52 protein-coding genes and 2 pseudogenes (1 of these 54 only partly in view) are annotated in these 56,883 nt (G+C 63.8%); 20 read left to right on the forward strand and 34 right to left on the reverse strand.

Annotation, left to right across the window (positions count from 1 at the left end; translation table 11 throughout):
• Both RT582_RS13755 and RT582_RS13760 read right to left on the reverse strand, forming a co-directional pair.
• Positions 1-396: pseudogene (locus tag RT582_RS13755) on the reverse strand (2Fe-2S iron-sulfur cluster-binding protein); the annotation flags it as partial.
• A 131-nt stretch (positions 397-527) separates the two neighbouring features.
• Positions 528-950 carry a hypothetical protein gene (locus tag RT582_RS13760; RefSeq protein WP_169918116.1) on the reverse strand — a complete coding sequence of 141 codons (423 nt, stop codon included), beginning with the start codon at positions 948-950 and terminating at the stop codon, positions 528-530.
• Between the two features lie 636 nt (positions 951-1,586).
• Between RT582_RS13760 and RT582_RS13765 the strand changes: the two genes are divergently transcribed.
• From RT582_RS13765 to RT582_RS13785, 5 genes are all read left to right on the forward strand, one after another.
• Positions 1,587-2,873, forward strand: a complete 1,287-nt coding sequence (locus RT582_RS13765; protein WP_003296208.1) for a TolC family protein — start codon at positions 1,587-1,589, stop codon at positions 2,871-2,873.
• On the forward strand, positions 2,870-4,507 hold the full coding sequence (locus RT582_RS13770; RefSeq protein ID WP_003298499.1) for an efflux RND transporter periplasmic adaptor subunit: 1,638 nt from the start codon (positions 2,870-2,872) through the stop codon (positions 4,505-4,507). Before RT582_RS13765 ends, RT582_RS13770 begins: the two co-directional genes overlap by 4 nt.
• Before the next feature lie 2 nt (positions 4,508-4,509).
• Positions 4,510-7,632 (forward strand): efflux RND transporter permease subunit, encoded by a 3,123-nt coding sequence (locus RT582_RS13775; protein WP_011914418.1) that lies wholly within the window; start codon positions 4,510-4,512, stop codon positions 7,630-7,632.
• Between the two features lie 23 nt (positions 7,633-7,655).
• Entirely contained in the window at positions 7,656-7,973 is a 318-nt protein-coding gene (locus RT582_RS13780) for a hypothetical protein (RefSeq protein WP_020307713.1), read from the forward strand.
• 723 nt (positions 7,974-8,696) lie between these two features.
• A complete protein-coding gene (locus tag RT582_RS13785; RefSeq protein WP_020307714.1) occupies positions 8,697-8,888 on the forward strand; it encodes a hypothetical protein in 192 nt (63 codons plus the stop codon).
• A gap of 14 nt (positions 8,889-8,902) precedes the next feature.
• Here the strand turns inward: RT582_RS13785 and RT582_RS13790 are convergent.
• The 5 genes and pseudogenes from RT582_RS13790 to RT582_RS13810 form a co-directional block, all read right to left on the reverse strand.
• A pseudogene (locus RT582_RS13790) lies at positions 8,903-9,085 on the reverse strand (IS5/IS1182 family transposase); the annotation flags it as partial.
• Positions 9,086-9,293: 208 nt separating this feature from the next.
• Positions 9,294-9,848, reverse strand: a complete 555-nt coding sequence (locus RT582_RS13795; RefSeq protein ID WP_313477906.1) for a biliverdin-producing heme oxygenase — start codon at positions 9,846-9,848, stop codon at positions 9,294-9,296.
• Positions 9,841-12,246, reverse strand: a complete 2,406-nt coding sequence (locus RT582_RS13800) for a response regulator (protein WP_313477909.1) — start codon at positions 12,244-12,246, stop codon at positions 9,841-9,843. The genes RT582_RS13795 and RT582_RS13800 overlap by 8 nt, the downstream gene beginning before the upstream one ends.
• A gap of 66 nt (positions 12,247-12,312) precedes the next feature.
• Positions 12,313-12,786, reverse strand: coding sequence for a response regulator (locus RT582_RS13805; protein ID WP_023446463.1), 474 nt, complete (start codon positions 12,784-12,786; stop codon positions 12,313-12,315).
• The gene (locus RT582_RS13810; protein WP_133455182.1) at positions 12,786-15,056 is read right to left on the reverse strand and encodes an ATP-binding protein; all 2,271 of its coding nucleotides are present in this window, start codon (positions 15,054-15,056) and stop codon (positions 12,786-12,788) included. Before RT582_RS13810 ends, RT582_RS13805 begins: the two co-directional genes overlap by 1 nt.
• Before the next feature lie 227 nt (positions 15,057-15,283).
• Between RT582_RS13810 and RT582_RS13815 the strand changes: the two genes are divergently transcribed.
• Positions 15,284-15,691: an SMI1/KNR4 family protein gene (locus RT582_RS13815; RefSeq protein WP_102839097.1), complete on the forward strand. Its 408-nt coding sequence runs from the start codon at positions 15,284-15,286 to the stop codon at positions 15,689-15,691.
• Positions 15,692-15,773: 82 nt separating this feature from the next.
• On the forward strand, positions 15,774-16,148 hold the full coding sequence (locus RT582_RS13820) for a DUF3301 domain-containing protein (RefSeq protein WP_102839668.1): 375 nt from the start codon (positions 15,774-15,776) through the stop codon (positions 16,146-16,148).
• Between the two features lie 4 nt (positions 16,149-16,152).
• On the opposite strand, the gene RT582_RS13825 is transcribed toward RT582_RS13820, so the two are convergent.
• Positions 16,153-17,139 carry a CobW family GTP-binding protein gene (locus RT582_RS13825; RefSeq protein WP_313477917.1) on the reverse strand — a complete coding sequence of 329 codons (987 nt, stop codon included), beginning with the start codon at positions 17,137-17,139 and terminating at the stop codon, positions 16,153-16,155.
• Positions 17,140-17,209: 70 nt separating this feature from the next.
• Here RT582_RS13825 and RT582_RS13830 point away from each other — a divergent pair, with 70 nt between their 5' ends.
• Positions 17,210-17,572, forward strand: coding sequence for an NADH:ubiquinone oxidoreductase (locus RT582_RS13830; RefSeq protein ID WP_313477921.1), 363 nt, complete (start codon positions 17,210-17,212; stop codon positions 17,570-17,572).
• A gap of 61 nt (positions 17,573-17,633) precedes the next feature.
• Here the strand turns inward: RT582_RS13830 and RT582_RS13835 are convergent, their stop codons facing one another.
• Positions 17,634-18,161 (reverse strand): DUF3617 domain-containing protein, encoded by a 528-nt coding sequence (locus tag RT582_RS13835; protein WP_208217103.1) that lies wholly within the window; start codon positions 18,159-18,161, stop codon positions 17,634-17,636.
• A gap of 166 nt (positions 18,162-18,327) precedes the next feature.
• Here RT582_RS13835 and RT582_RS13840 point away from each other — a divergent pair, with 166 nt between their 5' ends.
• The 4 genes from RT582_RS13840 to RT582_RS13855 all read left to right on the forward strand — a co-directional run bounded on the left by RT582_RS13840 (position 18,328) and on the right by RT582_RS13855 (position 23,634).
• Entirely contained in the window at positions 18,328-18,843 is a 516-nt protein-coding gene (locus RT582_RS13840) for a sigma-70 family RNA polymerase sigma factor (protein ID WP_102839093.1), read from the forward strand.
• Entirely contained in the window at positions 18,843-19,805 is a 963-nt protein-coding gene (locus RT582_RS13845) for a FecR domain-containing protein (protein ID WP_313477924.1), read from the forward strand. The genes RT582_RS13840 and RT582_RS13845 overlap by 1 nt, the downstream gene beginning before the upstream one ends.
• Positions 19,806-19,905: 100 nt before the next feature.
• Positions 19,906-22,362: a TonB-dependent siderophore receptor gene (locus RT582_RS13850; RefSeq protein WP_313477927.1), complete on the forward strand. Its 2,457-nt coding sequence runs from the start codon at positions 19,906-19,908 to the stop codon at positions 22,360-22,362.
• 66 nt (positions 22,363-22,428) lie between these two features.
• A complete protein-coding gene (locus tag RT582_RS13855) occupies positions 22,429-23,634 on the forward strand; it encodes a PepSY-associated TM helix domain-containing protein (protein ID WP_313477931.1) in 1,206 nt (401 codons plus the stop codon).
• Between the two features lie 310 nt (positions 23,635-23,944).
• On the opposite strand, the gene RT582_RS13860 is transcribed toward RT582_RS13855, so the two are convergent.
• The 5 genes from RT582_RS13860 to RT582_RS13880 all read right to left on the reverse strand — a co-directional run bounded on the left by RT582_RS13860 (position 23,945) and on the right by RT582_RS13880 (position 28,080).
• On the reverse strand, positions 23,945-24,580 hold the full coding sequence (locus RT582_RS13860; RefSeq protein WP_313477932.1) for an SCO family protein: 636 nt from the start codon (positions 24,578-24,580) through the stop codon (positions 23,945-23,947).
• 178 nt (positions 24,581-24,758) lie between these two features.
• Positions 24,759-25,658 carry a heme o synthase gene (gene cyoE, locus RT582_RS13865; RefSeq protein WP_014822215.1) on the reverse strand — a complete coding sequence of 300 codons (900 nt, stop codon included), beginning with the start codon at positions 25,656-25,658 and terminating at the stop codon, positions 24,759-24,761.
• A gap of 17 nt (positions 25,659-25,675) precedes the next feature.
• On the reverse strand, positions 25,676-26,731 hold the full coding sequence (locus RT582_RS13870) for a COX15/CtaA family protein (RefSeq protein WP_313477935.1): 1,056 nt from the start codon (positions 26,729-26,731) through the stop codon (positions 25,676-25,678).
• A gap of 52 nt (positions 26,732-26,783) precedes the next feature.
• The gene (locus RT582_RS13875) at positions 26,784-27,368 is read right to left on the reverse strand and encodes a hypothetical protein (RefSeq protein WP_313477938.1); all 585 of its coding nucleotides are present in this window, start codon (positions 27,366-27,368) and stop codon (positions 26,784-26,786) included.
• Positions 27,343-28,080, reverse strand: a complete 738-nt coding sequence (locus RT582_RS13880; RefSeq protein WP_102833167.1) for an SURF1 family protein — start codon at positions 28,078-28,080, stop codon at positions 27,343-27,345. Before RT582_RS13880 ends, RT582_RS13875 begins: the two co-directional genes overlap by 26 nt.
• A gap of 70 nt (positions 28,081-28,150) precedes the next feature.
• Between RT582_RS13880 and RT582_RS13885 the strand changes: the two genes are divergently transcribed.
• Positions 28,151-28,354: a twin transmembrane helix small protein gene (locus RT582_RS13885; RefSeq protein ID WP_313478046.1), complete on the forward strand. Its 204-nt coding sequence runs from the start codon at positions 28,151-28,153 to the stop codon at positions 28,352-28,354.
• A 4-nt stretch (positions 28,355-28,358) separates the two neighbouring features.
• Here RT582_RS13885 and RT582_RS13890 read toward each other — a convergent pair whose 3' ends face one another.
• From RT582_RS13890 to RT582_RS13925, 8 genes are all read right to left on the reverse strand, one after another.
• Complete coding sequence (locus tag RT582_RS13890; RefSeq protein ID WP_313477941.1) at positions 28,359-29,255, reverse strand: cytochrome c oxidase subunit 3; 897 nt, start codon at positions 29,253-29,255, stop codon at positions 28,359-28,361.
• The gene (locus RT582_RS13895; RefSeq protein ID WP_003303654.1) at positions 29,252-29,827 is read right to left on the reverse strand and encodes a cytochrome c oxidase assembly protein; all 576 of its coding nucleotides are present in this window, start codon (positions 29,825-29,827) and stop codon (positions 29,252-29,254) included. Before RT582_RS13895 ends, RT582_RS13890 begins: the two co-directional genes overlap by 4 nt.
• Before the next feature lie 88 nt (positions 29,828-29,915).
• Entirely contained in the window at positions 29,916-31,553 is a 1,638-nt protein-coding gene (ctaD, locus tag RT582_RS13900) for a cytochrome c oxidase subunit I (RefSeq protein WP_003303652.1), read from the reverse strand.
• A 12-nt stretch (positions 31,554-31,565) separates the two neighbouring features.
• Complete coding sequence (gene coxB, locus RT582_RS13905) at positions 31,566-32,699, reverse strand: cytochrome c oxidase subunit II (protein ID WP_014822209.1); 1,134 nt, start codon at positions 32,697-32,699, stop codon at positions 31,566-31,568.
• 232 nt (positions 32,700-32,931) lie between these two features.
• A complete protein-coding gene (locus RT582_RS13910; RefSeq protein ID WP_003303649.1) occupies positions 32,932-33,198 on the reverse strand; it encodes a hypothetical protein in 267 nt (88 codons plus the stop codon).
• A gap of 109 nt (positions 33,199-33,307) precedes the next feature.
• Positions 33,308-34,837: a SulP family inorganic anion transporter gene (locus tag RT582_RS13915; RefSeq protein ID WP_313477943.1), complete on the reverse strand. Its 1,530-nt coding sequence runs from the start codon at positions 34,835-34,837 to the stop codon at positions 33,308-33,310.
• 75 nt (positions 34,838-34,912) lie between these two features.
• Complete coding sequence (locus RT582_RS13920; RefSeq protein WP_101276634.1) at positions 34,913-35,647, reverse strand: carbonic anhydrase; 735 nt, start codon at positions 35,645-35,647, stop codon at positions 34,913-34,915.
• A 195-nt stretch (positions 35,648-35,842) separates the two neighbouring features.
• Positions 35,843-36,907, reverse strand: coding sequence for a PA0069 family radical SAM protein (locus RT582_RS13925; RefSeq protein ID WP_313477947.1), 1,065 nt, complete (start codon positions 36,905-36,907; stop codon positions 35,843-35,845).
• A gap of 301 nt (positions 36,908-37,208) precedes the next feature.
• Between RT582_RS13925 and RT582_RS13930 the strand changes: the two genes are divergently transcribed.
• The gene (locus tag RT582_RS13930) at positions 37,209-38,279 is read left to right on the forward strand and encodes an acyltransferase family protein (RefSeq protein ID WP_313477950.1); all 1,071 of its coding nucleotides are present in this window, start codon (positions 37,209-37,211) and stop codon (positions 38,277-38,279) included.
• A 106-nt stretch (positions 38,280-38,385) separates the two neighbouring features.
• Here RT582_RS13930 and RT582_RS13935 read toward each other — a convergent pair whose 3' ends face one another.
• From RT582_RS13935 to prlC, 3 genes are read right to left on the reverse strand one after another with little or no spacing between them, the layout of a single operon-like run.
• Positions 38,386-39,165, reverse strand: a complete 780-nt coding sequence (locus tag RT582_RS13935) for a DUF1835 domain-containing protein (RefSeq protein WP_313477953.1) — start codon at positions 39,163-39,165, stop codon at positions 38,386-38,388.
• Positions 39,166-39,170: 5 nt separating this feature from the next.
• On the reverse strand, positions 39,171-39,449 hold the full coding sequence (locus RT582_RS13940) for a YheV family putative zinc ribbon protein (RefSeq protein ID WP_023445743.1): 279 nt from the start codon (positions 39,447-39,449) through the stop codon (positions 39,171-39,173).
• On the reverse strand, positions 39,446-41,497 hold the full coding sequence (gene prlC / locus RT582_RS13945) for an oligopeptidase A (RefSeq protein ID WP_313477956.1): 2,052 nt from the start codon (positions 41,495-41,497) through the stop codon (positions 39,446-39,448). Before prlC ends, RT582_RS13940 begins: the two co-directional genes overlap by 4 nt.
• A 257-nt stretch (positions 41,498-41,754) precedes the next feature.
• Between prlC and RT582_RS13950 the strand changes: the two genes are divergently transcribed.
• On the forward strand, positions 41,755-42,291 hold the full coding sequence (locus tag RT582_RS13950; RefSeq protein WP_090522804.1) for a gamma carbonic anhydrase family protein: 537 nt from the start codon (positions 41,755-41,757) through the stop codon (positions 42,289-42,291).
• A 6-nt stretch (positions 42,292-42,297) separates the two neighbouring features.
• On the opposite strand, the gene RT582_RS13955 is transcribed toward RT582_RS13950, so the two are convergent.
• Entirely contained in the window at positions 42,298-42,723 is a 426-nt protein-coding gene (locus RT582_RS13955; protein ID WP_044314221.1) for a VOC family protein, read from the reverse strand.
• A gap of 96 nt (positions 42,724-42,819) precedes the next feature.
• On the opposite strand from RT582_RS13955, the gene RT582_RS13960 reads away from it, so the two are divergent.
• On the forward strand, positions 42,820-43,803 hold the full coding sequence (locus tag RT582_RS13960; RefSeq protein WP_313477959.1) for a zinc-dependent alcohol dehydrogenase family protein: 984 nt from the start codon (positions 42,820-42,822) through the stop codon (positions 43,801-43,803).
• A gap of 205 nt (positions 43,804-44,008) precedes the next feature.
• Here the strand turns inward: RT582_RS13960 and RT582_RS13965 are convergent, their stop codons facing one another.
• The 3 genes from RT582_RS13965 to RT582_RS13975 all read right to left on the reverse strand — a co-directional run bounded on the left by RT582_RS13965 (position 44,009) and on the right by RT582_RS13975 (position 46,722).
• Positions 44,009-44,782, reverse strand: coding sequence for a MetQ/NlpA family ABC transporter substrate-binding protein (locus RT582_RS13965; protein WP_023445748.1), 774 nt, complete (start codon positions 44,780-44,782; stop codon positions 44,009-44,011).
• Positions 44,783-45,037: 255 nt separating this feature from the next.
• Positions 45,038-45,715: a methionine ABC transporter permease gene (locus tag RT582_RS13970; RefSeq protein ID WP_014822197.1), complete on the reverse strand. Its 678-nt coding sequence runs from the start codon at positions 45,713-45,715 to the stop codon at positions 45,038-45,040.
• Positions 45,715-46,722, reverse strand: coding sequence for a methionine ABC transporter ATP-binding protein (locus RT582_RS13975; RefSeq protein WP_313477962.1), 1,008 nt, complete (start codon positions 46,720-46,722; stop codon positions 45,715-45,717). The genes RT582_RS13970 and RT582_RS13975 overlap by 1 nt, the downstream gene beginning before the upstream one ends.
• Before the next feature lie 264 nt (positions 46,723-46,986).
• Here RT582_RS13975 and katE point away from each other — a divergent pair, with 264 nt between their 5' ends.
• Complete coding sequence (gene katE, locus RT582_RS13980) at positions 46,987-49,122, forward strand: catalase HPII (protein WP_313477965.1); 2,136 nt, start codon at positions 46,987-46,989, stop codon at positions 49,120-49,122.
• A gap of 199 nt (positions 49,123-49,321) precedes the next feature.
• Positions 49,322-50,809 carry a DASS family sodium-coupled anion symporter gene (locus RT582_RS13985; protein WP_313477966.1) on the forward strand — a complete coding sequence of 496 codons (1,488 nt, stop codon included), beginning with the start codon at positions 49,322-49,324 and terminating at the stop codon, positions 50,807-50,809.
• Between the two features lie 42 nt (positions 50,810-50,851).
• On the opposite strand, the gene RT582_RS13990 is transcribed toward RT582_RS13985, so the two are convergent.
• From RT582_RS13990 to zur, 4 genes are read right to left on the reverse strand one after another with little or no spacing between them, the layout of a single operon-like run.
• Positions 50,852-51,364 carry a YgjP-like metallopeptidase domain-containing protein gene (locus RT582_RS13990; protein ID WP_045666922.1) on the reverse strand — a complete coding sequence of 171 codons (513 nt, stop codon included), beginning with the start codon at positions 51,362-51,364 and terminating at the stop codon, positions 50,852-50,854.
• Positions 51,357-52,145, reverse strand: a complete 789-nt coding sequence (gene znuB / locus RT582_RS13995) for a zinc ABC transporter permease subunit ZnuB (RefSeq protein ID WP_313477970.1) — start codon at positions 52,143-52,145, stop codon at positions 51,357-51,359. Before znuB ends, RT582_RS13990 begins: the two co-directional genes overlap by 8 nt.
• Position 52,146: 1 nt before the next feature.
• Positions 52,147-52,917 carry a zinc ABC transporter ATP-binding protein ZnuC gene (gene znuC, locus RT582_RS14000; protein WP_023445753.1) on the reverse strand — a complete coding sequence of 257 codons (771 nt, stop codon included), beginning with the start codon at positions 52,915-52,917 and terminating at the stop codon, positions 52,147-52,149.
• On the reverse strand, positions 52,914-53,399 hold the full coding sequence (gene zur, locus RT582_RS14005; RefSeq protein ID WP_045666923.1) for a zinc uptake transcriptional repressor Zur: 486 nt from the start codon (positions 53,397-53,399) through the stop codon (positions 52,914-52,916). The genes znuC and zur overlap by 4 nt, the downstream gene beginning before the upstream one ends.
• A 64-nt stretch (positions 53,400-53,463) precedes the next feature.
• On the opposite strand from zur, the gene RT582_RS14010 reads away from it, so the two are divergent.
• Positions 53,464-54,489, forward strand: coding sequence for a zinc ABC transporter substrate-binding protein (locus RT582_RS14010; RefSeq protein ID WP_313477973.1), 1,026 nt, complete (start codon positions 53,464-53,466; stop codon positions 54,487-54,489).
• 133 nt (positions 54,490-54,622) lie between these two features.
• Here the strand turns inward: RT582_RS14010 and RT582_RS14015 are convergent, their stop codons facing one another.
• Entirely contained in the window at positions 54,623-55,948 is a 1,326-nt protein-coding gene (locus RT582_RS14015; RefSeq protein WP_313477976.1) for an aspartate aminotransferase family protein, read from the reverse strand.
• A gap of 191 nt (positions 55,949-56,139) precedes the next feature.
• Between RT582_RS14015 and RT582_RS14020 the strand changes: the two genes are divergently transcribed.
• Positions 56,140-56,883, forward strand: partial view of an aldehyde dehydrogenase gene (locus tag RT582_RS14020; protein ID WP_313477978.1) — the 5' end (the start) only. It continues 750 nt past the right edge of the window; only the first 744 of its 1,494 coding nucleotides appear in the window; it begins with the start codon at positions 56,140-56,142; its stop codon lies beyond the right edge, outside the window.

The following is a 56,883-nucleotide window of genomic DNA, read 5'->3' on the forward strand; positions in this document are numbered from 1 at the left end:
ATCCCGACCGCACTCGTCTCCGCGGCAGCCGCGCATCATGTCGTCCATCATGCCGGCCATGGAACCGCCCATCGATTCATCACTCGAAGCCGGCATGCTGGCAGTCGCGTCCGGGTGATGCGCGGCGTGTTCGTCATCGCCGGACGATGCATCAGCCGGCGGTGTGGCGTTCATCGAACTGCTGCTTTGCACCGGCGTGTCATCGGCTGGCGCCGGCTGCGGTACCGCCATGCTTCCGGCCTTGTGATGCGCGGCGTGATCGTCGTCGCCCATCGGCACGCCAGCCGCCGGCGTGGTGCCCATCGGCACACCACCCATCGAGCCGCCGCCCTGGGCAGATGCCGTGCCGGCAGCGACCAGCTGCGCAGCCGTGGTGTAGCCGACCTTGCCTTGCAAATAAGCTGCGTGTAGATCAGCAGCCGACTGAGCGCCAGCAGTTCCGGGAGCTAGCAGCATCGCCAGCGTGGCTGCAGCGGCGACTCGCTTCCACCGTACGAAGTCTTCCGTTAGCACCGCGCCGGCCTCCGCTACATGTGGCCCATCTTCTTCTTAGCCATACCGCCACCCATGCTCGAATCCATCTTCTGCATGGTGGCGTCAACCCTCTGCATCTGCATCTCGCAGTGCTTCATGTCCTCATTCATCTGCTGCATGTGCTGCATCGTGGCAGACATGTCCATGCCCTGATGCGCAGAGGCGTCGCCAGTCTTCATCGCCATGGCCTGTTGATGCATCTGCATGCTGCCTTCCTGCATCTGTCGGCCCATGGCCTCCATGGCTTGCCCCTTTTGGCGCATCATGGCTGCCATCTCCTCCATGTGCGTGGCCATGGCATCGGGCGTTGCAAGCGTATTCTGAGGAGCAGAGGACTTCGGATCGGTAGCGTGCGCCGATGGCGTGCTGGTGGGCTGCTGTCCAATTGGGCTAGGCATGGCGTTCTTGTTGTGCATGTCGTCATCAGCGAGCGTCGTCCCAGCGAGGAGTATTCCCACGAAGCAAATTGGAGCGAGGGGTGTGCGTCGGTGCGGTCTCATGACAACCTCCTAATGGTTGTTTTTCTGACTTTGGCTGTGGGCGTAGGAAAAACTACCTTACAGATCAGGCTATTACTAATAGCCTACGGAGAAGAAGCTGTCGTAAACCTTACTTGTGCATTACATTTTCACGTTTGTTGGTGAAATAGTTGTATTGATTTTGAAGAGGAGGTAGCAGATTATTTGTGGTTTGCGGCGGCGGAGATAGCAGGTGTTTTGCGAGTAGTACGCTGAAAATATGTTAGTTTAGGTAACTGACATAAATGTAAAGTTTAGGTTATATAAACGACAGGTCTGATCTGCAATAAAGCCAAACAATATTTACGAACTATTCGAGGCTCGCTCATAAACGGGTCCAAGCTTTCCCTTGTGCCGAAATTTGCGTGCTTCGGAGTTAAACATGATGAATGACTTGATCAAATATCGCGCCTGGTCGGCACACCCGTTTCCGCTCTCCGCTCATGACTGGCGTGGTGCGCAAGCCGAAGTCCTCGAATATTCTAGTTGTCGTTGCTGCAATCAACGGGACCGGCACTGCAGTAAGGAGATTCTATGAACTGGATCGTTCAGCCGCTGCCCGTCCGCAGTTGGGGGCTGCTAGCACCCGTCATCCTAGGCCTTGCTCTGAGCAGCGGCGCGCAGGCTTCGCCAGGGTCAGCCGAGCTTGGCGCCACGTTGCCTCCGCTGCTAGACCTGCTTGAACGGCAGAGCCCAGAGCTCCGGGCTGTCGGGCATGAGAGGCAGGCCGCCTGGGAGCGTCCCGATGTAGCCGGTGCGCTCCCGGACCCGATGCTCACTTTTGAGGAAATGGGCATCGCCCGCGACGACCCGAGCCTATCGCCCAGCGGCGTTGGCAGCACACGTTACGCGTTCCGTCAGACTTTTCCTATTGGCGGCAAGCGGGGGCTTGCTCGCGAGATCGCAGAGGCGGGCGCCGAGCAGGCAGCGGCCCGCGAGCGCCTGAGCCGAGTCGAGCTCAGGAGTCTCGTCAAGCTTGCCTTCAACGAATACCAGTATGCCCACGCAGCCATCCAGGTCACCGAGGAGCTGCGGGCGCTGGTGGATGAGCTTGAGAGTATTGCCCAAGCTCGCTACAGAGTGGGGCTTGCGCCGCAACAGGACGTGATCAAGGCTCAGACCGAGCACACCAGTCTGCAGAGCGAGCTGCTGACGCTGGAACGCGACCGACGCGGCACGGCGGCGCGGTTGAACGGCATCTTGGCGCGCCCTGCGAACTCGCCGCTGGCGGAGCCCGCCGGTTGGCCTGCTCTGCCTGCATCAGTGCCGACCTTGGCTGAGCTGCAGGCTCGTATCTTCGGTGGCAATCCTCAACTGGCTGAGCTCAATGCACGAATTCAAGAGGCCCAGCGTGCTGAGGCGCTTGCCAGCCGAAACTGGATTCCGGATATCACCGTCGGCACTGCCGTCGTCCAGATGGGTAACCGGGCCGAAGAGTTCGAGTTGATGCTGGAGATGAATATCCCGCTGTGGGGCAAACGCCGCAGCGCAGAGCAGCGCGAGGCCGTTTCCTTGCGCTACGCCGCCGAGGCTCGTCGCGAGGCGGTCAACAGCCGTCTCGCGGGCAGCGTAGGTGAAGCGTGGTCGGCGTTGGAGACAGCCTTTCGACAGCACGAACTGATTGACAGAACGCTCCTGCCGCAGGCGGAGCTCACCTATCAATCGGCGCTCGCCAGCTATCAGACCGGCAACGTCGATTTCGCGACCTTGCTTGATGCCCAGCGACAGATTCGCCAGCTGAGGCTGTCGCTGCTCTCGCTGGCGCTGGAGCAACGAGTCCAAGTGGTGGAATTGGAACGTCTTGTCGGAGCAGAACTATGAATCGCAGCATGATTTTCGGCGCAGGTGCGCTCGCCCTTGCGACGGCAATCGCCGGCTTCGGTGGTGGCTACATGGTGGCGCAAAGGACAGGCTCCTCGGAGGTAGCTGGAAGCACCGCCCCACAAGAGCGCAAGGTTCTGTACTACCGCAACCCCATGGGGCTGCCCGACACGTCGCCAGTGCCCAAGAAGGATCCGATGGGGATGGACTACATCCCGGTCTACGCCGACAAGGGGCCTGCTGCCGCGCAGGGCGAGCGCAAGATCCTGTACTACCGCAATCCCATGGGACTGCCGGACACCTCCCCGGTGCCGAAGAAGGACTCCATGGGTATGGAGTACATCCCCGTTTATGAGGGTGATGAATCGGGAAACACCGTTGTAATCAGCCCTGAGAAGGTGCAGTTGCTGGGTGTACTGTCTTCGCCAGTTGAGCGCCGCGTGCTCACCCGTACAGTGCGTGCAGTCGGTACGGTGCAGGTCGACGAGCGCGGCCAATACACCTTGGCGCCCAAGTTTGAGGGTTGGATCGAAAAGCTCTACGTCAACACGACCGGTGAGCCGGTTCGCAAAGGCCAGCCACTTATGGAGGTCTACAGCCCCGAGCTGGTGTCGGCGCAGCAGGAGTTCCTGATCGCCAATGCCGGGCAGCAAAGTCTTGCCGGCGGCAGCGCGGCCGCGCAAAAGGGGCTCGCCTCCCTCTCCTATTCTGCCCTTGAGCGGCTACGCAATTGGGATATCGGGGAAGCACAGCTTGAACGGTTGCGTCGTACTGGCAAGGTAACTCGCACTTTGACGATCGCCGCGCCCGTGGATGGCGTGGTATTGGATAAGCCATCGGTTGAAGGTATGCGCTTTCAGCCAGGGGATGCCCTCTACCGAATCGCGGATCTCGATACCGTCTGGCTTATCGCTGAGGTTTTCGAGCAGGATCTGGCGTTAGTTCAGCTTGGGCAGAAGGCGCAGCTTACGGTAAGCGCCTATCCCGACCGGCGCTTTAGGGGCGAGGTAACCTTCGTTTATCCCGATCTGTCGCCGGAGACTCGCACCGCCAGGGTTCGCATCGAGCTAACCAATCCCGACGGCCTGCTTAAGCCGGCTATGTTCGGCACCGCTCAGCTCGCAGCAGGTGAGCAGGCGCCGGTGCTCGCAGTGCCTGACTCGGCGGTAATCGACAGCGGTACTCGCCGGATTGCGCTGGTTGCCCTGGGCGAAGGTCGCTTTGAGCCGCGCGAACTGCGCACAGGCAGGCGTGCCGACGGCTACCTTGAGGTGTTGGAAGGGCTGGGGGAGGGCGAGTCAGTAGTCACGCGCGCCAACTTCCTGATAGACGCCGAGAGCAACCTAAAGGCAGCGCTAAGCGGCATGAGTGGGAAGTCGGCTTCGACTGCAGAAGCGGATCCCCATGCCCATGGAGCCGCCGTCGGGCCTGACGGTCCCGCCGCGCCAGGCAATGCCGATGCACTTCATCGTCATGCTGGACACGACGATCACAGTGATAGCGGCAGTTACGAGAGCAACGAGCTTCATAAGCCGGCGGGTGAGGTGGATGCGGGCCACGGTAGCGACGCTGAGTCTGGGAGTCACCCAGATCATGTGATGCCGGACGGCGGCCATTCCCATGGAGGGCATTAAGCATGCTTGCCAAAATCATTGAATGGTCGGTGCGCAACGTCTTCCTTGTGTTGCTCGCCACGCTGATTATCATCGGCGCCGGCATCTACGCGGTAATGAAAACCCCACTGGACGCACTGCCGGACCTATCCGACGTGCAGGTGATTGTGTACACCGAATATCCTGGGCAGGCCCCGCAGGTGGTAGAGGATCAGGTCACCTATCCGCTTACCACGGCGCTGCTATCGGTGCCCAACTCCAAGGTGGTGCGAGGCTTCTCGTTTTTCGGTGCCTCCTTCGTCTATGTCATCTTCGAGGACGGTACCGACATCTATTGGGCCCGCTCGCGGGTGCTGGAGTACCTCAACTTCGCTTCGAAGAACCTGCCAGCGGGGGTGACACCCGCGTTAGGGCCAGATGCCACAGGTGTGGGCTGGGTCTACCAATACGCCTTGACCAGCACACGTCATACCCTTGCTGAGCTACGCACCCTGCAAGACTGGTTCGTGCGCTATCAGCTCACCAAGGCCGAAGGCATATCCGAGATTGCGAGCATCGGAGGCTTTGTCCAGCAGTACCAGGTCACCGTTGACCCGCAGAAGCTTCAGGCCTATGACATCCCGTTGAGCCGGATATCTGAAGTCATCCGTACCAGCAATGCCGACGTCGGTGGCCGCATCGTAGAGATGAGCGAGACCGAGTACATGGTGCGCGGTCGTGGCTACCTGCGCGGTGCAGAGGACATCGAGAAACTGGTGCTGAAAGCTTCACGCGGAATTCCGGTTCTGCTGCGTGATGTAGCTCGCGTCGAACTCGGCCCGGACGAGCGTCGCGGCGTCGTTGAGCTCGATGGAGAGGGTGAGGTGGTCGGCGGCATCGCCGTTGCCCGCTACGGCGAGAATGCTATGTCCGTGATCGACAATCTTGAGGCCAAAATAGAGGAGATCCGTCCCGGCCTGCCGGAAGGAGTGAATATCGAGACGGTGTACGACCGCTCGGATCTTATCCAGCGCGCTGTCGACAATCTCAAGTTCACGCTTCTTGAAGAGTCGATCATCGTTGCGCTGGTGTGCGTTGTGTTTCTTCTGCACGTGCGCAGTGCGCTGGTGGCCATCCTCATGCTGCCGATTGGCATCCTAATGTCCTTCATCGCCATGCGCTGGCTAGGGCTCAACTCCAACATCATGAGTTTGGGCGGCATCGCGATCGCCATCGGTGCGATGGTGGACGCAGCTATTGTGATGATCGAGAACGCCCACAAGCACCTGGAGCGAGCGCCGCCGGAGAAGCCGCGTGTACATATTATAATCGAGGCCTGTCGGGAGGTAGGCCCTGCGCTGTTCTTCTCGCTGCTGATCATCACAGTCTCCTTCCTACCGGTGTTCACGCTGGAGTCGCAGGAGGGGAGGATGTTCTCGCCGCTGGCGCTCACCAAGACCTTCGCTATGGGCGCTGCGGCGCTGCTATCAGTGACCCTGGTGCCGGTGCTGATGCTGCTGTTCGTGCGAGGGCGGATAATCCCCGAGCACAAGAACCCGGTGAACCGCTTTCTGATATGGGTCTACCGCCCGATCATCCAAGGTGTGCTGCGTTGGAAGGTGATGACAATCGTTGTAGCGCTGGTGGTTTTGGTCGTTAGCATTTTGCCGGCGCGGCAGCTCGGTAGCGAGTTCATGCCGCGACTCAACGAGGGCACGCTGCTGTATATGCCAGCCTCGCTTCCTGGTATGTCTATTACCAAGGCCGCTGAGCTCATGCAAACGCAGGACCGGATCATCAAGAGCTTCCCAGAGGTGGCCTCGGTGTTTGGCAAGGCGGGCCGCGCGGCCACGGCCACCGACCCGGCGCCGGTGGAAATGTTCGAGACGGTGGTTAACCTCAAACCGGAGAAAGAGTGGCGGCCAGGAATGACGGTGGACAAGCTCATCGCCGAGATGAACGACGCGCTGAAATTTCCGGGCGTGGCAAATAGCTGGACTATGCCCATCCAAGGGCGCTTGGACATGCTCTCCACCGGCATTCGAACGCCCATTGGCATCAAGGTATTTGGCATGGACCTCGCCGGGATCGAGCGGCTAGCAACTCAGATTGAAGCGGTTGTGCAGGCAGTGCCCGGCACCACCAGCGCGTTTGCCGAACGTATTACAGGCGGCTTCTACCTCGACATTTCGCCCGACTATGACGCCTTGGCCCGCTACGGCTTGACGGTAGGGGAAGTGCAAACGGTGATTAGCACCGCCCTTGGCGGCGAGCTTGTGACCACCACTGTCGAAGGGCGGGAGCGATTCGGCGTCAATGTGCGCTATCCGCGAGAGCTGCGTTCCGATCCCCAACGGATCGGCACTGAAGTGCTAGTGCCGACGCCGAGCGGTGCACAGATACCACTCGGCCAGCTTACGGACATCAGCATCACTAAGGGCGCGCCGAGCATCCGCACTGAGAACGCATTGCTATCGGCCTATATCTACGTGGATATTCGTGATAGGGATATCGGTAGCTACGTGCGCGAGGCGCAGCAAGCTGTACAGGAGCAAGTGAGTTTCCCGCCTGGGTATTATGTCACCTGGAGCGGCCAGTTTGAGTACATGGAGAGAGCGGCCGAGCGGCTGAAAATCGTAGTGCCGTTGACGCTGGTGGTGATCTTCCTCCTGTTGTATCTGAACTTCCGGCGGCTTACCGAGACGCTGATCGTCATGCTCTCAGTGCCATTCTCGCTGGTAGGTGGCGTTTGGCTGATGTGGGCGTTGGGCTACAACTTCTCCGTTGCAGTAGCGGTGGGTTTCATTGCTCTGGCTGGCGTTGCCGCGGAGACAGGCGTGATCATGCTGATCTACCTTGACCACGCGCTCGATGAGCGTCGAGCAGAGCGGGAGGCTGCCGGTGAAAAGCTGACGGTGGATGACCTTTACCAGGCAGTGATAATTGGCGCGGTGGATCGAGTGCGGCCGAAGATAATGACTGTGGTTGCCATCATGGCCGGTCTGTTGCCAATCATGTGGGGCACCGGTACCGGATCGGAGGTGATGAGGCGCATCGCCGCGCCGATGGTGGGCGGCATGGTTTCTTCGACGATTCTTACGCTGGTTGTTATTCCGGCGATCTATACGCTCGTGAAACAGCGTGGCCTGGCCCGTTCGGCTTGCTAAATGATGCGGATTCGAGCATCGATTTGTTCGAATCCGCCCTGATCGTCCGGCCGGTGGGTAATCGCATCGACTCCGACACCGATTCGCATCCTCCATCAGTCATTCGCGACGCTAATGGAGCCATAGATCTTGGAGGCGAAACGGTGTCGCTGCTGACTGTGCAGGCGCGATTCCCATCGACGGTATCGTCAACAACCAAAAGGCCCCAGGCTAAAATAGAGAAGACGTTGCATCGCCTGATAGATGTGCCGTGCAGCATGGCGCACGTGAAGTACGTTGCCGAAATCGATCTGGCGCTTAACCAGAAGTACTCGGCGTGCGGCATTCGCATCGCCTCCTAATTCCACCGGTCTTCATCTGGTCGCCGTGATGGATCTTGGTTTACGCCAGCTAACAAGCCAGGTCGAGCAGCACCGCAGATTCCAAATAACTGCCGCGGGAATCCATTCTCGGACGGCAGGCCAAGCGATGCGAATGGACAGCCACGCAAATCAGGCTTCGTGTCGATCACGTCTGCTACCTGTAGCAGCTACTTCGATCCAGGCGACCTGGCGTGGCCTCGGTGATTGCCACCATCGGGTGCTTCATCGGGCTACACAGAGCAAACGAAGCGGCATTGTACGGATTAAGCTTGCCGCACTCACCGCCTCAAGATCTTGGCGGTACTGCCTGCGCCCGCCACTTTCGTGAGGCAGTCGTATCCGCGTTGGGCAGCCCTAGCTCCGCAATTGCGCGCTAAAATGAAAGACGCTCCCCGCCGTTACCTTATGCTTCATGGGTAAGGCGCGAAGCCGCGTCTCTGAGCCGTCCGGATCAATTCGAACGAGCCATCCATCCCTCGCCATTATCAGCGTACGGCCTGCCTGAACTGCACGCAGGTAAGCAGCATGCGTGGCGCTGGCTGCGAGCGCAGGAATCAATCCCTCGGGATGGCCAATTTCGTGGTCGCTGGGCTCTGTCATGGTTTAGCCTCCAAATAGGGGGAATCTACGACATGGGTGTGCGCTATGGTAAGGCGTCTCCGCCATGCTTCTGACTTTAGCTTCTGTAAGGAGGGTGGCGTCATGGACACACCTAACAGCTGGCGAGTTGTCTGCCAAGATCCGGGAGACGGCAGCGGAGACGTAATCGTTGAGCTTCCATCTGAGTTACTTGCGAAACTCGGTTGGACGCTGGGAGATGAGCTGATAGTGGAGAAAAGCGAGGAGGGATTTTCCCTAAAGCTCAAACCGCGGCCCGTGAACGCACCTCTTTAGGCGGATTGCACCGCATAGGCGGCATAGCCAATGAGGCGTTCCGGCGTTAGATCGAACTGCGCTTCGAAACACTCGACCATCGTTCTGGTCGAGTCGACTGCGGCAGTACGATGCACCGGAGTCGTTTCCACTTACATGATCACGCCATGCTCGGTGTCGCTCAGGAAGTTGGCGGAGTAGGCAAAATAAGCCGAGCCAGGGCGGCGGTGTCAGACTTTATTCCTGGCTGCGGTGGGGCTTTTCCGGCGGACGCGTTAGGCTGTGTCGAACTATATTTCCGTTGTTGCGGCATGCCATAGCGCTGAAGCTTGCGGATTTTGCGGCCCTCTATGTCAAACTATATTCTGGGCATCCAGCGTGTGTTGTTGTTGTGTAAAGCAAAGGCCCTGCGGGGCCTTTGTCCTTTCAGCCGTATTCGCAGTCGTGTTCCAGCGCGGCAGCTTCGGCGAACAGCGCGAACGTCTGTTCGGCGGCGAGCAGCATCGGTTCCCAGGCGTAACTGGCAGTATGCTGTTCGAGACGGGCGAGGAAGGCCGGCCAGAGCCTGGTGACCTCACCATGCTCGAGGTAACGAATGGGGACGGTCTGGTTGGCCTGACGTACACGCCGTGCGAGCACGCGGCCACCCAGGCGTGACCCTTCCAGCACGTAGGCGACGCCCCAGCAGCTGGCGAAATCGTTCAATGACGGTATCGACAGCGCTGCTGGAGACGGGCATTCCAGTTCGGCCAGATCGGCCCATAAGGCATGACGGCGCACCCGCATCGGCCAGTCGTCGAGCAAAGCGGCGAAACCGGCGCGCTCCAGCGCGATCTCCGCGGCGCTGAGGACCCGGCTGTGGGCACGCAGGAAGCGACGATAATCGTCTGGCTGCTCGAGGTTGAAATCCGAGAAGGCGGCATCTACTTGCTCATGCAGTGGCGCCGTAGCCTGTCTGAGGCGTGCGCGCAGCTCAGCCATCGGTCAGGCTGCCTTCGTTCAAAGCCAGATGAATCTTGCTCGCCAGTTGTTCCTCGCGGAACGGTTTCTGGATGATCGAGTAGCCGGCCAGACCCAGTTCGCACAGCTCGGCGTAACCGGTCACGAAAATCACCGGCAGCTCGGGGTAGCGCGTGCGCACGGCACGGGCCAGTTCGCCGCCGTTCATGCCGGGCATGGCGAAATCGGCCAGCAGCAGATCGACCTCGATCTCATCGGCCAGCAGCTGCAAGGCATGGTCGCCGCTGTCCGCCTCGGTCACTGCGAAGCCGAGGTCCTGCAGCATCAGCGCGGTCACCTCACGCACGCTGGAATCGTCGTCCACCAGCAGGATGCTGTGCTGTGCATTGTCCTCGCGCGTCCCGGCGCTCACCGCCAGGATCGGCTCCAGCTGCTGCGGTGCCGCGGTGCGCGGCAGGAATACCTTGACCGTGGTACCCACGCCCTCGCGGCTTTCGATACGGGCACCGCCACCGGATTGCTTGGCGAAACCGAAAACCTGCGCCAGCCCGAGGCCTGAGCCCTTGCCGACTTCCTTGGTAGTGAAAAAGGGCTCGAACGCCTTGCTCAGCACGGCTTCGCTCATGCCGGACCCGGTGTCGGCGACCGACAGCATCACATACTCACCGGGGCTCGGGTCTTCGGCGCGCTGCGCCGGCTGGTCGATCACCACGTTGCGTGTACCCAGCGTCAGCCGGCCGCTATCAGCCATTGCGTCGCGGGCGTTGATTGCCAGGTTGAGGATGATCATCTCGATCTGGGTCGGGTCCACCAGAGCGTGCCAGATGTCCGCCTGGGTGTCCGTCTCGATGCTGACGCTGCCACCCAGGGTGCTCTTGAGCAGGCTGAGCAGGTTGACCAGGGTGTCGTTGAGGTCGATGGCGGTGGGTGCCAGCTGCTGGCGCCGGGCGAAGGCCAGCAACTGGCTGGTCAGGGTGGCGCCGCGCTCGCCCGACTCGCGGATGTACTGCAGTCGACGCAGGCTGCGCTCCAGCGGCGCGCCGTTCTGCAGGTCGTTTTGCAGGAAGCTGGCGCTGGTGAGGATCACGGTCAACAGGTTGTTGAAGTCGTGGGCGACGCCGGCGGTCAGCTGGCCGACGGCTTCCAGGCGCTGCATCTGCTGCAGTGTGGCCTCGACACGCTCGCGCTCCTGGATCTGCGCGCGCAGCTCGCGGTTGGCATCGGCCAGTTTGTCGACCGCGGCGATTTCGCTGGTGATGTCGCGTGCTGCCGAGTAGATACGGCCGCCATCGGCCACGGCCGACCAGGACAGCCAGCGGTAGCTGCCGTCGCGGTGGCGCATGCGATTGACGAAGCGGGTGGTGACCTTGCCACGGCCCACTCGCGCGGTCTCTTCCAGCGTCGCCTGCAGGTCGTCCGGGTGTACCAGGCGGGTCAGCGGATGCTCCATCAGCTGCTCCAGCGGCCAGTCGAAGGCCTGTTCCCACATCGGATTCAGCGCGACCGGCATCATGTCCGTATGGGTCACGGCGAGCAGATCGCGCGACAGCTCCCAGGTGCGATCGCGCTCTCGGGTGCGTTCCTGAACGCGCTCACCGAGGGTTTCGTTCATCTGCCGCAGCGTCTGGGTCGCCAGCTGCTGCTCGGTGATGTCCATCAGCACGCCAACGAAGCGCGTACAGCGCTCGCCGTCGAAAAACGCCTGGCCGCGGGTTTCCATCCAGCGCATGCGCCCGTCCTCGAAGAGCACGCGATAGGTGGTGCTGAATTGGCCGGCGTCGCTACCGGAAATGGCGCGGGCAACCTGCTCGCGCATCCGTTCGCGGTCGTCCGGATGGCAGAGCCGCTCGAACAGCGGCATGTCGACCGGCGTCTCGGCAGTGATTCCCATCATCGCGCGGCAGCGCTCGTCCCAGATCAGCGTGCCGCTTTGCGGTTCGTAGTCCCACATGCCCAGCCGTGCCGCATCGATAGCCAGGCGCGCGCGTACCTCGACCTCGCGCAGCGCCTGCTCGGCCTGCAGCCGGCGCCGGCGCTCGTTGACCTCGCCCATCGCGCGTTCCACGGCCTTGGGCAGGAAGCCGAGGTTCTGCTTGAGCACGTAGTCGACCGCGCCGGAGCGCATCATGTTGACCGCATGCTCTTCGCCGAACACACCGGACAGAAAGATGAAGGGGGTCTGAGGCGCGAGCCGACGCGCTTCCTGCAGCGCCTGGCTACCGGAGAAGCCGGGCAGGATGAAGTCAGCCAGGATCAGGTCGAATTCGCGTCGTTGCAGGGCTTCGACCACACCGGCCCGGTCATATACCAGCTCAGTGTGCAGGGTGTAGCCACTGCGCTCCAGCGCCAACTGGGCAAGTTCGGCGTCGTGCGGGCTGTCCTCGATGAACAGGACGCTGATGTTCTTTGACGCTGGCATATCCAACCTGTCGAGGAAGCAGGAATCATCGAAACGGCCCGCCAGGCACGGGCCGGCAATGCTCGTTCAGTTCTTTTCGTCTTTGTTGCGCGCGCGCTTGAGACGCAGCGAACCGGGTGGCGGCTCGTTGAGCACGGCCCAGAAGATGCCGAGGTCGGAGATTGCGGCGACAAAATCCTTGAATTCGACCGGTTTGACGACGTAAGCGTTCACCCCGAGCTCGTAGGCTTTCATCAGGTCGGGTTCTTCCCGCGAAGAGGTCAGCATGACCACTGGAATGCTGCGCAGCTCGGCGGTCTCGCGTACGGTCTTGAGCACTTCCAGGCCGTCGACCTTGGGCAGCTTCAGATCGAGTAGCAGCACTGCCGGATTGCCATCGGCGCGATCGGCGTAAGCGCCGGTGCGCTGCAGGTAGTTCAGCGCCTCGGCGCCGTCACGCATGATCACCACCTCATTGGCCAGCTGACTGCGCTCCAGCGCGATCAGGGTGAGTTCCAGGTCGTGGGGGTTGTCTTCGACCAGCAGTATTGGTTTCAGCATCAGATGTCTCGGTCCAGGAGGGACGATGTATAGGACAGTTTTGGGAGTGAGAAGTAGAACGTGGCGCCCTTGTCCAGCTGGCCTTCGGCCCAGACCTGGCCGTCGTGGCGCTCGATGATGCGGCGCACGCTCGCCAGGCCGATGCCGATACCTTCGAACTCCTCCATGCGGTGCAGGCGCTGGAACACGCCGAACAGCTTGCTCGAGTACTGCATGTCGAAGCCGACGCCGTTGTCGCGCACATAGACGACCACTTCGCCGGCGCGCTGTTCGGCACCCACCTCGATGACGGCCACCTCCCGGGTGCGGCTGTACTTGACCGCGTTGTCGATCAGGTTGCGCAGCACCATGTGAATGAAGGCGGCATCGGCGACTACGATCGGCATCGGCAGCAGGTGCCATTCGATCTGGCGACCTTCGCAGTCAGGCGCCAGCTCCTCGCGAATCGAGGCGACCAATGCACCGAGGTCGACATCCGACAGGCGCAACGCCGAACGGCCCATCTGCGAGAAGCTCAGCAGGTTGTCCACCAGCGTGCCGGCGAAGCGTGCGGCGTCGGCGATGTTGTCGAGAAAGCGCATCCCACGTTCGCTCAGTTGCTTGCTCTCCATCTCGCTGAGCAGCTCGGTGTAGCCGGCGATATGCCGCAGCGGAGCGCGCAGGTCGTGGGAAACGCTGTAGGAGAAGGCCTCCAGCTCCTTGTTGCTGGCGCGCAACTCGCCGGCCAGCTGGGCCATCTCCTCGGCTTTGCGCAAGACAATCCCGAGCACCGCATTGCGCAGTTCCAGCGCGCCCTCGATCACCACCTGATCCCAGGGCTGTGCATAGCCGCGCAGGGTTTCCTGCCATTGTTCGAAGCTGTGTCGCGGAGTGAGCGCACCACTCTGACGGTCGATCTGTTTTTCCGGCTGACCGGCCCAGTTGACGGTCTTGATCTGCTCGTGGCGAAACCAGATCAGATAGTGCGCGTGCAGGCGCGAGATGGAGATGGCCATGACCCCGGCACAGTGCTCGCCGAGCGCCGGCATGTCGGGAATGTCGCGGCTGATGCAGTCACTGTGGAAGACCAGTTCGTCGCGCCGTTCGCCCAGCCACCGCGCCAGCTGCAGGATCTGTTCATGGTCCGGTGTGTCGCCGACGGTTTCGCACTTGTCGGCGGAAATGATCGCCGCGCCATCGGCACCGGCGAACCCCAGCACCACCTCGGGGAAGTGGCGGAAACCCTCGACCACGCTGTCGCGATCGGCCATCGCCGCGAGCAGGTGGACGATCTGGTGACGCAGTTCCAGCTTGCGCTGAGCAACGATCTCGCTTTCCCGCGCCTCGATTTGCAGCGAAAGGATGCGTCCGAGCAGCTCGCAGGCGGTGCGGGTCTGGTAGCTGACCGCACGCGGTTCGGCATCATGGCAGGAGATCAGCCCCCAGAGGCGGTCGCGAATGACGATGGAGATCGACATCGACGCCAGCGTGCCCATGTTGCGCATGTACTGCAGATGCACCGGGGAAACGCTGCGCAGTGCGGCGAAGCTCAGGTCGAGCGGCGCGCCGGAGATCGGGTTGAGCGCCGGCACCAGGGGCGAGGGTTGATAGTTGGCGTCCTGAATCACCCGGATCAGGTTTTCACGATACAGCCGGCGCGCCTGCTGCGGGATGTCGGCAGCCGGGAAGCACAGCCCGAGATAGCTTGGATAGCCGGGGTCGGCGACCTCTGCCAGCACTACGCCATTGTCTTCGGCATCGAAGCGATAGGCCTTGACGCGACCGAAGCCGGTGATGCGCTTGACCTCCCGAACCGCCAGTTGGCAGAGCGCTTCCAGCTCGCGGCTGTCCTGTAGCTGGGCGACGAAGGTGCGCATCAGCGGGTAGAGGGTGTCATAGGCCTGGCCGGAGGTTTCCGCGCGTTCGAATTCGAGGATCAGCTGGCCGCGATGGCGATGGCCGAGCAGGGCGAACGCCTGGCCGGGGACACCGGTGAGACCGATGCTCACATCGCTCAGGTGGAAGGGATTGTGGTCGTCTTCGCTCAGTGCCGTGAGACCGGCTTCGATGCGTGCGGTGGGTAGCAGGTTCGACAGAGGCTGGCCGACCAGCGAGCGGGCGTCGATTCCGAGCCAGTGCTGAACGTTTTCACTGGCCTGCTGCACACGTAGCTCGGGCTCGCTGACCACCAGCAGGAAACCATGGGGCTGGATGCTACCGGGGATATGGATTGGTTCGTCGGCGCATCGATCGATGGCCTGGAGCAACTCCTGGGCTTCGGTAGTGGTCATTGCGTGTCCTTGTTCAGGTCCGAGCGGACCAGATGTGTTTGGCAGGCACCAATGCAAATTGCTACCTAATTTCTGCAATTGTGCGTATTGAAACGGGCAAGTCGCCGTGAATGTATTAACCGAGCGTTTCGCTAAGCCATGCACTTTAACGCGACAGAACTGGCTCGCCAATCCGGCGGGCTGTATAAACGGGGCCTTGCCTGGGGGGCATACGACAGGAGGTGGATGTGGAAGAAGTCATCGAACAGCTGCGCGAGCTCAACGAGCCGGTGCCGGTACCGCTGGAACTGCCCGACGACGATCTCTTGGTGGAGATCGAGGAACAGCTGTTGATCAACCTCCCGTTCGGCCTGCGCGAGTTCCTGCTTCAGGTCAGCGATGTGATCTACGGGCGCCTGGAGCCGGTCACCGCCACCGATCCGCAATCGCACACCTACCTGCCGGAAGTCGCCGCCAATGCCTGGGATGCCGGCGTGCCGCGCGATCTGATTCCGATCTGCCAGGACGGGCGTGACTACTATGTGGTCGACCTGGAAGGTGAAGTCACCCTGTGGGACGGCGACGACGGTGAACTCACCGAAGAAACCTGGGAGACGGTCTGGCACTGGGCGCGCGACGTCTGGCTGGAAAGCTGAAGCGGATGTACGACGCTGTCCACACGGCCCCGCCGTGGCGGCCTGCTAAGCTGTGTACCCGCCGGTCACTTTGCCTTACTTCATGCTGACTCTTAGCAATCTCTTCCTGTTCATGTTGCTGGCAGCCGCGGCCGCCTGGCTCTGGCATTCCCATGGCATTCGCGAGCGTGCCCTGCAGGCAGTGCGGCGACATTGTCAGAAGCTCGATGTGGAACTGCTCGACGGTAATGTGGCGTTTCGCAAGCTGACCCTGTTGCCGGATGCACGCGGCCAGCGCCGGCTTGCCCGCATCTACGGGTTCGAGTTCACGGTCACCGGTGAGCAGCGGCACCCCGGTACCATCGTCATGTTCGGTGCCCAGGTCGGCCGTATCGAGCTGGCGGCACACCCGTTCCAGCCCGCCGACGAGCCGGGGCGGGTGATCCAGCTGGACGACTGGCGCCGCCCCCGCGATTGACGGGTCAGTCGTCGATACGACACGCCGTCATGCCCTGTTGCAATTCCGCCTGCGACTGCGGTTCGCTGAAGATCAGCTCTATCCTCGAATCCCGCCGCCACTCGCTGCTCCTGAAGACCAGCACCTGACCATCCAGTGCATTGGCTGACTGCCAGCCGCTGCGGCCGTGGACCACCAGTTTGGCGCGACGCCAGGGCCAGCGCGCCAGCCATTGCGAGAGCTGGTCGAGATCGAAACGCTGGCTCGGGTGCCAGCGCCAGCCGATGCTCCAGTACTCCGCTGTCACCTGAACCTGGCAGATCGGCTGGCGCGGATCGAGCCAAACCTGCGCCAGCGTCGCCGACCCGCTGGGCAGGGTGGTCGCGCGTGCTGATTCACTGGCGCGTGCGCCGATACCGGGAAGCCGTTCCAGGGGCAACTGGCCTTGCGTGGTCCAGTAAAGCGTTTGCTCGGGCAGTTGCTCGGCCAGTCGTGTTCGGGCGGATGCGTCCAGTAGTTCGCTCTTGTTCATCAACAGCAGTCCGGCTTGCGTCAGGGCCTGCCGCTGGCTGTCGGGCAGGGCTTCGCCGCGGCTGAGGGCGGCGGCATCCAGCACGAGCACGCTCGGCTGGATGCTCAGCACGCTCTGCCATGGCGACTGGCCGAGCTGACGCAGCAGTTCCGCCGGGTGACCCAGGCCGGAGGGCTCGATCAGCAAGCGGTCTGGTTTCGCCTGGCGCAGCAGGCGCGCCAGGCCAACCTGGAACGGCACGCCGTTGACGCAGCACAGGCAGCCGCCGGGGATCTCCGCCAGACTGATACCGTCTGCTTCGGTCTTAAGCAACGCGGCGTCCAGGCCGATCTGGCCGAACTCGTTGATCAATACGGCCCAGCGTTCGTCGGCGGGCTTCTGATCGAGCAGGTGGCGGATCAGGCTGGTTTTGCCGGCGCCAAGCGGGCCGCCGATGACATGGGTCGGGATATGTTCGAGCATGGCGGCCATGTTGCGCATTTTGCGCTGGGTCTGAAAGGGGCCGGTGGCTCATGCTAAAGTCACCGGCGGTTCTCGGGGAGGTGAAATCGTGCGGCTACCGTTCTTGCTGACAGCCCTGTGCGGCCTGCTCGTCGCTGCCGACGTGATGGCTGAAGCGTGCGTCATTAACAGCCACGACGACCGCGTGGCAGTGAAGCTGTGCCAGGCGAACATCAATATCCCCGCAGAGCTGTTCCGCACCGGCTTCTGTCAGCCGCAGTTGAAGGATCACGAGGTCGAAGTCGAGTTCGTCGATCAGTGCCCGGACGGTGCCTTCGGTGTCTGCCGCAACGCGCAGGTGTCGAACATGCCGTACCGGCAGGACATCCACTATTACGGCATCGCCAGTGATGCGCGCTTTCTCCAGCCCGCCTGCGAACAGAACAACCAGGGCCGCTGGGAGAAGAACTGACGCCAGCCCAGCAGCCATAGGGGTTTCACGTGGAACCTCTGCTGATTTCCGCGGTTGCCTTCTAACGAGCCGGTTTCAATGCGCCGCAATCGTCCGCTATCCAGCGCGCGTGGGATTCGATTCGTGACGTTCCAGTCTCGGTGCCCTGGCGGTATTGGCTTTCCACGGTGCTGACGAATTCCTTGTTGCTGATGAAGCGCGTCTCGCCCTGACCTTGGGCATCCGGGCACTCGAACCTGAATTTCCACAGCTTATCGCCACGCTCGGTGATCTCCTGCTTGCACGCCGGATCGTCCTGAAACGGCAAGTCTCCCGACGCCACCTGCGCCTCGCTCAGGCAGATGCGTACCCCGTTGGCGCCCAGCTGCACACCATGCGCGGCAAACATTCCTTCCATCATCCGGCGCTGGTCGGCAGGCAGGTTGCGCATCTGCTCCATCATCTGCTGCATGGCCGGCAGTTGCTGGCCGTCCACCTGGATGTCGCCACTGCTGAATTCCCACAGGCCCGGCAGGATCTGCTGCGCATGGGCCGGCAGCAGGGCCAGCGAGAGGCTGAACGACACGGCTAGTGATAGAGGGCGGATCATGCTTGAGCTCCTGAGGCTATGTCCCTCTCAGCCTAGCCGAACGGTCGCCGCAGTACCGGCCAAATGCTGACGGTCATCCGATCGATGAGCAAATGCGGCGATTGCCATGGATTTATGTTGTTGAGAAGCGTTAGCATTAACGCCTGCTGCGCTCATGGGAGGCCGCATGGCAACTGAAGGCATGCTTCGGCAACAGATGCTGCACCGTCTCTACGCCGATCATCACGGCTGGCTCAATGGCTGGCTGCGTCGGCAGCTGGGCTGCAATCAGCGTGCGGCTGACCTGGCGCAGGATACCTTCGTGCGCGTGCTCAGCAAGGATCAGGACATGGCTGCCATTCGCGAGCCCAGAGCCTACCTGCACACCATCGCCAAGGGGCTGCTGATCAACCATTGGCGGCGTCGGCAGATCGAGCAGGCCTATCTGGATGCGCTTGCCCTGCAGCCGGAACCGGTCGTGCCATCGCCCGAATCCCAGGCGTTGATCGTCGAAACCCTGTTGCAGATCGATGCCATGCTGATGCGTCTGCCGACCCGGGTCCGCAGTGCCTTCCTGATGTCGCAGCTGCACGGCATGACCTACGCGGCGATCGCCAGCGAACTTGGCGTCTCCGAGCGTATGGTGAAGAAATACATGAGCCAGGCCATGCTGCACTGCCTGATGCTGGTCGAGGACGATTGATGGGCATCGATTACCGCGTGCTGCAGGAGGCGGCGAAATGGTTCGCCGTGTTGCAGTCCGGCTCGGCCAGTCGCGCAGAGCATCAGGCATGGTCCGCATGGCTGGAACAGCCGGAACATGCCCGCGCGTGGGCTCGGGTCGAGCGCATCAGCGGGCAGTTCCAGCCCCTGGCGGCCGACCCGGTCGGCCGAAGCGCGGGTGGGCTTCTGCACAGCCGCCGATCGAATCGGCGCCAGGCGCTGAAGATGCTGTCGGTGCTGTGCGGTGGCACTGCGCTGAGCCTGGCCAGCGGACATATGCCGTGGCGACAGTGGGCCGCCGACGAGCGCACCGCGGTGGGCGAGGTGCGCGACATGAAACTGGCCGATGGCTCACGCCTGTGGCTGAACACCGATACGGCGCTGGATATCGCCTTCGATACCAAGACACGGCAGCTGGCGCTGTATCGTGGCGAGTTGCTGATCGAGGCCCCCGCCAGCCGGCGGGCGCGCCCGTTGCTGGTCACCAGCCGCGAAGGGCGGTTGTACAGCGAGCAGGCCGCGCGCTTTTCGGTGCGCCAGGACGATGGGCGGACCCGGGTCAGCGTCTTCGCCGGAATAGTGGATATTCAGCTGGACGGCTTCGGCATCACCAGCATCCCGGCCGGGCAGCAGACGGCGTTCGGCAGTCGCGGCGTCGAACCGCTCGAGGCGGCCAGCGCCGAGCACCAGGCCTGGACCACCGGCGTGTTGTTGGCCGATAACCAGCGCCTGGAGGACTTCCTCGCCGAACTGTCGCGCTATCGCCACGGCTACCTCGGTTGCGATCCACGAATCGCCGATCTGCGCGTCGTCGGGGCATTTCCCCTTGCCGATACCGAGCGGGTGCTGGACGCGCTGGCCGCCACGCTGCCGGTGCGTATCGAGCGACGTATGGCCTGGTGGGTCAGTCTCGAGCCGGCGACCGAGCGCGCTGGCGTTTGAGCCAATACGGACACGAATAAAAAATATTCGCATCTGCAGTTCCCTTTCTTCGAACTGGCCGGGCATAGGACGAAACCCGTCACGTCGAACAGGATCATTCATGCGCTCTTCCGCCTTGCCGTTCATTCCCAATCGCTCCCGCGCCTTGGCGCTCGGCATTCGTGCCGCGCTGCTGTGCCTGTCACTGGCCAGCGTCGTGCCCGGCGCTGCCATGGCGCAGTCTGCGACCCAGCAGGTGGTGCGCAGCTACGACATTCCCGCCGGCCCGCTCTCCAGCACACTGAGCCGTTTCGCCGGTGAAGCAGGTGTGCTGCTCTCGGTGGATGGCAGCCTGCTGCAGGGCATGGACAGCAACGGCCTGCAAGGGCAGTACGGCGTTGACGCCGGTTTCGCTGCGTTGCTGCAGGGTAGCGGCCTGCAAGCCGTCCGCGACAGCCAGGGCAACTACTCGCTAGCGCGCCGCAGCGCGCAGACCGATGCCGTCGAACTGCAACCGATGACCGTCGAAGGTTTCGCCCTGGGCAACGCGCTGGGTTCGATGGAAGGCTACAACGCGACCCACAGCAGCGTGGCGACCAAGACGAGCATGCCGTTGCTGGAAACGTCACAGTCGGTTTCTGTAGTTACACGCCAGCAGATGGATGATCAGGGCTCGCTGACGGTCGCTCAGGCGCTGCGCTATACACCCGGTGTGATGAGCAGCCCCTACGGCGCAACGAGCCGCTACGATTACGTGGCCATGCGCGGTTTTAACGATGGCTCGGTGGATAACCTCTACCTAGACGGCCTCAAAGTCATGGGGGATGCCGGCACCTACAGCACCATGCAGATCGACCCCTATTTCCTGGAGCGTATCGACGTATTGAAAGGCCCGTCGTCCGTGCTCTACGGACGCAGCCTGCCTGGCGGCCTGGTAGCCATGACCAGCAAGCAGCCCACCGCCAAGGCGTATCGCCAGGTACAGGCGACCTTAGGCAGCAATGCGCAGAAAAGCATCGGCGTTGATCTGGGCGGGCCGCTGGACGATGACGGTATGTTGTCCTACCGGCTGGTCGGCCTGGCCGAAAAAGGTGATACCCAATACGACCATGTCGAGTCGCAACGCTACGCCGTGGCGCCCTCCCTGCGTATCGACTTTTCTGCCGATACCGCGCTTACCTTGCAGGCCTATCTGCAGCACGACCCGGAAAGCGGTTATCACGGAGGCCTGCCTGCCGAAGGCACCCTGTACCGGCGCAATGGACGCTATCTCGCCGATGGCCTCTTCGAGGGGGAGCCCGATCACGAAAAATTCGAGCGCACCCAGCAGATGCTCGGTTACCAGTTCGAGCACCGCTTCGACGATACGTGGTCGATGCGCCAGAACTTCCGCTACCTGGACTCGGAAGTGGAGTCCGAGCAGGTCTATGGCATGGGATGGAACGGGAATTCCTCGGAACTGGCACGCGCGTATACCGGTGCGGATGAGCGCCTGCATTCGTGGATCATCGACAACATGCTGCAGGCCGAATTCGACACCGGTGCAGCTCGCCACACCCTGATCACCGGGATCGACTACCAGCGCGGAAAATCGAATGTGGCCTATTACGGCGCGGCTGCGGCCAACCTCGATGCCTTCGACCCGGTGTACGGCGCACCGGTGACGCCCGGCGCGCCCTTCGTCCAGACCCGCCGGCTGGAGCAGACGGGCCTGTACATGCAGGACCTGATCGAACTCGACCGCTGGCGCTTGTCCCTGGGCGTGCGCCAGGACTGGGTCGAAACCGAGGTGGAAACGGCGGCCACGGGGACGTCGTCCGGTAAGGATTCCAGGCAGCTGACCTCTCGCGCCGGCGTGCTGTATCTGTTCGACAACGGTGTGGCGCCGTATCTCAGCTATTCGCAGTCGTTCAACCCGAACTCGACCGCCGACGCCAGTGGCAATCCGCTCGAACCCACCGAAGGCACCCAGTGGGAGCTGGGCATCAAGTATCAGCCGGTGGGACACGATGACCTGTACACCGCTTCGCTGTTTCATATCGAGCAGGAGAACCTCGCCTCCAAACTGCCCGATGAGAACTTCTTCCGTCCGGTCGGGGCTGTCCGCTTCCAGGGCCTGGAACTCGAAGCACGTCTTCAGGTGACGGAAAGCTTGCGCTTGCTAGGCAGCTACACCTTCACTGATATCGAATACTCGAAGTCGGTGTTCAGTGCGGTGGACAGCACTCTGGATAACAAGGGCAATACCCCGACCCAATCCGTGCGCCACATGGCCTCGCTCTGGGCGGACTACCGTTTCGTCGATCGCCTGGCGGGGCTGAGCACCGGTGCGGGCATTCGCTATGTCGGCAAGAGCTGGGCTGATGCCGAGAACACGCAGCGTATTCCGTCCTACACGCTCTTCGACGCGGCCATCGGCTACGACCTCGCCAACGTGGGGCTGCCTGGGGCAGAGGTACGCTTGAATGCCAACAATCTCACCGACAAAAGGTACGTCGCGGCCTGCGGCAGCAGCCTGAACTACTGCTATATGGGTGAGGAGCGCAATGTCACCGCCACGGTCAGCTATGAATTCTGACCGATAACAGCCGCCGGCCCCCAAAGGCCGGCGGCTTTGTGCTTTCTGAAGGACGGACAACCGACGATGCGTTCCATTCTCGTGCTCCTGCACCGCTACATCGGCCTGGCCACGGCGATCTTCCTGTTTCTCGCCGGCATTACCGGCAGCATCCTGGCCTTCCATCACGAGCTGGACGAATGGCTCAACCCGGAGTTCTACCACACCACCAGCGAGGGTCCGGTGCTGGCGCCGGGGACGCTGGTGGAACGCGTCGAGCAGGCCAACCCGCGTATGCAGGTCTGGTACATGGAGTTTCCCAGTGAGCCCGGTCACGCCGCTTTGATGGCGCTGGTGCCGCGTAACGATCCGGCGACTGGCAAGCCGTACGGCGAGCGCCCGGTGGTGCAGTACATCGATGCGGTGAGCGGCCACCCGGTGGGCACGCGCTACTGGGGCGAATGCTGCTTCTCGCGCAAGAACTTCGTGCCCTTCATCCTCGAGTTTCACTACAACCTGTCGTTGCCGGGCAACTGGGGGCTGTGGTTGATGGGTATCGTAGCGATCGCCTGGGTGATCGATTGCTTCGTCTCGCTGGTGCTGACCTTTCCTCGTGGCCGGCCATTCTTTTCCAAGTGGTGGACGTCCTGGAAGATCAAGCGCCAGCGCATGAATCACGACGTGCACCGCGCAGGCGGCCTGTGGCTGTGGCTGCTGCTCACGCCGGTGGCGGTCAGCAGCGTGGCGATGAACCTGCCGGAGCAGGTGTTCAAGCCGGTGGTATCGCTGTTCTCGCCTGTTGAGCCGAGCGTCTACGAGGCCCGCGGGCGGATGCCGGCTGAGCAACTGGGCACCACCGCTTACGACTTCCACCAGGCGTACGACTACGCCATGCAGCACGCCGCCGAGCTCGGCCTGACCGAAGCGATCACCGAGCTGTACTACAGCTTCGAATACAACTTCTACGGCGCCGGCTTTGGCGAGCACGACAGCAACCAGGGCAACGCCTGGCTGTTCTTCCATGGCACCGACGGTCGTCTGCTGGGGCAGGAGATTCCCGGCCAGGGCACGCTGGGGCAGCAGTTCCATCTGCTGCAGCCGGCGATCCATGGCGGGCGCATCCTCGGCCTACCAGGGCGCATCCTCATCGCCGTGCTGGGCGTGGCGATCGCGGTGTTGTCGGTCACCGGTGTGGTGATCTGGTGGCGCAAGCGACGAGCACGCATCAGCGCGGTGCTGCGTGAACCTCGCAGGGGAAGCGCGGCGTCGGTAAGTTCGGTCGGTGAGCCATGATGGTCATGAGGTGAAGCGTCCCCTCAACCCTATGCTGGGCGCCCCAGCCGTCCCGGAGGGGCGAGGGGGTTGGATCGCAGAGGTATGTGAGTATTACGGCAGTGTTCGATGATTGTGCAGCCAAAGATGGTTGCTGCGCCGTGCTGACGTCCGAAGCGTGCCGCCTCTGGGCCGGGTGTTGATTCGCCAGAGCCTGCGCCATCATCGAACAGTCCCCTCGCCCCTTGGGGAGAGGGCTAGAGGGGGCGGGCTTCCAGGCCCAGCGCCAGCTATGGTCCGTACTCCGCGAACGCCAACAGGCTCGCTTTCCTCACTCCGCCTGCTTGACCAGCTCAGGCAACTGCTCGGCCAGTTTCTGCACCCGCAAAGGCGAGCGGATAAAGCCCTGCTGCCGACCATCCGGGCCGATCAGGACCAGGTTGCCGCTGTGGTCGACGGTATAGTTTTCCTTGCTGGTATCGCCGGGTATGAAGGGAATGCCGACGCCGTTGGCCAGGGTCTGGATATCGTCCAGCGGGCCGGTAAGCCCTTGGAAACCGGCGTTGAAGTAGCCGAGGTATTCCTTGAGTTTTTCCGGTGTGTCGCGATTCGGATCGACGCTGACGAGGATGATGCGCAGCTGGTCGCGCACGGCGTCCGGCAGCATGCCGTTGAGCTGGCGCAGTTCGGCCAGGGTAGTGGGGCAGATGTCCGGGCAGAAGGTGTAGCCGAAGAACAGCAGCGTCCACTGCCCGTCCAGTTCGTCCACCTTTACCGCTTCGCCGTCCTGGTCCGTCAGGCTCAGCGGCGGCACCGTGCGGCTCTGCGGCAGCACGACGATGCCGGCATCCAGCAACTGCGTGGGGTCGAACTGGCGCTGGCTGTTGAGCACCTTGGAAACCGTCAGCCCGACGACCAGCGCGATCAGCGCCACGAGAATGAAGACGGTTTTCTGGATGCGGGTCATGGATGTCCTTAGTGCAGCTGGGAGGCCTGTTTGGTGAGCTCAGTTGGTCAATTTCGGCGCCCATGGCCCCGATACTGCGTTGCTGCTCCTTGCCATAGCTCGCTATGACTCGTCGCAGCGCCTTGTCTCGGAGCCATGTTCACCCGAACTTGTCTCAACCCACTCACCGCACAGGCCACTAGAAATCGAGCAGCAGATAATGATCAACCAGCAGCGCGATGAACAGCGCGAACAGGTACCAGATGCTGAATTTGAAGGTCTTGATTGCCGCATGTGGCCGGCTGTCGCGGTACAGCGCGATCGTCCAGTAGAGGAAGCGTGCACCCAGCAACGCTGCGGCGGCGAGGTACAGCGGGCCGCTCATGTGAATGGCGAACGGCATGAAGCTGACCGCCAGCAGCATCACCGTGTAGAGCAGGATATGCACCTTGGTGTAGTGCACGCCGTGGGTCACCGGCAGCATCGGCACGTTGACCTTGGCGTACTCGTCCTTGCGGTGAATCGCCAGCGCCCAGAAGTGCGGCGGCGTCCAGGCGAAGATGATCAGCACCAGCAGTAGCGGTTCGGCGGTGACCTGGCCGGTCACCGCGACCCAGCCGAGCAGTGGCGGTGCGGCGCCGGCGAGTCCGCCGATGACGATGTTCTGCGGCGTGGCGCGTTTGAGAAAGCCGGTATAGATCACCGCATATCCGATCAGCGAGGCCAGCGTCAGCCAGGCGGCGAGGGCATTGGTGAATGTCAGCAGCAGGGCCAGTCCGCTGACGCCGAGGACGAAGGCGAAGGTCAGTGCCGCCGCTGGCGAGACCCGGCCTTCGGCCAAGGGCCGCTTGTGGGTGCGGGCCATCACCGAATCGATCTGCCGGTCCACCACATGGTTCACCGCCGCTGCGCCGCCGGCACACAGGGCGATGCCGAGGTTGCCGAACAGCAGCACCGTCCAGGGCACGCCGGCGCGGGTGGCGAGGAACATGCCCACCAGCGAGGTGATGAGCATCAGCAGCACCACCTTCGGCTTGGTCAGCTCCAGGTAGTCGCGCCAGCTGGCCTGGGCGCTGCGTTCGCTGAGTAGAGTCGCCATGGGGGTTCTCCTTGTGGTCATGCGCAGGGCAGATCGAGCTGCCCCGTCGTGTTCGAAATCGATGCTGGCTCGGTTTGCCGGCTGGCAGGTGCAGGCTGGCGCAGCCGGTAATTGACCAGTACCAGCACCAGCAGCAGTGCGGCGCCGCCACCGTTGTGAGCTACGGCGACCGCCAGCGGCAGGTTGAACACCACGTTGCTGATGCCCAGCCCGACCTGCAGCGCCAGCGCGGCGATGAGCAGCCCGGCCAGCCGGCCGAGTCCTCGGCGCATGAGCATGGCGGCCAGCAGCAGCAACACCAGCGTCACGCACAGCGCGCCGATGCGGTGGCTGACATGGATGGCCGTGCGTGCCTCGCCATAGAGCAGGCCGCCGAGGTAATTCGGGCCGATGTCGTGGTGGGTCAGGTTGAAGGCGTTGGCGAAGTCCATCCGCGGCCACCATTCGCCATGGCAGGTGGGGAAGTCGGTGCAGGCGACGGCCGCATAGTTGCTGCTGACCCAGCCGCCGAGGGCGATCTGGGCGACCACCGCGAGCATGGCGATGCCGGCGAATTTGCGCAGACGACCGTCTACGGCCGGCAACGGAGCAAGTGCACCGGACAGCCGCAGGCACAGCAGAAACAGCAGGCTGAGGGTGGTGAAGCCGCCGAGCAGATGCGCGGTAACCACCTGCGGCCAGAGCTGCAGGGTCACTGTCCACATGCCGAAGATCGCCTGGGCGATGACCACCGCGAGCAGTAGCAGCGGCAACTTCACCGGCTGCCCGGGCTGGCCGCGACGGCGTATCGCCTGCGCCGCCATGGCGAGAATCACCAGCCCCAGCGCGCCGGCGAAGTAGCGATGGATCATCTCGTTCCAGCCCTTGGTCACTTCCAGTGGCGCCTCGGGAAAGCGCAGCGCGGCGAGGTTCTGCTTTTGCTCGCTCATGGGCACGGCGAGAAAACCGTAGCAGCCTGGCCAGTCAGGGCAGCCGAGGCCGGCGTGGGTCAACCGCGTATAAGCACCGAGCAGCACGACCACCACCGCCAGCAGCGTGGCGATCAGGGCGAGGCGGTATCCGGGTTTGGCCATCGGTTTCTCCTTGGGCGGCCAGTTTGGGACCCCAGCGAAGCGGCAGAGTGCGTCAGCCGATCTGCGAGATCTTCAGCAGGTATTTCAGGTCATCGAGGATTGCCTTGCCGTCGGCGCCGGCGTCGTATCGCAGCACCAGGTTGCCGTGCGGATCGACGATCCAAAGCTGTGGCGTGGCTGGCGCCTCAGGGTTGCGGGCATAGGCGGCGGCGTCGAGGCCATGGCGTTGCAATTGCGGGTATTCGCGGCGCAGGCGCTGCTCGTAGGCTTCGTCCAGAGCGGTGGCGCTGGCCAGTGCGTGGCTGGCGCGGGCCGCTTCGCGGGCCAGGCCGATATTGATCTGGCGGGCCAGATAGACCAGCTGCTGGCACTGCGTTTCACAGCCCTGCGGGGCGGTGACCAGCAGCTCCCAGCGGCGTTCGGAGTCGGCTGCAGTCACGCCGATGGCTGCGCGGTCCTGGCCGTTGGCGATCAGCACGCCGTCGTAGCTGCGGGTCTGCGGTACCCAGAAGCCGAAGCGATACATGGCCGAGGCCAGGAGCATCGGCCCCAGCACGACGCCGAGAATCAGCAGCAGTTGCAGCCGGCCGCGGCCGCGGCCGCGCTTCGGCTCACGGCCGGCAAGGGTTGGATTCATCGTCGTCACTGTGCTTCTCCCGTGCCTGATGCACGCCGAAGTAGATGAACAGTGCCAGCAGGGCCGCCGCCAGGGCGAACCACTGCACGGCGTAGCCCAGATGCTGCGACGGGCGCATGCTGGTGATCGCCCAATCGGCGCGGTAGGCGCTGGGGCCGGGCTCCAGACGCAATTCATGGATCACGCCTTCGCGGCCGGCCTGCTGCCACATCGCCTCGATGTCGACGTGGTTGATCAGGCGCGGCCAGCCCTCGGCCGTGCGGTGGCTGAAGATGAACGGCTTTCCTGGCGGTACGTAGACCCAGGCAGCGAGCTTCAAAGACTGCGCTGGTGTGTCGAAGGCCGGCGGCACGCGGCGATCGGGCCAGGGAATCCAGCCGCGGTTGACCATTACCCAACGGTCGCTGAGCTCGTCATGAAAGGGCTGCAGCAACTCTACGCCAACCTGGCCGTCACGGGTGCGGCTGTCGAGCAGGAAGCTGTGCTCGGCATCGAAACGACCCTGCAGATGCACGCGGGAAAAGGCCGGCTGGGCGCTGCTTTCGATCTGCTCCGGTGACAGCGGCGCAGCTTGCTGCCTCGCCTCCTGGCGTGCCAGCAGATCGCGCTTCTGTTCGCCGCGCTCCAGCTGCCAGAAGCCCAGCCAGACCAGTACCGGCAGCATGGCCAGCACCAGCAGGGTAGGCAGCAGCCCCGGCCTGAAGCCGCTCATGCCCGGCAGCCTGATGTGTCGATACGGCTGGCTATACTCCACCCCCAATACCCCTGTCGTGGAATCGCTCATGCTCGAGGCGGCGATCGTTCTGTTGTTAGTGGCCACGCTGGTCAGTCTGTTCAGTGGGTTGTTCTTCCTGGTCAGGGACGAGGGCCGCACCTCCCGCGTGATCACGGCCCTGTTCATCCGGGTCAGCCTCAGCGCACTGACCGTTGCGCTGATTGGCTGGGGTTTCTATACGGGGCAGCTGCGCCCCGCCTTTGGTTTCTGATTCGCTAGATCACATAGACGAAGACGAACAGCGCGATCCACACCACGTCGACGAAGTGCCAGTACCAGGCCGCCGCCTCAAAGCCGAAGTGCTGTTCCGGGCTGAAATGCCCGCGCAGGATGCGCACCAGCATCACCGTGAGGATGATCGCGCCCATGGTCACGTGGGCACCGTGAAAGCCCGTTAGCATGAAAAAGGTCGCGCCGTAGATGCCTGAGCCCAGGGTCAGCCCGAGTTCGGTGTAGGCATGTACGTATTCTTCGATCTGCAGGACCAGGAACGTGGCGCCGAGCAGCACGGTCAGCGCCAGGCCGATCTTCAGGTGCTGGCGATTGTTCTTACGCAGCGCGTGGTGCGCCCAGGTCAGGGTGAAGCTGGAGCTGACCAGCAGGATGGTGTTGATCAGCGGCAGGCCCCAGGCACTGATGGTGCCTTCTGGTGCCGGATAGAGCTTGGGATCTGGGGTGTTGAGCAGCGGCCAGGTGTATTCGAAGCCGGGCCAGAGCATGTTGCTGATGCCCTTGTCGCCTTCGCCGGCCAGCCAGGGGCCGGCCCAGTAGCGGATGTAGAAGAGCGCGCCGAAGAAGGCGAGGAAGAACATCACCTCCGAGAAGATGAACCAGCTCATGCCCCAGCGGAACGAGCGGTCCATCTGTGCGCTGTACAGCCCGGCGCGGCTTTCCTTCACCACAGCGCCGAACCAGCCGAACATCATGTAGGCGATCAGCAGGGCGCCGACGAAGAAGATCATCGGCCCGCTGGACTCGTCACGCCCGGCTTTCAGGTCGTTGAACCAGCTGCCCAGGCCGTAGAAGGTGACCAGCAGGGCGATGGTGGCGATGATCGGCCATTTGCTCTGATCAGGAACGTAATACTGCTCGTGGGTGGTCTGTTGGCTCATTGCAGACTCTCCTTGGCCGGGGCCGATGTGGCGTTGACGGCCACCGGCGGCTGGCGGGACGTGATGTCGAACAGCGTGTAGGCAAGGGTCAGGTTGTGCACGTCGGCGGGCAGGTCGCGATCAACGATGAAGCGCACCGGCATTTCGATGCGCTCGCCCGGTTGCAAGACCTGCTGGGTGAAGCAGAAGCATTCGGTCTTGTGGAAGTAGGCCGCCGCCCGCGACGGCGAGACGCTGGGGATCGCCTGCGCGGTCATCGGCTTGTCGGTCGGGTTGTAGGCGACGAAACGAATCTCCTGGCTGGCGCCCGGGTGCACGCTGAGCTGGTCGGCCAGCGGGCCGAACTCCCAGCGCATGCCGGCGGCGTTGGTGGCGAGGAACTGCACCCGCACCGCCCGCGCCGCGTCGGCGCTCTGCGAGCCGGTGTAGGCGCCGGCGGTCTTGCCGTTGATGCCGAACGCCTGGCACATGACGTCGTAGATCGGCACCAGCAAGAAGCCGAAACCGAACATGCCGACCACGACGAACAGCAGGCGGCGGACCAGGCGTCGGGTGGGCAGGGACTCGTTCATGAGAGCCTCCCTGTTTGGTGGGAGCGGGCCTTTTCGCGGTCGACCTGGCAGACCCGGCCGGGCCTGCCAGCGACGCCCTGTTGCCTGCTCACGGCGTCAGCTCCCCGCCGGTGCCCTTGCGGTGCTCGTGCACATCGCTCATGTCCGGCGGTGTCTGGAAGGTGTGGTAGGGCGCCGGCGAGGGCACGCTCCATTCCAGCCCCTCGGCGCCGTCCCAGGGCTTGGCTGGTGCCGGTACGCCGCCGCGGATGCACTTGATGACGATGAACAGGAACAAGAGCTGGGTGGCGCCGAACATAAAGGCGCCGACGCTGGAGACCATGTTGAAGTTGGCGAACATCATGTTGTAGTCGGGGATGCGCCGCGGCATGCCGGCCAGGCCGACGAAGTGCATCGGAAAGAACGCCAGGTTCATGCCGATGAAGCTCATCCAGAAATGCAGCTTGGCCAGGGTCTCGTCGTACATGTGCCCGGTCCACTTCGGCAGCCAGTAGTAGGCCGAGGCGAAGATGCCGAAGATCGCTCCCGGCACCAGCACGTAGTGGAAGTGCGCCACCACGAAGTAGGTGTCGTGGTACTGGAAGTCCGCCGGGGCGATGGCCAGCATCAGCCCGGAGAAACCGCCGATGGTGAAGAGGATGACGAAGGCCACGGCGAACAGCATCGGCGCCTCGAAGGTCAGCGAGCCGCGCCACATCGTCGACACCCAGTTGAACACCTTCACCCCGGTGGGTACGGCGATCAGCATGGTGGCGTACATGAAGAACAGCTCGCCGGTCAGCGGGATGCCGACGGTGAACATGTGGTGCGCCCAGACGATGAAGGAGAGGAAGGCGATCGCCCCGGTGGCGTAGACCATCGAGGTGTAGCCGAACAGCGGCTTGCGGCTGAACGCCGGGATGATCGAGCTGACCGCGCCGAAGGCCGGCAGGATCATGATGTACACCTCGGGATGGCCGAAGAACCAGAACACGTGCTGGAACAGCACCGGGTCGCCGCCACCGGCCGCGCTGAAGAAGCTGGTGCCGAAGTGGATGTCCATCAGCATCATGGTCACCACGCCCGCCAGCACCGGCATCACCGCGATCAAGAGGAAGGCGGTGATCAGCCAGGTCCAGACGAACAGCGGCATCTTCATCAGGGTCATGCCTGGCGCACGCAGGTTGAGGATGGTGGCGATCACGTTGATCGCCCCCATGATCGAGCTGATGCCCATCAAGTGGATGGCGAAGATGAAGAAGGTCACCGATTCCGGCGCGTAGGTGGTCGACAGCGGCGCATAGAAGGTCCAGCCGAAGTTAGGCCCGCCACCCTCCATGAACAACGTCGAGACCAATAGCCCGAATGCTGCCGGCAGCAGCCAGAAGCTGAAGTTGTTCATCCGCGGCAGCGCCATGTCCGGCGCGCCGATCATCAGCGGGATCATCCAGTTGGCCAGGCCGACGAAGGCCGGCATCACCGCGCCGAAGACCATGATCAGGCCGTGCATGGTGGTCATCTGGTTGAAGAATTCCGGCTGCACGATCTGCAGGCCCGGCTGGAACAGCTCGGCGCGGATGACCATGGCCATCGAGCCGCCGAGCAGGAAGGCGCAGAAGCTGAACCACAGGTACATCGAACCGATGTCCTTGTGGTTGGTGGTCAGCAGCCAGCGCGAGAGACCCTTGGCCGGGCCGTGGTGGTGGTCATGTCCGGCATGACCATGATCGTCGATCACTGCACTCATCACCGAATCCTCTTACTGGGTGGCTTCTTCGGCCTGTTTGAAGTCGAGCACGTCTTTCGGCGTGACCATTTCGCCGGTCTCGTTGCCCCAGGCGTTGCGCTCGTAGGTGATGACCGCGGCCAGGTCGACTTCCGACAGCTGCTTGCCGAAGGCCGCCATGGCGGTGCCCGGCTTGCCGTTGACGACGATGTTGATGTGCGCCTCGATATCGCCGGTGGCGATAGCCGAGCCCTTGAGGGCCGGGAACATCGGCGGGATGCCTTCGCCGCCGACCTGGTGACAGGACGCGCACGAGGTCTGGTAGATCTTCTCGCCGCGTTCGGTGAGTTCCGCCAGCGTCCAGTCCTTGCTGGTCAGTTCAGCCACCTTGGCGGCCTCTGCTTTCTTCTCGCCGAGCCAGGCGGCGTAGTCCTCAGCGGATTTGACCTCCACCACCACCGGCATGAAGCCATGGTCCTTGCCGCACAGCTCGGTGCACTGGCCACGGTAAATGCCGGGCTCTTCGACGCGGGTCCAGGATTCGTTGATGAAGCCGGGGATGGCGTCCTTCTTCACCGCCAGATCCGGCACCCACCAAGAGTGGATGACGTCTGCCGCGGTGATTAGGAAGCGCACCTTGGCGCCGGCGGGAATCACCAGCGGCTCGTCGACTTCCAGCAGGTAGTTTTCACCCTTGGGCGCCTGGTTGTTGATCTGCTCGCGTGGCGTAGTGAGGTTGCTGAAGAACTCCACATCCTCGCCCAGGTACTTGTAGTGCCACTTCCACTGGTAGCCAGTGATCTGCACGTCGACGTCCGATTCGCTGGAGTCGTAGATGTGGATAAGCGTGCGCGTCGCCGGGATCGCCATGCCCACCAGGATCAGTAGCGGGATGACCGTCCAGAGCACCTCGACGCGGGTGTTTTCGTGGAAGTGAGCGGAATGCTGACGCTTGGAGCGGCGGTGCGCGACCATCGACCAGATCATCACGCCGAATACCAGCACGCCGATGACCACACAGATCCAGAAGATCGTCATGTGCAGATCGAACACCGAACGGCTGACGTCGGTGGCGCCGGAGCGCATGTTCACGTCCCAGGCCGCCTGGGCCTGGCCAAATATTGCCGAAAGCCCAAGCCCCATCCAGATGCATGGATGTCGAGACATTGCGGGTTCCCCTTATGATTCTTGTTATCCCGCCGACCGCCATCGCACCGCCGAAAATCGGCTGGCCGGGGAAACCATTCCCGTCATGCCAGCTACGTTTTCGATCGGTCCGATTCTGCCCAACGCCACCCGCGAAACGCTCGCTGGCGACATGAACGCTTGCACGCGCAGTCGGAACTCAATCAGGTACGCCTACGATTCGGAGTATAGACAGCGATCCCACTCTGGCAATTTAAGCGCGGGGCGCGTCTGGCTCGGGCTGTGTGGGAGCATCGTTCTTCTTCACCCCACGCAGGTTCATCAGCGCCAGGCAGACCTGCAGGGTGATCAGCGCCCACGCCTCGGCGTGCCAGCCCCAGATCACCCAGAGCAGGTTGCTCAGCAGAAAACAGCAGAAGCCGACGAAGCGCCGGCCGGGCTGCAGCGAGCCGATCAGCCAGGCGGCGATCACCGTGACCACCATGGCCGGCCATTGCAGCAGGTCGATATAAACGTCCAATTCAATCCTCCAGAAGCGCCGGCAGCGCATGGGCTTACCCGATGCGCTGCCGGCTAGGTGCACGTTGTGCGTGGTCGTGTCTGAAAGATGAGGGGGCTGGTCGCCCTGATTAGTTCCCGTCGGCCGCCGCGGCAAGATGCACGGCCTGTCGCCGGCGACCTTCGACCCGCCGCGTCAGTGCCCGCGGCTCGATGATCAGCCGTGCGCCGCTGGCCTGGTTGGCGCGCTGCCATTCTTCCAGCAGCTCCATGCAGGCATGATCGATGTACTGCAGGTGCGTCATCGGCACATGCACGCAGGCATTCTTCGGCACGCCCTCCAGCGCGCGGGCCAGTCGCGGCACCTTCAGAAAGGTCGCTGCGCCCTGCATGCGCAGTTCGACCCGGCGGCCTTCCTGCACCACCGTGACCCTCAGCCGCGAAGCCTGCCAGGCCAGTTGCCCCAGGGTCAGCGCGAAGCCCAGCAGCACGCCGGTCAGCAGGTCGGTGGCGACGATGGTCAGCGTCGTGGCGAGATGGATCAGCATGGCCATGCGCCCGTAGCGGCCGAGCTGGCGCAGCGCGTTCAGGTCGATCAGCTTGAGCCCGGTGTAGACCAGCACACCGGCCAGGCTGGCGATTGGAATCTGCTCCAGCAGCGCGGCCAGCAGCACCACCGCGGCCAGCAGCCAGAGCGCGTGCAGCATGGCCGACAGCCGCGTGCGCGCACCGGCCTGCACATTGGCCGAGCTGCGCACGATCACGCCGGTCATCGGCAGCGCGCCGAGCACGCCGCAGAGCATGTTGCCGATGCCCTGAGCGGTGAGCTCGCGGTCGAAATCGGCGCGCGGACCCTGGTGCATGCGGTCGACCGCCGCGGCGGAAAGCAGGGTTTCGGCGCTGGCGATAAAGGCCACGGCCAGCGCCGCGACCAGCAGACCGGGATCGGCGAAGGCCAGCAGATCGGCCGGTTGCAGCCAGCTGATGGCATCGGCGAGATTGTCCGGCACCTCGACACGGCGCACGTCGAGCCCCAGCCACAGCCCCGCCAGCGTTGCCGCCGCGACACCCAGCAGCGCGCCGGGCAGCAGGCGCAGGCGCTGCGGCTTGAGCCGATCCCATGCCCACATGCAGGCGATGGTCAGCAGGCCGAGAGATGCGGCGATCAGTCCGTTACCGCCGCCGGAAAACGGCAGCGCGGCCCATAACGCGGCGGGAAAGGCGCCGATATTGTCCAGTCCGGAGGCTTCCGGCTGCCCGTCCAGCATCACGTGCAACTGCGACAGCACGATGAGGATGCCGATGCCGGCCAGCATGCCGTAGACCACCGCCGGCGCGGTGACGCGGAACCAGCAACCCAGCTTCAGCCGCCCGGCCAGCAGCTGCAGTGCACCGGCCAGTAGCAGGATCGGCCCGAGCATGGCCGCTCCGTATTGCTGCACCAGTTCGAACACCAGCACCGTGAGTCCGGCGGCCGGGCCGCTGACCTGCAGGGGTGCACCGGCCAGCCAACCCACCACCAGCCCGCCGACGATGCCGGTGATCACGCCTTTGGCGGGCGGCATGCCCGAGGCGATGGCGATGCCCATGCACAACGGCAGGGCCACCAGAAAAACCACCACGGACGCCATCAGGTCACGCGGCAGTGTTTGTGCATTCATTCAAAAAACCTCGACACGCGGCGACACCCCCGGGGCGTCGCCTGAAGCGACAGCCAATGCCTTGCGGCCGGCGGTTCAGGCCTGCAGGTAGCGCGGCGTGGGCGTTGCTACTGGCAGCGGGCCGTCGCCGTCCAGCGGCGCGAAACGGCCGCTGGTGGCGTCGTAGGCGAGGATTTCGCTGGTCTCGATGCAATAGACCCAGCCGTGGATCGACAGCTGACCGCCGGCGAGGCGCGCGGCGACCGAGGGATGGGTGCGCAGGTGGTCGAGTTGGGCCACCACGTTCTCTTCGGTGAGCACGCCCAGGGCTTCGCCGGCGGCGCAGCTGCAGTTCTGCTCCACCAGGCTGCGCGCCACTTCGCAATGACGCAGCCAGGCCTTCACCGTGGGCATCCGCTGCAGGCCGCTGGGGTCGAGCACCGCTTTCATCGCGCCGCAGTCGGAATGCCCGCAGACGATGATGTGCTGCACGTTGAGCGCCATCACCGCGTACTCGATGGCGCTGGAGACGCCACCGTTCATCTGGCCGTAGGGTGGCACCACATTGCCGACGTTACGGGTGACGAACAGGTCGCCGGGCGAACTCTGGGTGATCAGCTCGGGAACGATGCGCGAGTCGGCGCAGGTGATGAACATCGCACGCGGCTGCTGGGCCCTGGCCAGGCGGGCGAACAGCGCCTGCTGTTCGGGATAGACCTCGGTGCGAAAGCGGCGAAAGCCATCGACCAGATGGGCGAAGGATTCGTCGGCGCTTTCGCCACGTGCGGATGGTTCGTTGCGCTCGGCGCGAGCGGTGAATATTTCACGCATGGGTGGTCTCCTGATGCAGGGCAAGGCATGCCAGCACTCATCCAGGCCGGTCGTGCGGCTGGTGACTGGCTGGTCACATTTGCCCCGAGGCTAGTCAGCGAGACTTAACTGAAACTGAACGAGCCGCTCTAGAACGAGCATTTGCGGCTTTCTGATTGCTGTCGTAGTGATGGCGCTGGCGGCGCTTTCGAGGTCTCAGAGCAACGACATCTGCGAACCCGGCACGGCAAAACGGCTGCAATCCAGGCCGTAGTTCTGATCCCGTCGATTGAAGCCCAGGCGCTTGCACGCCAGCTGAAAGCGTTGCGCCAGCAGCTGGGCGAATTGGCCTTCACCGCGCATGCGGCTGCCGAAGCGGCTGTCGTAATCCTTGCCGCCGCGCGACTGGCGCACCAGGCTCATGACATGGGCAGCGCGCTGCGGAAAATGCTCCTGCAGCCATTCATCGAACAGCGTCGCCACTTCGTGGGGCAGGCGCAGCAGCACATAGCCGGCCGAGCGCGCACCGGCCTCGCGGGCGGCTTCGAGCAGGTGCTCCAGCTCCATGTCGTTGATCATCGGAATCATCGGCGCGCACATCACGCTGACCGGCACGTCAGCCTCATGCAGGGTGCGCAACACCCTCAGGCGCGCCGAGGGCGAGGCTGCGCGCGGCTCCATGATGCGTTTCAGTTCGTCGTCCAGCGTGGTCAGGCTGACGGAGACGCTGACCAGCTGCTGCTCGGCCAACGGCACCAGCAGATCGAGATCGCGCAGCACCAGCGAACCCTTGGTAATGATGTGCACCGGGTGCTTGAAGCGCAGCAGGATCTCCAGCGCATGGCGCGTCAGACGCTGCTCGCGCTCCAGCGGCTGATAGGCGTCGGTATTCACCCCCAGCGCGATCGGTTGCGGCACGTAGCCCGGCTTGGAGAGTTCCTGTGCGAGGCGCTCGGCGAGGTTGGTCTTGGCGATCAGCCGCGTCTCGAAATCGATGCCGGGCGACAGGTCCCAATAGGCGTGACTGGGCCGCGCAAAGCAGTAGATGCAACCGTGTTCGCAGCCTCGATAGGGATTGACCGAGCGATCGAAACCCACGTCTGGCGACTGGTTGCGGGTCAGTACGCTCTTGGCCGTCTCGAATCGCACTTCGGTGGCCTGGGTCGGCGGCACGTCCTGTTCCCAGCCGTCGTCGTACGCCTCGCTGCGTGTCGGGGCGAAACGGTTGTCCGGGTTGATCGCAGTACCGCGGCCGCGTGGTGTGGCACGGGGGAAACTCATGGGAATCGATCCAGTTACTGTTCATGCATACAGTAATCGCCTCGGCGACAGCGCGCCAGCGCCGCTGATCGACGCTGCTTGCTACCGCCTGTCGGCTGGCTCGGGAACATTTGCCTCCCGCTCGGGACAAAGGGGCTGACCGGGTAACGCTTGCACGCGTGAGCGACGCCTGTCGTGGCACCGGCCGGCAAACAACAAGGACGATCGGAGCGCGACGCGCGACCGATCCGGCAGTACCGGCATGCACCGTTTGCGTGCGCCCCTTTTCTTAGTCACTGCCGTTACTCGTCAGGAGCAGACCATGCATCCCACCGGCTCTTTCCACACCCGGGAGAATAATTTCGACTTCCTGCGCTTCTTCGCTGCGGCGCTGGTGCTGTTCGCCCACAGCTATCCGCTGGTTGGCCGCCGTGGAGATGAACCCCTGACGTTGCTCACCGGCTACGAAAAGGGCGGCTCGATCGCCGTCGGCATCTTCTTCGTCATGAGCGGCTATCTGATTGCCTCGTCCTGGCTGGCTAGCAGCAGCCCGAAAAGCTTTCTGATCAAGCGGGCGCTGCGCATCTTTCCGGCGTTGATCGTCGCGGTATTGCTCTCGGTGTTTGTCATTGGGCCGCTGGTCACCCATTTGACCCTCGGCCAGTATCTCGCGGCCGACGGCACCTGGACCTATCTGCAGAACATCCTCTTGGTGACACGCTACGAGCTGCCCGGCGTATTCATCGGCAACGTCTACCCCGACGTGGTCAATGGCTCGCTGTGGACGTTGCCGCTGGAAGTGTTGATGTACATCGGCGTGATGATTCTCGGGCTGACCGGTTTCCTCACGCGCCGGCTGATCTTCCTGCCGATTGCCGTGCTCGCCGTCGGGCATTTCTGGCTGCTGGGCAAGCTGGGTATCGATTCCTACTTCATCAAGAACATCTTCAAACTGGGGCTGCTGTACTACAGCGGCTCGGCACTGTTCCTCTATCGCGACGACATCCCCTGGCGCGGCTGGATCGCGGCGTTGTTGTTCGCCGCGCTGGTGGCAACCTTCCGTACCGACATCGGCCCGCTGGTTTACTTCATCGCACTGCCGTATCTGGTGCTCTATCTGGCCTACGCGCCGCTGCCGCTGATCTCGCGTTTCGGCAAGTACGGCGATTTCTCCTATGGCCTGTACATCTACGCCTTCCCGTTCCAGCAGCTGACCATCTACCTGTTCGGTCCGCAGGTCGGCGTGCTCGGCCTGACGCTGATCGCCTTCGTGCCGACGCTGATCCTCGCCGCGCTGTCCTGGCACCTGATCGAAGCGCCGGCGATGAAGCTCAAGCGCCTGTTTGCTTCGCCGCCGCAGCCGGGGCGGGCGACCCCGAAGGCCGAAGGCTGATTTGGACTGGTACAAAAAAGGAACCCGCCACTTGGCGGGTTCTTTGTTTTAGAGGCTGGGCGCGCCGAGTCCTGGCCGCGAAGCAGATGGCTCGGTATTGAGCCTTTCACCTCAAGACTCGGCGCATCTGCAGATCACGGTAAGCGGCTGTTGGATCGCCCTGGATCTCCAGACGCCCTGCGGCAACCAGTACGCGGACGCGCCAGTAGATGAAGAAATCTGTGGGAAAGAAGCCGTCGCAATGGCTCATGACCTCGGCCATCGCACGCGCCAGCGGAGCGAATTCGTCGGGGCTGGCAGCGACCAGCGCCGCGTCGATCAGCCGATAGTCTTCGCCCCGAAACGCCCCCTCGAACCAGCGGCGAATGGCATGCGTGCTGGCGCACTGCTCGTGCCAGACCGCAGCGAGTTCAGCCTGGCGAGACGCGGGAACCGTCTGTGGGCTGTATAGCGCCGCCAGTGCCTCGGGCGAATGCATGGACACCGCCTTGCGCTGGCCGGCGCGGCTGTCTCCGGTGCCGCAAGCGACTTCGTGCAACCCGCAGCTGGAGCCCTGCAGCAGAGCGGCGATGCGAGCCAGCAGTAGCTGTTCGGATGCGCTGTCGCCGTGCCAAACCGTTACGGCTGCAGCCTGTTTGGCTAGGTTGGCTAGCCAGAGTGCATCAGCCGCTAGCTCATCGGCGAACACCGGGCGTGGCGCCACCTCTGCGGGCCAGACCTGCTCCCAGAATGTGGCGCGAGCAGCGCAAGGCGCACGATCCACGTCATTCAGCGGTCCGACAGCCAGGTCGTCGCGCAACACCCGCACCTGTATCTCGGGCTCGAGCCTGGCCAGCAGCGCACGTACGCTGTCGCCGGCCAGGTCGCCGCAGGTCAGGTGCAGCACAGTGGCTACTCGGGCTTCTTCAACTTCGGATTAGGGAAAAACTGCACCGACTGTACCTGCGGGTTGGCCGGCTTGGGCTGGACCTTGTTCACCCGCGTGCCCAGCTCCATCGGTACCGACTGGCCCTGGGCGTTGAGGGTGTCGGCGTAGCCGCAGTCGATGCATTCGCGGTGCGGCACACCGTCGACGTCCCACATCTTGATGCAGTCCGTACCGCTGCACGCGGGGCACACGGCCCCGGCGATGAAGCGCTTGGTGGTGACACGGGTTACTTCGTCGTTCATGCCGCGGCCTCCGCTACCAGCCCGAGGTGGCGCAGCAGGGCGTCGATGGACGGCTCGCGGCCTCGGAAATCGACGAACAGTACCATCGGCTCCTGGGAGCCGCCACGGGCCAGGATCGCCTCGCGGAAGGCGCGCCCGGTCTCGGAGTTGAACACGCCTTCTTCCTCGAAGCGCGAGAAGGCATCGGACGACAGCACCTCGGCCCACTTGTAGCTGTAGTAACCGGCCGCGTAACCGCCAGAGAAGATGTGCGCAAAGCTGTTGGGGAAGCGGTTGTAGACCGGCGGGCGCATCACCGAGACCTCGTCGCGGATGTGCTCGAGTACCTGCAGCACGCTGCGACCGTCGCCATGGGTGGCGTGCAGTTCGAAGTCGAACAGGGAGAATTCAAGCTGGCGCGCCATCATCATGCCGGACTGGAAGTTCTTCGCCGCCAGCATCATGTCCAGTTTGTCCTGCGGCAGGCGCTCGCCGGTCTGGTAATGACCGGAGATATGCGCCAGGCCTTCGGGGTCCCAGCACCAGTTCTCCATGAACTGGCTCGGCAGCTCCACCGCATCCCAGGCCACGCCATTGATGCCCGAGGCACCGGCGTGCTCGACCTGGGTCAGCAGGTGATGCAGGCCATGGCCGAACTCGTGGAACAGCGTGGTGACTTCATCGTGAGTCAGCAGCGCCGGGCGCTCACCCACCGGCGGGGTGAAGTTGCACACCAGGTTGGCCACCGGTGTCTGCAGCGTGCCGTCAGCGGTGCGGCGCTTGTCGCGCGCGCCGTCCATCCAGGCGCCACCGCGCTTGTTCGGCCGCGCGTAGAGATCAAAGAAGAAGCGCCCGACGTGCTGGCCGTTCTCGGTGATTTCGAACAGGCGCACTTCCGGATGCCAGCCGTCGAAGCCTTCCAGCTCGTGAATCTCGATGCCGTACAGGCGCTGGACGATACAGAACAGCCCGGACAGCACCTTGTCGATCGGGAAGTAGGCGCGCAGTTCTTCCTGGTTCAGGCTGTAGCGCTGCTGGCGCAGCTTCTCGGCGTAGTAGCCGAGGTCCCAGCTCTGCAGATCGTCCAGACCCTGCTCGGCGGCGAAGGCGCGCAGTTCGGCCAGATCACGTTCGGCGAACGGCTTGCTGCGTACCGCCAGGTCGCGCAGGAAGCTCAGCACCTGTTCGGTGGATTCGGCCATCTTGGTCGCCAGCGACAGTTCGGCGAAGTTGCCGTAGCCGAGCAGCCCGGCCAGCTCATGGCGCAGCTCGAGGATCTCGGCCATTACCGGACCGTTGTCGAACTGCCCGGCGTTCGGGCCCTGGTCCGAGGCGCGGGTGCAGTAGGCGGTGTAGACCTCTTCGCGCAGGTCGCGGTTGTCGGCGTAGGTCATCACCGCGTAGTAGCTGGGGAATTCCAGGGTGATCAGCCAGCCGTTGAGGCCCTTGGCCTTGGCTGCCTCGGCCATCTGCGCCTTGGCCGAATCGGTGATGCCGGCCAGCAGGCTTTCGTCGGTGATGTGCCGGGTCCAGGCCTGGGTGGCGTCCAGCAGCTGGTTGGAAAACTTGCTGCCGAGCTCGGCGAGCTTCATCTGGATGGCACCGAAGCGCTGCTGCTCCACCGGCGGCAGGTCGATACCGGACAGGCGGAAGTCGCGCAGCGAATGCTCGAGGATGGTCTTTTGCGCCACTTCGAAGCCAGCCGCCGCGGGGTTTGCAGCCAGTGCCTGGTAGGCCTCGAACAGGTCGCGGTTCTGTCCGAGTTCGGTGTAGTAGGCCGACAGCTTGGGCAGGCAGGCCTCATAGGCGGTGCGCAATTCCGGGCTGTTGCACACGGAATTGAGATGACCGACCGGCCCCCAGGCCCGCGCGAGGCGATCGTTCAGCTCGTCGAGGCCGACCACCAGGGTCTGCCAGTCGAGGCTCTCGGCCGGGCGGCTGAGCAGTTCCTGGATCGCCACACGGTTGTCACCGAGGATGGTGTCGATGGCCGGCTCGACGTGCTCCGGGCGAATCTCGGAGTAGGGCGGCAGGTCGAATTCTTGCAGCAGGGGATTGTTCGCGCTCACGGGGACACCTTGTGACGAAGAGGATTGCAGGCCGCTCACTGGAGCGAGGCTGGACAGGCCAGCGCGCAGGCAGATGTCCTAGATGGACGCGCTGCCGCGCTTTTTCAACGCCGGGCGACGAAACGCGCCCCCGGGCAAGCAGCCGGTAGTTAACTCTGACCACGCCAGGCGGCATGCTGCTCAGCTCTGGTTTAACGCGGCGATGCCGGCCATCTTAATTACAATCGGCCCTCCCCGCAGCCAAAGAGGTTTCTATCGTGGCGATACGCAGCTACCACAACAGCACTCCACAACTGGGCGAGCGCGTGTTCGTCGACGACTCCGCGGTGGTCATCGGCGATGTCGAGATCGGCGCCGACAGCTCGGTCTGGCCGCTGACGGTGATCCGCGGCGACATGCACCGCATCCGCATCGGCGCACGCTCGAGCATCCAGGACGGCAGCGTGCTGCACATCACCCACGCCGGCCCTTACAACCCCGACGGCTTTCCGCTGACCATCGGCGACGAAGTCACCGTCGGCCACAAGGTCACCCTGCACGGCTGCACCCTGGGCAATCGCATCCTGGTCGGTATGGGCTCGATCGTGATGGACGGCGCGGTGGTCGAGGATGAAGTGATTATCGGCGCCGGCAGCCTGGTGCCGCCGGGCAAGACGTTGGAAAGCGGCTATCTCTACGTTGGCAGCCCGGTAAAGCAGGCCCGTCCGCTGACCGAAAAGGAGCGCAGCTTCTTCAGTTACACCGCCGGCAACTACGTGAAGCTCAAGGACCAGCACATCGCCGAGCGCGGCTGATCCTGCTCACTTGGCGAACAGCTGACTCATGTCCTTGAACGCCTTGAACTCCAGCGCATTGCCGCAGGGGTCGAGCAGGAACATGGTCGCCTGTTCGCCGACCTGGCCCTGGAAGCGCACGTAGGGCTCGATGACGAAGCGCGTGCCGCGCGCCTTCAGCCGCTCGGCCAGTGCCTCCCATTGTTCCCAGCCAAGCACCACGCCGAAATGCGGCACCGGCACGTCGTGGCCATCCACCGGGTTGCTGTGGGCCGCCTCCTGATGCGGCATCTTCGGCGCTTCGTGGATCACCAGCTGGTGGCCGAAGAAATCGAAATCCACCCAGTGTTCGCTGCTGCGGCCCTCGGCGCAGCCGAACGCCTCGCCGTAGAAGGTGCGGGCGGCGGCCAGATCGTGGACGGGAATGGCAAGGTGGAAGGGCGAAAGCGTCATAGATGGCACTCCTGAGCATGGGACGCTTCGAGTCTAGAGCCTTTTTCCACCGATCGGCCTACGCTCAGCAGAACGGAGACGAAAGGAGGGACGTCGATGCGCGCCATGTTGCTGGAACAGATTGGCCAGCCGTTGCAGCTGCGCGAGCTGCCCGAGCCGCAACCGGGGCCCGGTGAGCTGCGGGTAAAAGTGCTGGCCTGCGGCGTGTGCCGCACCGACCTGCACGTGGTGGATGGCGAATTGCCGGAGGTGCCGCTGCCGATCATCCCGGGTCACGAGATTGTCGGCCGCGTCGATGCGCTGGGCGAAGGCGTCAGCGGCTTCGAACTGGGCCAGCGGGTCGGCATTCCCTGGCTTGGGCATACCTGCGGCACCTGCAGCTATTGCCAGCACGCCGAGGAAAACCTCTGCGATGCGCCGCAGTTCACTGGCTACACGCGGCCGGGCGGTTATGCCGAATACGTGGTGGCCGACGCGCGCTTCGCCTTTGCCCTCGGCGAGGAGGGCGATGCCGTGGCGCTGGCGCCGCTGCTCTGTGCCGGGCTGATCGGCTGGCGTTCGCTGGTCAAGGCCGGTGACGGCAAGCGCCTCGGGCTTTACGGCTTCGGCGCCGCGGCGCATATCGTCATGCAGGTGGCGCGCTGGCAGGGGCGGGACGTGTATGCCTTCAGCCGCCCGGGCGATGTGGCCGCGCAGGACTTCGCCCGTTCACTGGGTGCGCTCTGGGCTGGCGATTCCAGCCAGGCGCCGCCTGTACCGCTGGATGCCGCGATCATCTACGCACCGGCCGGCGAGCTGGTGCCGGCCGCATTGCGCGCCGTGCGCAAGGGCGGCCGGGTGGTCTGCGCCGGCATCCACATGAGCGACATCCCGAGCTTTCCCTACGACATCCTCTGGCAGGAACGCGAGCTGGTTTCAGTGGCCAACCTGACCCGTCGGGACGGCCTGGACTTCTTCCCGGTCGCCGCGCAGGTCGGCATTCATACCGAAACCCATGCCTATCCGCTGGAGCAGGCCAACCAGGCGCTGGACGATCTGCGCAACGGGCGCTTCCAAGGTGCGGCAGTGCTGGTGCCGTGAAGAGCATGCTGCGCGAGACATATCAGCGGCCCGCGTTCTGATCTGATTCGGAGTGGATCGTGCTTTATCGATACACGGGGTGGCCTCCACCGGGTGGCCATCGCTGAGTGGGCGCCGCGGTGGATGTGAACGGCGATATCCACCCTGTGCCCTAAAACGAAAAACCCCGCCGAGGCGGGGTTTGTTCAGAGCGGAGCGGTCACGGTCAGAAGGCCGGAACCACGGCACCCTTGTACTTTTCTTCGATGAACTTGCGCACTTCTTCGCTGTGCAGCGCGGCGGCCAGTTTCTGCATGGCGTCGCTGTCCTTGTTGTCCGGACGGGCGACCAGGATGTTCACGTAGGGCGAGTCGCTGCCTTCGATGACCAGGGCGTCCTGGGTCGGGTTCAGCTTGGCTTCCAGCGCGTAGTTGGTGTTGATCAGCGCCAGGTCGACCTGGGTCAGCACGCGCGGCAGGGTCGCGGCCTCCAGCTCACGCACCTTGATGTTCTTCGGGTTTTCGGCGATGTCCTTCGGCGTGGCGGTGATGCCGGCACCATCTTTCAGCGTGATCACGCCTGCCTTGGCCAGCAGCAGCAGGGCGCGGCCGCCGTTGGTGGCGTCGTTGGGAATGACCACGGTGGCGCCACTGGGCAGCTCGTCCAGCGACTTGACCTTGCTCGAGTAGGCACCGAAGGGCTCGATGTGCACACCGGCAACGCTGACCAGATCGGTGCCCTTGCCCTTGTTGAACTCATCCAGGTACGGCTGGTGCTGGAAGAAATTGGCGTCCAGGCGCTTCTCGGCGACCTGGATGTTCGGCTGCACGTAGTCGGTGAAGACCTTCACGTTCAGCTCCACGCCTTGCTCGGCCAGCTGCGGCTTGACGAACTCCAGCAGCTCGGCGTGCGGCACGGCGGTGGCGGCCACGGTCAAGGTTTCGGCGGCCTGCGCGGAAAATGCTGCGACGGTGGCAAGGGCGGCAATCAGTTTCTTCATCGTTCGGTTCCTTCAGAGGTAGATCGGGGTGCGAATTTCGCTCGCCCTAGCAAGCCGTCGAAAAACTAGCTGCGTTGGCAATACTGCTTTAAAAACAGGCTCGGACTGCTCATTTAGAGTACTAAACTCCGCGTCCTCACCTGTTTTGACTCGTTACACTCACCCTTCGGGCCAGCCTTCGGCTGTTACTCCCGCTGGTCGTTGCGCCTTGTCTTGCCTGCCTCGCCTACGTTTTTTCAACGGCCTGCTGATGGTTCATTTGCGCGAAAAATGGGTGACCAGTCTGTCGCCGACGCTTTGCAGCACCTGCACCAGCACCAGCAGCAGGACCACGGTGACGACCATCACGTCGGTCTGGAATCGCTGGTAGCCGAAGCGGATGGCCAGGTCACCGAGGCCGCCGGCCCCCACCACACCGGCCATTGCGGTGTAGGACACCAGGGTGATGGCGGTGACGGTAATGGCGGCGATGATGCCCGGACGCGCTTCCGGCAGCAATGCGCTGAAGATGATCTGCCGCGTCGTGGCACCCATCGCCTGGGTCGCCTCGATGATGCCGCGGTCCACCTCGCGCAGCGCGGTTTCCACCAGGCGCGCGAAGAACGGCGCAGCGCCCACCACCAGCGGCGGGATGGCACCGGCCACGCCCAGCGAGGTGCCGGTGATCAGCACGGTGAAGGGGATCATCACGATCAGCAGGATGATGAACGGCAGCGAGCGCAATACGTTGACCACGAATGACAGCGCGGCATACAGCGGCGCGTTTTCGAACAGCTGGCGCGGGCCGCAGAGAAACAGCAGCACGCCCAGCGGCAGGCCAAGCAGGATGGTGAACAGCAGCGAGCCGCCGAGCATCAGCAGGGTGTCCAGCGTCGCCAGCCAGATCTCGTACCAGTCGACATTCCCCAACAAGGAGCTGAAAAGGGCTTCCATCAGCGCAATACCTCCACGTGCACGTCAGCGGCCTGCAGTTGTGTCATTGCCGCTGCCATGTCACCGCCGATCAGCGCCAACGTGAGCTGGCCGTAGGGGGTGTCCTTGATGCGATCGATGCGCCCGGACAGGATGCTGTAGTCGACCCCGGTTTCACGGGCGACCGTGCCCAGCAGCGGCTTGTAGGTGGCGTCGCCCTGGAAGGTCAGGCGCAGGATGCGGCCCGGCACATGAGCGAAATCGTCGTGCAGCTCGCTTTCATCCATCGCCTCGTCTTCCAGCACGAAGCGCTGGGTAGTCGGGTGCTTGGGATGCAGGAACACTTCGGTGACCGGCCCCTGTTCGACGATGGCACCGGCATCCATCACCGCGACGCGGTCGCAGACGCGGCGGATGACGTCCATCTCGTGGGTGATCAGCACGATCGTCAGCTTCAGTTCGCGATTGATCTCGGCCAGCAGCTGCAGCACCGAGGCGGTGGTCTGTGGATCGAGGGCGCTGGTCGCCTCGTCGCAGAGCAGGATGCTCGGCTCGGTGGCCAGCGCACGGGCAATACCGACGCGCTGCTTCTGACCACCGGAGAGCTGCGCCGGATACTTGCGCGCGTGGTCCTTGAGGCCGACACGGTCGAGCAGGGCGGCGACGCGGGCGTCGATCTCACTGCGCGAGCGGATGCCGGCCAGGCGCAGCGGCATGGCGACGTTGTCGGCCACGGTCTTGGACATCAGCAGGTTGAAGTGCTGGAAGATCATCCCGACGCGCTGGCGGAAGCGCCGCAGGCCGTCGGCATCGAGCGCGGTGACATCTTCGCCGTTGACCAGGATGCGCCCGCCGGAGGGTTCCTCGAGGCGGTTGATCAGACGCAGCAGCGTGCTCTTGCCGGCGCCAGAATGGCCGATCAGGCCGAAGACTTCACCGGAGGCGATCTCCAGCTGCGTCGGCTGCAGGGCAGGGACGTCTCTGCCGCCGGTCCGATAGGTTTTGTGGACTTGATGGAATTCGATCACGGGCGAACCTTGTGGGGGCGGCGTTCGTTGCCGGGATATTCGGCGAAAGCCGGGCATTCTACCCGTTTGCCGGCGAGGTCGCTTGTCTGTGCCGCTGCGATTGAGCAAATGCATCGGGCTTATAGCCAAAGCAAATCGGTTCGGCCGGCAACCATGTAGCCGCTATAGGGGTCACTAACCGGTACGCCGTGAAATGATCACGCATCAGGTCCAGACCGTGGCCCGATCGTTCGCGGTTCAGCTCACCGCTAATGGAGGCCCATCATGACCGAAAAGACCCCTAAACAGAGCGAGCTGGCCGGCACCGATACCGTCGACCGTGCCAATCACAACGCCAAGCTCGACCAACTGGAAGAATTTCGCAGCGACGCCACCGGCGAGGCGCTGCGCACCAACCAGGGCGTGAAGATCGCCGACAACCAGAACACCCTCAAGGCCGGCGACCGTGGGCCCTCGCTGCTCGAAGACTTCATCATGCGCGAGAAGCTCACCCACTTTGACCACGAGCGCATCCCCGAGCGCATCGTGCATGCGCGTGGTTCGGCGGCGCACGGTGTGTTCGTCAGCTACGCCGACCACAGCTGGCTGACCAAGGCCTCGTTCCTCGCCGCCGAAGGCAAGGAAACCCCGGTCTTCACGCGCTTCTCCACCGTGCAGGGCTCGCGCGGCTCGGCAGACACCGTGCGCGACGTGCGCGGCTTCGCCACCAAGTTCTACACCGACGAGGGCAACTTCGATCTGGTCGGCAACAACATGCCGGTGTTCTTCATTCAGGACGCGATCAAGTTTCCGGACTTCGTGCATGCGGTGAAACCCGAGCCGCACAACGAGATCCCGCAGGCGCAGTCGGCTCACGACAGCTTCTGGGACTTCGTCTCGTTGACCCCGGAATCGGCGCACATGGTGCTCTGGACCATGTCCGACCGCGCCCTGCCGCGCAGCTTCCGGGCGATGGAAGGCTTTGGCGTGCACACCTTCCGCCTGATCAACGCCGAGGGCGTCAGCCGCTTCGTCAAGTTTCACTGGAAGCCGGTCGCGGGCGCCTTCTCGCTGGTCTGGGACGAGACGCTGAAGATTGCCGGCAAGGACCCGGACTTCAATCGCCGCGACATGTGGGAGGCCATCGAGATGGGCGACTACTTCGAGTGGGAGCTGGGCGTGCAGGTGGTGGAAGAGGCCGACGAGCACAAGTTCGATTTCGACCTGCTCGACCCAACCAAGCTCATCCCCGAGGAGCTGGTGCCGGTGCAGAAGCTCGGCAAGATGACCCTCAACCGCAACCCGGACAACTTCTTCGCCGAGACCGAGCAGGCCGCCTTCCACATTGGCCACATCGTGCCGGGCATCGACTTCACCAATGACCCGCTGCTGCAGGGCCGGCTGTTCTCCTACACCGACACCCAGCTGCTGCGTCTCGGTGGGCCAAACTTCCACGAGATCCCGATCAACCGTCCGCTGTGCCCGTTCCACAACAATCAGCGCGACGCCTTCCATCGCCAGACCATCCACAAGGGCCGCGCCAATTACGAGCCAAACTCGATCGACAGCGGCTGGCCCAAGGAAACCCCGCCGGCGGCCCAGGGCGGCGGCTTCGAGAGCTATCCGGAGCGCGTCGAGGGCCACAAGATCCGCAACCGCAGCGAATCCTTCGGCGACCACTTCTCCCAGGCCACGCTGTTCTGGAACAGCATGAGCGCGCCGGAGAAGGAGCACATCATCGGCGCCTACACCTTCGAGCTGGGCAAGGTGGAGCGGGTGTTCATCCGCGAACGCCAGGTCAACGAGATCCTCGCCAATATCGACCTGGAGCTGGCCCGCCGTGTCGCCGAGAACCTGGGTCTGCCGGCGCCGAGCGCACCGACCGTGACGCCGAAGACGCCAACCCCGCAGGATTCGCCGGCGCTGAGCCTGATGAACCATGCGCCGGGTAACATCAAGTCGCGCAAGGTGGCCATCCTGGTAGCCAACGGCGTCGATGGTGCGGCGATCGATGCGTTCAAGGCCAAGCTGGCCTCGGAGGGCGCGCTGGCAAAGATCATCGGCCCATCACCGGCGCCGGTGAAAACAGCGGACGGCAAGATGCTGCCGGTCGACGCCGCGATGGATGGCATGCCCTCGGTGATGTTCGACGCGGTGTTCGTCCCCGGCGGCGCCGATGCGGCGGCGGCCATGGCCAAGTCCGGCGAGGCCAAGCACTACGTGCTGGAGGCCTACAAGCACCTGAAACCTATCGTCATGCTCGGTGCGGCGCGGCCGCTGCTGGCATCGCTGGGCCTGCAACCCGACAGCGGTCTGCTGGAAGGTGACGATGTGGATGGTGTGTTTGGCAACTTCGCCCAGGCGCTTGGCCAGCATCGCGTCTGGGCCCGCGAGGCCACCGCGGAGGCCATCCCCGCCTGAGGTTTGCGCGAGGTTCGAGCGAGCACCAGCCCGCTCGAACCTGGCGGCGAGCCATCGACACAGAACGCCGGCGCATACCGGCGTTCTGCTTTTTTTACTTGGTTAACTCGCCGCAAAGGCCCGCAATAGACACAGGTCATGGTCTCGCTGATCTGGCTTGCCCATGCTGAAGGCGTCTGTCAGCGGATGGAGCCATACCATGAGCGATACCCCTAACGTAGCCCTTCGCCAAGGTCTGCTTGGCATCCCGATCGGTCTGTTGGTGGCCGTACTGGCGCTCATTGGCGTGCTGCTGATGCCACTGCCTGCCGACCTGCCCGTGGCCGGCCAGCGAGTGCTGGCGATCCTGGTGTTCGCGGTGGTGGTGTGGATCACCGAAGCGGTGTCCTATGAGGTCAGCGCGATCATGATCACCGCGCTGCTGGCGTTCCTCATCGGTACGGCGCCTACGCTGGAAAACCCCGAGGTCGTCTACGGCACCTCAAAGGCGATCGGCATGGGGCTTTCCGGCTTTGCCAATCCGGCATTGGCGCTGGTAGCCGGAGCCCTGTTCATCGCTGCGGCGATGACCCTGACCGGGCTCGACCGGCGCATTGCGCTGATGACCCTATCCAGGGTCGGCACCAGTTCGCGGCATATCCTCGGCGGCACGCTGGTGGTCATCGTCCTGCTCAGCCTGGTGGTACCCAGCGCCACGGCGCGCGCCGCCTGCGTGGTGCCGATCATGCTTGGCATCATCACCGCATTTGGGATCGACAAGCGTTCGAACTTCGCCGCCGGCATGATGATCATCGTCGCCCAAGGCACCAGCATCTGGAACATCGGCATCCAGACCGCAGCGGCGCAGAACCTGCTGCTGGTGGGCTTCATGGACAAGCTGCTGGGTGAACGAGTCAGCTGGATCGACTGGCTCATCGCCGGCGCACCCTGGGCCGTGCTGATGTCCTTCGTCCTGCTGGTCATCGTGCTCAAGCTGCTGCCGCCGGAAACCGAGCGGATAGCCGGTGGCAAGGAAGCCGTGGCACGCTCGCTCGCCGAACTTGGGCCGATGACATCGGCGCAGAAGCGCCTGCTCGCCGTGTCCATCGGGTTGCTGCTGTGCTGGGCCACCGAGGGCAAGCTGCACAGTTTCGACACCACCAGCACCACCTACGCGGGACTGGTGATCCTGATGCTGCCGCGCATCGGCGTGATGAACTGGAAGGAGGTTCAGACGCGAGTGCCTTGGGGCACGGTGATCGTCTTCGGCGTCGGGATCAGCCTCGGCACGGTATTGCTCACGACCCAGGCCGGACAGTGGCTCGGCGCGCAGGTGGTGGCCCACACCGGGCTTGGCGTGGTGGGGCCGCTGGGCATCTTCGCCATTCTCGGCGCCTTTCTCATCGTGATCCATCTGGGCTTTGCCAGTGCCACGGCGCTGACCTCGGCCATGCTGCCGATCCTGATCTCGGTGTTGCTGAGCCTGCCAGGGGATTTCAGCCGGCTGGGGATGACCATGCTGCTTGGCTTTGTCGTCAGCTATGGCTTCATCCTGCCGATCAACGCGCCGCAGAACATGGTTTGCCTGGGCACCGAGACCTTCAGCGCCCGGCAATTCGCCAAGGTCGGCGTGCTGGTAACGCTGATCGGCTATCTGAGTATGTTGCTGTTCGCGATGACCTGGTGGCGCTGGCTGGGTTGGATCTGAGCAGCCCTACATTTCGGATCGACGCCTGGCAGCACTGATGCGCTAGGCGTTCTTGCCCGGTAGCGCCTCCAGCTCGCGCCAGTGCAGGAACAGGCGCAGATCGAACTCGATCTGCCCGTAGCCGGGCAGCATGTGTTCGCACAGCTTGTAGAAGGCGCGGTTGTGCTCGCTTTCGCGCAGGTGGGCGAGCTCATGCACCACGATCATCTTGAGGAATTCCGGCGCTGCCTCGCGAAACAGTGCGGCGACGCGGATCTCCTTCTTCGCCTTGAGCTTGCCACCCTGCACCCGTGACACCGCGGTATGCAGGCCCAGCGCGCGATGGGTCAGGTCCAGGCGATTGTCATAGAGCACCTTGTCGATCGGCGGCGCGCTTTTGAGGTGGTCCTGCTTGAGCTGCTGCACGTAACCATACAGCGCCTTGTCGCTCTGCACCTGATGGCGGCCAGGGTAGCGCCGCGCGAGGTAATCGCCCAGGCGATCCTCGGCGATCAGCTGGCGTACCTGAGCCAGCAGCGGCTCGGGGTAGCCGCGCAGGTACTTCAGGTCACTCATCGCGCTTCGGCCAGGCGAAGCTGAGCAGGAACAGCGCGGCGGCGCTGACCACGATGGACGGGCCGGCCGGAGTGTCTTCGAACCAGGACAGCGTTAGCCCCAGGCACACCGCGACGATGCCCAACACGCTGGCGCCAAAGGCCATCTGCTCCGGCGTGCGCGCATGGCGTTGCGCCGCGGCGGCGGGAATGATCAGCAGCGAGGTGATCAGCAGCACGCCGACGATCTTCATCGCCACGGCGATCACCACGGCGATCAGCAGCATCAGCGCCAGGCGGATACCGGCCACCGGCAGGCCTTCGACCTTGGCCAGCTCCTCGTGCACGGTGATCGCCAGCAGCGGACGCCACAGCGGAATCAGCATCAGCAGCACCAGCGCGCTGCCGCCGATGATCCAGGCCAGATCGCTCGGCCCGACGGCGAGCAGATCGCCGAACAGATAGCCCATCAGGTCGATGCGCACGTCATCCATGAAGCTCAGCGACACCAGGCCCAGCGACAGCGTGCTGTGCGCGAGAATGCCGAGCAGCGTGTCCGAGGCCAGCGGCTGGCGCTGCTGCAGGGTGACCAGCAAGAGCGCGAGCAGCACGCAGCCGACGGTCACCGCCAGGGTCAGGTTGACGTCGAGCATCAGCCCGAGGGCGACGCCGAACAGCGCGGCGTGGGACAGGGTGTCGCCGAAATAGGCCATGCGCCGCCAGACGACGAAGGAGCCGAGCGGGCCGGCGACCAGCGCCAGGGCGAGGCCGGCGAGCAGGGCGTTGAGAAGGAAATCGGGCATGTCAGTGCTTGCAGTTCGGGCCGTGGACGTGGGGTTTGCCGGTCACCACGCTGCCGTGCAGGTCGTGGCTGTGGTCGTGCTGGTGGTGGTAGATCGCCAGACTGCGCGCGTCCTGGCCGAACAGTTCGACGAAGGCCGGGTCGCTGCTGACCTGCTCCGGGTGCCCCGAGCAGCAAACGTGGCGATTGAGGCAGACCACCTGGTCGGTGGCGCTCATCACCAGGTGCAGGTCGTGGGAGACCATCAGCACGCCGCAGCCGTAGCGGTCGCGCAACACGCCGATCAACCGGTACAGCTCGGCCTGGCCGGCGACGTCGACGCCCTGCACCGGTTCGTCCAGCACCAGCAACTCCGGCTCGCGCAGCAGCGCGCGGGCGAGCAGCACACGCTGCATTTCGCCGCCGGAAATTTTCTGCAGCGGGCTGTCGATGACGTGTTCCGCACCGACTTCACCCAGCGCCGCCAGTGCGCGGGCACGATCGACGCCAGGTACCAGGCGCAGAAAGCGCAGCACCGACAAGGGCAGGGTGGGGTCCACGTGGAGCTTCTGCGGCATGTAGCCGACACGCAGCTTCGGCTTGCGCCAGACTTGGCCGCGATCAGGTTTCAGCAAGCCCAGCACGGCCCGTACCAGCGTGGTCTTGCCGGCGCCATTGGGGCCGATCAGGGTGACGATCTCGCCGCGATGAACCTGCAGTTGCGCGCCTTCCAGCACGTTCTGGTTGGCGAAGCGCACGTGGATGTCATCCAGCCGCAGCAGCACCTCGCTCATGCGGCTTTCCGGCAGTTCGAGCAGAGGCCGACCACTTCCACGGTCTGCCCCTCGACGGCGAAGCCGACGCTGCCGGCGGCGCTGTCGATGGCCTCGGCGATGGCGCGTTGCTCGAGTTCGATGGCGGTGTGGCAGTGCCGGCAGATGAGGAACTGGCCCTGGTGCGGATGCTCCGGATGGTTACAGCCGATGAAGGCGTTGAGCGACGCGATGCGATGCACCAGGCCGTTCTCCAGCAGGAAATCCAGCGCGCGGTAGACGGTGGGTGGCGCGGCGCGGCGGCCATCCTGCTCGCTCAGTACGGCGAGGATGTCGTAGGCGCCGAGCGGCCTGTGGCTTTGCCAGACCAGCTCCAGCACACGCTTGCGCAGGGCGGTCAGGCGTACGCCCTGGCGCGCGCAGAGGCTGTCGGCTTCGGCCAGCGCGTGGCTGACGCAATGGTCATGGTCGTGGGGCGTACAGGCCAGCGGGGTCTTGGACATGGGCGGCGACGTGTAAGGGGAGAGACGTTATTATGTACCAATTCTTTCCGTTCGAGTGATGCCCGTGAATCGTCTTTGCTCCCTTCCGTTGCTGGCGGCGCTGCTCGCTGGCGCCTCCTCTGCCCAAGCTGAAGTCCGTGTACTGACCAGCATCAAGCCGCTGCAGCTGATCGCCGCGGCGGTTCAGGATGGCGTCGGTGAGCCTGACGTTCTGCTGCCGGCGAGCGCTTCGGCGCATCATTACTCGCTGCGACCGTCCGACGTACGGCGTATCCGCGATGCGCAGCTGTTCTACTGGATCGGCCCGGATCTGGAGAGCTTCCTGCCGCGCGCACTGAGCGCTCGCGAAGGCACGACCGTGGCGGTGCAGGACCTGCCGCAGCTGACCCTGCGTCGTTTTGGTGATGCGCATGCGCACGACGAGGCTGAACATCACGATCACGACGATCACGACGATCACGACGATCACGACGATCACGACGGTCATGAGCATGATGCTCACGGGGATGACGAGGCCGCACATGGCGAGACCGCCCATGCCGACGAGCACGACCATGACCATCGGCCGGGCACGCTCGATGCGCACCTGTGGCTGCTGCCGGCCAACGCCCTGATCATCGCAGAGCGCATGGCCGCTGACCTGGCCGCCGCCGACCCGGCCAACGCACAGCGTTACCAGGCCAACTCGGCGGCCTTCGCCCAGCGCATCGAGGCGCTCGACGCCCGCCTCAAGCAGCGCTTCAGCAAGGTGCAGAACAAGCCGTTCTTCGTCTTCCACGAGGCCTACGACTACTTCGAGTCGGCCTACGGCCTGCGTCATGCCGGCGTGTTCAGTGCCGGTGGCGAGTCGCAACCCGGCGCGCGGCATGTGGCGGCGATGCGCGAGCGGCTGCAGCAGGCCGGGCCGAGCTGCGTGTTCAGCGAACCGCCGGCGCGTCCGCGCCTGGTCGAGACGCTGACCGCCGGCTTGCCGGTGAAGATGGCGGAACTGGACGTGCTGGGCGTCGGCCTGGCGACGGATGCGCAGGGTTACGAGAAGCTGCTGGAAGGTCTCGGTGTCACCCTGGCCGACTGCCTGGAATCGCTCTGAGACCGCGCCGCAATGGCATTGGTGGGCTGAAGCCCTCCCTACCGAACGTCCACCGCCGCCCCTGTAGGGTGGGCTTCAGCCCACCGGTTTCCCTGCAAATACGGCGAGAACGGCCCGTCAGGCCGGATAAGCCTCAGCCGGCCCCGCGAATGCCGTCGGCGAGCAACTCCATCATCTGGTCGATCTCGGCCTTCTCGACGATCAGCGCCGGCGACAGGGCGATGGTGTCGCCGCTGGCGCGTACCAGCAGGCCCTTCTCGAAACACTCGCGGAACACCTCGTAACCGCGCTTGCCGACGCCATCGGCATGGGCAGCGAACTGGATACCCGCGACCAGCCCGACCGTGCGGATGTCGATCACGTTGGGCAGGTCCCTAAGGCTGAACAGTGCTTCCTGCCAGTAGGGCTCCAGGTCGATGGCCTTCTGGAACAGGTTCTCCTGCTGATAGATCTGCTGGGTCGCCAACGCTGCCGCGCAGGCCACCGGATGCCCGGAGTAGGTGTAGCCGTGGAAGAACTCGATGACGCTTTCCGGTCCCTTCATGAACGCGTCGAACAGGTGGTCGGCGACCAGCACCGCGCCCATGGGAATCGCGCCGTTGGTCAGGCCCTTGGCGCAGGTGAGGATGTCCGGCGTCACGCCCCAGCGCTGGGCGGCGAAGGCTTCGCCGACACGACCGAAGCCGGTGATGACCTCATCGAAGATCAGCAGAATGCCGTGCTTGGCGGTGATCTCGCGCAGCCGCTGCAGATAGCCCACCGGCGGCAGGATCACCCCGGCTGAGCCGGACATGGGCTCGACGATCACCGCGGCGATGTTCTCCGCGCCGTGCAGCGTCACCAGCCGCTCCAGTTCGTCGGCCCGTTCCACGCCATGCTGCGGCAGGCCCTTGCTGAAGGCGTTGCGCTGCAGATCGAGGGTGTGCGGCAGGTGATCGACGCCCGGCAGCATCGGGCCGAAGGCGCGGCGGTTGTTGGCCATGCCGCCCACCGACATGCCGCCGAAACCGACGCCGTGGTAGGCCAGCTCGCGGCCGATCAGCCGCGTGCGTGAGCCCTGACCGATGGCGCGATGATAGGCCAGGGCGATCTTCAGCGCGGTATCCGCCGACTCCGATCCGGAGTTGGTGAAGAACACCCGGTTCAGTCCTTCGGGGCTGATGGCGGCGAGTTTCTCGGCCAGCTCGAAAGGTAGCGGATGGCCCATCTGAAAGGTCGGCGCGAAGTCCATCTTGGCGATCTGCTTGCTCACCGCTTCGCTGATCTCGCGTCGGCCATGGCCGGCATTGCAGCACCAGAGCCCGGCCGTGCCGTCGAGCACCTGGCGGCCGTCGCTCGCCGTGTAATACATGCCCTCGGCGCTCTCCAACAGGCGCGGCGTGGCCTTGAACTGGCGGTTGGCGGTGAAGGGCATCCAGAAGTGATCGGGCGAGGCGTTGGGATGGAAATCCTGTGACATGGGGCTGGCTCCGGGTGGCGAGCGGCTATGCTGCGACGGCGAGCCGCAGGGTTTTCATCGAGTCTATGTTTAATAAAACGAACAAAACAAGGCGATAGACCGGCCGTTCGTAAAAAATATTGATAGGGTCCGCGCCGCTGGTTTAGGGTGCCTTTTCCACAGCCTGAAGACCTGACTAGAGAGGATGCACCATGCCCACCCTGACCCTCGCCGACTGGCAACAGCGTGCCCGCGACCTGCACATCGAAGGTCGCGCCTTTATCCAGGGTGAGTATTGCACCGCGACGGACGGAGGGCAGTTCGACTGCATCAGTCCGGTGGACGGGCGCGTGCTGGCGCAGGTCGCCAGCTGCGAGCAGGCCGACGCCGAGCGCGCGGTGGTCAGTGCCCGTGCCGCATTCGATGCCGGCAGCTGGTCGCGCGTGGCACCGGCCAAGCGCAAGGCGGTGCTGATTCGCTTCGCCGATCTGCTGGAAGCCAACCGCGAGGAGCTGGCGCTGCTGGAAACCCTCGACATGGGCAAGCCGATCGGCGATTCGCTGGCGGTGGACATCCCCGGCGCTGCGCGGGCACTGCGCTGGAGCGGCGAGGCGATCGACAAGATCTACGACGAAGTGGCGGCCACGCCCCACGACCAGCTGGGCCTGGTCACCCGCGAGCCGGTCGGTGTGGTGGCGGCCATCGTGCCGTGGAATTTCCCGCTGATGATGGCCTGCTGGAAGCTCGGCCCGGCGCTGGCCACAGGCAACTCGGTGGTGCTCAAGCCCTCCGAGAAGTCGCCGCTGACCGCCATCCGCATCGCCCAGCTGGCGATCGATGCCGGCATTCCGGCCGGCGTACTGAATGTTCTGCCGGGCTACGGCCACACCGTCGGCAAGGCGCTGGCGCTGCACATGGACGTCGATACCCTGGTCTTCACCGGCTCCACGCGGGTA

Origin of the sequence: Stutzerimonas kunmingensis (assembly GCF_032106285.1) — a bacterium.
GTDB classification, from domain to species: domain Bacteria; phylum Pseudomonadota; class Gammaproteobacteria; order Pseudomonadales; family Pseudomonadaceae; genus Stutzerimonas; species Stutzerimonas kunmingensis_B.

Bases quoted from the DNA above. Each gene is read 5' to 3' on its own strand.
- RT582_RS13760 (WP_169918116.1), bottom strand. From the start codon at position 950: ATGCACAACAAGAACGCCATGCCTAGCCCAATTGGACAGCAGCCCACC.
- RT582_RS13765 (WP_003296208.1), top strand. From the start codon at position 1,587: ATGAACTGGATCGTTCAGCCGCTGCCCGTCCGCAGTTGGGGGCTGCTA.
- RT582_RS13770 (WP_003298499.1), top strand. From the start codon at position 2,870: ATGAATCGCAGCATGATTTTCGGCGCAGGTGCGCTCGCCCTTGCGACG.
- RT582_RS13775 (WP_011914418.1), top strand. From the start codon at position 4,510: ATGCTTGCCAAAATCATTGAATGGTCGGTGCGCAACGTCTTCCTTGTG.
- RT582_RS13785 (WP_020307714.1), top strand. From the start codon at position 8,697: ATGGACACACCTAACAGCTGGCGAGTTGTCTGCCAAGATCCGGGAGAC.
- RT582_RS13795 (WP_313477906.1), bottom strand. From the start codon at position 9,848: ATGGCTGAGCTGCGCGCACGCCTCAGACAGGCTACGGCGCCACTGCAT.
- RT582_RS13800 (WP_313477909.1), bottom strand. From the start codon at position 12,246: ATGCCAGCGTCAAAGAACATCAGCGTCCTGTTCATCGAGGACAGCCCG.
- RT582_RS13805 (WP_023446463.1), bottom strand. From the start codon at position 12,786: ATGCTGAAACCAATACTGCTGGTCGAAGACAACCCCCACGACCTGGAA.
- RT582_RS13810 (WP_133455182.1), bottom strand. From the start codon at position 15,056: ATGACCACTACCGAAGCCCAGGAGTTGCTCCAGGCCATCGATCGATGC.
- RT582_RS13820 (WP_102839668.1), top strand. From the start codon at position 15,774: ATGCTGACTCTTAGCAATCTCTTCCTGTTCATGTTGCTGGCAGCCGCG.
- RT582_RS13825 (WP_313477917.1), bottom strand. From the start codon at position 17,139: ATGCGCAACATGGCCGCCATGCTCGAACATATCCCGACCCATGTCATC.
- RT582_RS13835 (WP_208217103.1), bottom strand. From the start codon at position 18,161: ATGATCCGCCCTCTATCACTAGCCGTGTCGTTCAGCCTCTCGCTGGCC.
- RT582_RS13840 (WP_102839093.1), top strand. From the start codon at position 18,328: ATGGCAACTGAAGGCATGCTTCGGCAACAGATGCTGCACCGTCTCTAC.
- RT582_RS13845 (WP_313477924.1), top strand. From the start codon at position 18,843: ATGGGCATCGATTACCGCGTGCTGCAGGAGGCGGCGAAATGGTTCGCC.
- RT582_RS13850 (WP_313477927.1), top strand. From the start codon at position 19,906: ATGCGCTCTTCCGCCTTGCCGTTCATTCCCAATCGCTCCCGCGCCTTG.
- RT582_RS13855 (WP_313477931.1), top strand. From the start codon at position 22,429: ATGCGTTCCATTCTCGTGCTCCTGCACCGCTACATCGGCCTGGCCACG.
- RT582_RS13860 (WP_313477932.1), bottom strand. From the start codon at position 24,580: ATGACCCGCATCCAGAAAACCGTCTTCATTCTCGTGGCGCTGATCGCG.
- cyoE (WP_014822215.1), bottom strand. From the start codon at position 25,658: ATGGCGACTCTACTCAGCGAACGCAGCGCCCAGGCCAGCTGGCGCGAC.
- RT582_RS13870 (WP_313477935.1), bottom strand. From the start codon at position 26,731: ATGGCCAAACCCGGATACCGCCTCGCCCTGATCGCCACGCTGCTGGCG.
- RT582_RS13875 (WP_313477938.1), bottom strand. From the start codon at position 27,368: ATGAATCCAACCCTTGCCGGCCGTGAGCCGAAGCGCGGCCGCGGCCGC.
- RT582_RS13880 (WP_102833167.1), bottom strand. From the start codon at position 28,080: ATGAGCGGCTTCAGGCCGGGGCTGCTGCCTACCCTGCTGGTGCTGGCC.
- RT582_RS13885 (WP_313478046.1), top strand. From the start codon at position 28,151: ATGCTCGAGGCGGCGATCGTTCTGTTGTTAGTGGCCACGCTGGTCAGT.
- RT582_RS13890 (WP_313477941.1), bottom strand. From the start codon at position 29,255: ATGAGCCAACAGACCACCCACGAGCAGTATTACGTTCCTGATCAGAGC.
- RT582_RS13895 (WP_003303654.1), bottom strand. From the start codon at position 29,827: ATGAACGAGTCCCTGCCCACCCGACGCCTGGTCCGCCGCCTGCTGTTC.
- ctaD (WP_003303652.1), bottom strand. From the start codon at position 31,553: ATGAGTGCAGTGATCGACGATCATGGTCATGCCGGACATGACCACCAC.
- coxB (WP_014822209.1), bottom strand. From the start codon at position 32,699: ATGTCTCGACATCCATGCATCTGGATGGGGCTTGGGCTTTCGGCAATA.
- RT582_RS13915 (WP_313477943.1), bottom strand. From the start codon at position 34,837: ATGAATGCACAAACACTGCCGCGTGACCTGATGGCGTCCGTGGTGGTT.
- RT582_RS13920 (WP_101276634.1), bottom strand. From the start codon at position 35,647: ATGCGTGAAATATTCACCGCTCGCGCCGAGCGCAACGAACCATCCGCA.
- RT582_RS13925 (WP_313477947.1), bottom strand. From the start codon at position 36,907: ATGAGTTTCCCCCGTGCCACACCACGCGGCCGCGGTACTGCGATCAAC.
- RT582_RS13930 (WP_313477950.1), top strand. From the start codon at position 37,209: ATGCATCCCACCGGCTCTTTCCACACCCGGGAGAATAATTTCGACTTC.
- RT582_RS13940 (WP_023445743.1), bottom strand. From the start codon at position 39,449: ATGAACGACGAAGTAACCCGTGTCACCACCAAGCGCTTCATCGCCGGG.
- RT582_RS13955 (WP_044314221.1), bottom strand. From the start codon at position 42,723: ATGACGCTTTCGCCCTTCCACCTTGCCATTCCCGTCCACGATCTGGCC.
- RT582_RS13960 (WP_313477959.1), top strand. From the start codon at position 42,820: ATGCGCGCCATGTTGCTGGAACAGATTGGCCAGCCGTTGCAGCTGCGC.
- RT582_RS13965 (WP_023445748.1), bottom strand. From the start codon at position 44,782: ATGAAGAAACTGATTGCCGCCCTTGCCACCGTCGCAGCATTTTCCGCG.
- RT582_RS13970 (WP_014822197.1), bottom strand. From the start codon at position 45,715: ATGGAAGCCCTTTTCAGCTCCTTGTTGGGGAATGTCGACTGGTACGAG.
- katE (WP_313477965.1), top strand. From the start codon at position 46,987: ATGACCGAAAAGACCCCTAAACAGAGCGAGCTGGCCGGCACCGATACC.
- RT582_RS13985 (WP_313477966.1), top strand. From the start codon at position 49,322: ATGAGCGATACCCCTAACGTAGCCCTTCGCCAAGGTCTGCTTGGCATC.
- RT582_RS13990 (WP_045666922.1), bottom strand. From the start codon at position 51,364: ATGAGTGACCTGAAGTACCTGCGCGGCTACCCCGAGCCGCTGCTGGCT.
- znuB (WP_313477970.1), bottom strand. From the start codon at position 52,145: ATGCCCGATTTCCTTCTCAACGCCCTGCTCGCCGGCCTCGCCCTGGCG.
- znuC (WP_023445753.1), bottom strand. From the start codon at position 52,917: ATGAGCGAGGTGCTGCTGCGGCTGGATGACATCCACGTGCGCTTCGCC.
- zur (WP_045666923.1), bottom strand. From the start codon at position 53,399: ATGTCCAAGACCCCGCTGGCCTGTACGCCCCACGACCATGACCATTGC.
- RT582_RS14015 (WP_313477976.1), bottom strand. From the start codon at position 55,948: ATGTCACAGGATTTCCATCCCAACGCCTCGCCCGATCACTTCTGGATG.